Annotated in this window: 51 protein-coding genes, 7 pseudogenes and 1 riboswitch (2 of these 59 running past the window's edge); of the genes and pseudogenes, 28 read left to right on the forward strand and 30 right to left on the reverse strand. The window is 69.4% G+C overall.

The window, feature by feature from the left end; genetic code table 11:
• On the reverse strand, positions 1–439 hold the 5' portion of the coding sequence (locus OG472_RS01120; protein ID WP_401614576.1) for an Ohr family peroxiredoxin. The gene continues 17 nt to the left of window position 1, outside the view; only the first 439 of its 456 coding nucleotides appear in the window; its start codon is at positions 437–439; its stop codon lies off the left edge, out of view.
• Between the two features lie 74 nt (positions 440–513).
• Positions 514–575: riboswitch (guanidine-III (ykkC-III) riboswitch) on the reverse strand.
• A gap of 54 nt (positions 576–629) precedes the next feature.
• Complete coding sequence (locus OG472_RS01125; protein WP_401614578.1) at positions 630–1,637, reverse strand: AraC family transcriptional regulator ligand-binding domain-containing protein; 1,008 nt, start codon at positions 1,635–1,637, stop codon at positions 630–632.
• A 294-nt stretch (positions 1,638–1,931) separates the two neighbouring features.
• On the opposite strand from OG472_RS01125, the gene OG472_RS01130 reads away from it, so the two are divergent.
• Positions 1,932–2,708, forward strand: a complete 777-nt coding sequence (locus tag OG472_RS01130; RefSeq protein ID WP_401614580.1) for a type 1 glutamine amidotransferase domain-containing protein — start codon at positions 1,932–1,934, stop codon at positions 2,706–2,708.
• 87 nt (positions 2,709–2,795) lie between these two features.
• The gene (locus OG472_RS01135; RefSeq protein WP_405940666.1) at positions 2,796–4,940 is read left to right on the forward strand and encodes a hypothetical protein; all 2,145 of its coding nucleotides are present in this window, start codon (positions 2,796–2,798) and stop codon (positions 4,938–4,940) included.
• A 62-nt stretch (positions 4,941–5,002) separates the two neighbouring features.
• On the opposite strand, the gene OG472_RS01140 is transcribed toward OG472_RS01135, so the two are convergent.
• From OG472_RS01140 to OG472_RS01150, 3 genes are all read right to left on the reverse strand, one after another.
• Entirely contained in the window at positions 5,003–5,740 is a 738-nt protein-coding gene (locus OG472_RS01140; protein WP_401614584.1) for a VOC family protein, read from the reverse strand.
• Positions 5,741–5,838: 98 nt separating this feature from the next.
• A complete protein-coding gene (locus OG472_RS01145; protein WP_383576851.1) occupies positions 5,839–6,081 on the reverse strand; it encodes a protealysin inhibitor emfourin in 243 nt (80 codons plus the stop codon).
• A 153-nt stretch (positions 6,082–6,234) separates the two neighbouring features.
• Positions 6,235–6,528: a hypothetical protein gene (locus OG472_RS01150; RefSeq protein ID WP_401614586.1), complete on the reverse strand. Its 294-nt coding sequence runs from the start codon at positions 6,526–6,528 to the stop codon at positions 6,235–6,237.
• Between the two features lie 350 nt (positions 6,529–6,878).
• Between OG472_RS01150 and OG472_RS01155 the strand changes: the two genes are divergently transcribed.
• Positions 6,879–7,424: a GNAT family N-acetyltransferase gene (locus OG472_RS01155; RefSeq protein ID WP_405834727.1), complete on the forward strand. Its 546-nt coding sequence runs from the start codon at positions 6,879–6,881 to the stop codon at positions 7,422–7,424.
• A 194-nt stretch (positions 7,425–7,618) separates the two neighbouring features.
• The gene (locus OG472_RS01160; RefSeq protein WP_405827067.1) at positions 7,619–8,665 is read left to right on the forward strand and encodes a glycoside hydrolase family 26 protein; all 1,047 of its coding nucleotides are present in this window, start codon (positions 7,619–7,621) and stop codon (positions 8,663–8,665) included.
• 74 nt (positions 8,666–8,739) lie between these two features.
• On the opposite strand, the gene OG472_RS01165 is transcribed toward OG472_RS01160, so the two are convergent.
• The 5 genes from OG472_RS01165 to OG472_RS01185 form a co-directional block, all read right to left on the reverse strand.
• A complete protein-coding gene (locus OG472_RS01165) occupies positions 8,740–10,023 on the reverse strand; it encodes an NAD(P)/FAD-dependent oxidoreductase (RefSeq protein WP_405940667.1) in 1,284 nt (427 codons plus the stop codon).
• Positions 10,024–10,196: 173 nt separating this feature from the next.
• A complete protein-coding gene (locus tag OG472_RS01170) occupies positions 10,197–11,159 on the reverse strand; it encodes an FAD binding domain-containing protein (protein ID WP_405940668.1) in 963 nt (320 codons plus the stop codon).
• Positions 11,156–13,720, reverse strand: a complete 2,565-nt coding sequence (locus tag OG472_RS01175) for a molybdopterin-dependent oxidoreductase (protein ID WP_405940669.1) — start codon at positions 13,718–13,720, stop codon at positions 11,156–11,158. The genes OG472_RS01170 and OG472_RS01175 overlap by 4 nt, the downstream gene beginning before the upstream one ends.
• A gap of 372 nt (positions 13,721–14,092) precedes the next feature.
• Complete coding sequence (locus OG472_RS01180) at positions 14,093–15,772, reverse strand: DUF885 domain-containing protein (protein WP_405940670.1); 1,680 nt, start codon at positions 15,770–15,772, stop codon at positions 14,093–14,095.
• Positions 15,773–15,981: 209 nt separating this feature from the next.
• Positions 15,982–16,956: an alpha/beta hydrolase family protein gene (locus OG472_RS01185; RefSeq protein WP_405940671.1), complete on the reverse strand. Its 975-nt coding sequence runs from the start codon at positions 16,954–16,956 to the stop codon at positions 15,982–15,984.
• 312 nt (positions 16,957–17,268) lie between these two features.
• On the opposite strand from OG472_RS01185, the gene OG472_RS01190 reads away from it, so the two are divergent.
• Entirely contained in the window at positions 17,269–17,859 is a 591-nt protein-coding gene (locus OG472_RS01190; RefSeq protein WP_401614600.1) for a TetR/AcrR family transcriptional regulator, read from the forward strand.
• A 118-nt stretch (positions 17,860–17,977) separates the two neighbouring features.
• Here OG472_RS01190 and OG472_RS01195 read toward each other — a convergent pair whose 3' ends face one another.
• Entirely contained in the window at positions 17,978–18,385 is a 408-nt protein-coding gene (locus OG472_RS01195) for a RidA family protein (protein WP_405940672.1), read from the reverse strand.
• 143 nt (positions 18,386–18,528) lie between these two features.
• Between OG472_RS01195 and OG472_RS01200 the strand changes: the two genes are divergently transcribed.
• From OG472_RS01200 to OG472_RS01220, 5 genes and pseudogenes are all read left to right on the forward strand, one after another.
• Positions 18,529–18,909 (forward strand): winged helix-turn-helix transcriptional regulator, encoded by a 381-nt coding sequence (locus OG472_RS01200; RefSeq protein WP_401614604.1) that lies wholly within the window; start codon positions 18,529–18,531, stop codon positions 18,907–18,909.
• Positions 18,910–19,068: 159 nt separating this feature from the next.
• Positions 19,069–20,130: an amidohydrolase family protein gene (locus OG472_RS01205; RefSeq protein ID WP_405940673.1), complete on the forward strand. Its 1,062-nt coding sequence runs from the start codon at positions 19,069–19,071 to the stop codon at positions 20,128–20,130.
• A 138-nt stretch (positions 20,131–20,268) separates the two neighbouring features.
• Positions 20,269–20,676: a DUF3224 domain-containing protein gene (locus OG472_RS01210; RefSeq protein ID WP_401614608.1), complete on the forward strand. Its 408-nt coding sequence runs from the start codon at positions 20,269–20,271 to the stop codon at positions 20,674–20,676.
• A gap of 162 nt (positions 20,677–20,838) precedes the next feature.
• A pseudogene (locus tag OG472_RS01215) lies at positions 20,839–21,270 on the forward strand (GNAT family N-acetyltransferase); the annotation flags it as partial.
• 52 nt (positions 21,271–21,322) lie between these two features.
• On the forward strand, positions 21,323–21,517 hold the full coding sequence (locus OG472_RS01220) for a hypothetical protein (protein WP_405943260.1): 195 nt from the start codon (positions 21,323–21,325) through the stop codon (positions 21,515–21,517).
• Between the two features lie 505 nt (positions 21,518–22,022).
• On the opposite strand, the gene OG472_RS01225 is transcribed toward OG472_RS01220, so the two are convergent.
• Positions 22,023–22,373, reverse strand: a complete 351-nt coding sequence (locus OG472_RS01225) for a hypothetical protein (RefSeq protein ID WP_405827075.1) — start codon at positions 22,371–22,373, stop codon at positions 22,023–22,025.
• 321 nt (positions 22,374–22,694) lie between these two features.
• On the opposite strand from OG472_RS01225, the pseudogene OG472_RS01230 reads away from it, so the two are divergent.
• The 3 genes and pseudogenes from OG472_RS01230 to OG472_RS01240 all read left to right on the forward strand — a co-directional run.
• Positions 22,695–22,844 (forward strand): annotated as a pseudogene (locus OG472_RS01230) (aldo/keto reductase); the annotation flags it as partial.
• A gap of 285 nt (positions 22,845–23,129) precedes the next feature.
• On the forward strand, positions 23,130–25,160 hold the full coding sequence (locus OG472_RS01235; protein WP_405940674.1) for an NACHT domain-containing protein: 2,031 nt from the start codon (positions 23,130–23,132) through the stop codon (positions 25,158–25,160).
• A 588-nt stretch (positions 25,161–25,748) separates the two neighbouring features.
• Positions 25,749–26,609 (forward strand): helicase associated domain-containing protein, encoded by an 861-nt coding sequence (locus OG472_RS01240; protein WP_405827078.1) that lies wholly within the window; start codon positions 25,749–25,751, stop codon positions 26,607–26,609.
• Positions 26,610–26,677: 68 nt separating this feature from the next.
• Here OG472_RS01240 and OG472_RS01245 read toward each other — a convergent pair whose 3' ends face one another.
• Positions 26,678–27,166, reverse strand: coding sequence for a hypothetical protein (locus OG472_RS01245; protein WP_405827079.1), 489 nt, complete (start codon positions 27,164–27,166; stop codon positions 26,678–26,680).
• A 391-nt stretch (positions 27,167–27,557) separates the two neighbouring features.
• Positions 27,558–28,742 carry an IS701 family transposase gene (locus OG472_RS01250; RefSeq protein ID WP_405940675.1) on the reverse strand — a complete coding sequence of 395 codons (1,185 nt, stop codon included), beginning with the start codon at positions 28,740–28,742 and terminating at the stop codon, positions 27,558–27,560.
• 105 nt (positions 28,743–28,847) lie between these two features.
• Between OG472_RS01250 and OG472_RS01255 the strand changes: the two genes are divergently transcribed.
• Positions 28,848–29,282: a hypothetical protein gene (locus OG472_RS01255; RefSeq protein WP_405827082.1), complete on the forward strand. Its 435-nt coding sequence runs from the start codon at positions 28,848–28,850 to the stop codon at positions 29,280–29,282.
• Between the two features lie 503 nt (positions 29,283–29,785).
• Positions 29,786–29,911, forward strand: a pseudogene (locus OG472_RS01260) (IS5/IS1182 family transposase); the annotation flags it as partial.
• 11 nt (positions 29,912–29,922) lie between these two features.
• Here OG472_RS01260 and OG472_RS01265 read toward each other — a convergent pair.
• Positions 29,923–30,429: a hypothetical protein gene (locus OG472_RS01265; RefSeq protein WP_405827083.1), complete on the reverse strand. Its 507-nt coding sequence runs from the start codon at positions 30,427–30,429 to the stop codon at positions 29,923–29,925.
• 285 nt (positions 30,430–30,714) lie between these two features.
• On the reverse strand, positions 30,715–32,070 hold the full coding sequence (locus tag OG472_RS01270; RefSeq protein ID WP_405827084.1) for a hypothetical protein: 1,356 nt from the start codon (positions 32,068–32,070) through the stop codon (positions 30,715–30,717).
• A 159-nt stretch (positions 32,071–32,229) separates the two neighbouring features.
• Here OG472_RS01270 and OG472_RS01275 point away from each other — a divergent pair, with 159 nt between their 5' ends.
• A complete protein-coding gene (locus OG472_RS01275) occupies positions 32,230–32,457 on the forward strand; it encodes a hypothetical protein (RefSeq protein WP_405940676.1) in 228 nt (75 codons plus the stop codon).
• A 155-nt stretch (positions 32,458–32,612) separates the two neighbouring features.
• Positions 32,613–32,888 (forward strand): hypothetical protein, encoded by a 276-nt coding sequence (locus OG472_RS01280; protein ID WP_405827086.1) that lies wholly within the window; start codon positions 32,613–32,615, stop codon positions 32,886–32,888.
• Between the two features lie 267 nt (positions 32,889–33,155).
• Here OG472_RS01280 and OG472_RS01285 read toward each other — a convergent pair whose 3' ends face one another.
• The 3 genes from OG472_RS01285 to OG472_RS01295 form a co-directional block, all read right to left on the reverse strand.
• Positions 33,156–33,437: a hypothetical protein gene (locus OG472_RS01285; RefSeq protein WP_405827087.1), complete on the reverse strand. Its 282-nt coding sequence runs from the start codon at positions 33,435–33,437 to the stop codon at positions 33,156–33,158.
• A 234-nt stretch (positions 33,438–33,671) separates the two neighbouring features.
• On the reverse strand, positions 33,672–34,868 hold the full coding sequence (gene tgmC / locus OG472_RS01290) for an ATP-grasp peptide maturase system methyltransferase (protein ID WP_405940677.1): 1,197 nt from the start codon (positions 34,866–34,868) through the stop codon (positions 33,672–33,674).
• Positions 34,787–35,158: a hypothetical protein gene (locus OG472_RS01295; protein ID WP_405827089.1), complete on the reverse strand. Its 372-nt coding sequence runs from the start codon at positions 35,156–35,158 to the stop codon at positions 34,787–34,789. Before OG472_RS01295 ends, tgmC begins: the two co-directional genes overlap by 82 nt.
• A 408-nt stretch (positions 35,159–35,566) precedes the next feature.
• Between OG472_RS01295 and OG472_RS01300 the strand changes: the two genes are divergently transcribed.
• Positions 35,567–35,824 (forward strand): DUF6225 family protein, encoded by a 258-nt coding sequence (locus OG472_RS01300; protein ID WP_405827090.1) that lies wholly within the window; start codon positions 35,567–35,569, stop codon positions 35,822–35,824.
• Between the two features lie 1,277 nt (positions 35,825–37,101).
• Here the strand turns inward: OG472_RS01300 and OG472_RS01305 are convergent.
• The 3 genes from OG472_RS01305 to OG472_RS01315 all read right to left on the reverse strand — a co-directional run bounded on the left by OG472_RS01305 (position 37,102) and on the right by OG472_RS01315 (position 39,341).
• The gene (locus OG472_RS01305) at positions 37,102–37,551 is read right to left on the reverse strand and encodes an SRPBCC family protein (RefSeq protein WP_405827091.1); all 450 of its coding nucleotides are present in this window, start codon (positions 37,549–37,551) and stop codon (positions 37,102–37,104) included.
• Positions 37,552–37,738: 187 nt separating this feature from the next.
• Positions 37,739–38,332 carry a hypothetical protein gene (locus OG472_RS01310; RefSeq protein WP_405827092.1) on the reverse strand — a complete coding sequence of 198 codons (594 nt, stop codon included), beginning with the start codon at positions 38,330–38,332 and terminating at the stop codon, positions 37,739–37,741.
• 805 nt (positions 38,333–39,137) lie between these two features.
• Positions 39,138–39,341, reverse strand: a complete 204-nt coding sequence (locus OG472_RS01315) for a hypothetical protein (RefSeq protein ID WP_405827093.1) — start codon at positions 39,339–39,341, stop codon at positions 39,138–39,140.
• A 307-nt stretch (positions 39,342–39,648) separates the two neighbouring features.
• Here OG472_RS01315 and OG472_RS01320 point away from each other — a divergent pair, with 307 nt between their 5' ends.
• On the forward strand, positions 39,649–40,002 hold the full coding sequence (locus tag OG472_RS01320) for an STAS domain-containing protein (RefSeq protein ID WP_405827094.1): 354 nt from the start codon (positions 39,649–39,651) through the stop codon (positions 40,000–40,002).
• Between the two features lie 25 nt (positions 40,003–40,027).
• Here the strand turns inward: OG472_RS01320 and OG472_RS01325 are convergent, their stop codons facing one another.
• A complete protein-coding gene (locus OG472_RS01325) occupies positions 40,028–40,420 on the reverse strand; it encodes a hypothetical protein (RefSeq protein ID WP_405940678.1) in 393 nt (130 codons plus the stop codon).
• Positions 40,421–41,404: 984 nt separating this feature from the next.
• Between OG472_RS01325 and OG472_RS01330 the strand changes: the two genes are divergently transcribed.
• Positions 41,405–41,812 (forward strand): DUF3662 domain-containing protein, encoded by a 408-nt coding sequence (locus tag OG472_RS01330; RefSeq protein ID WP_405827096.1) that lies wholly within the window; start codon positions 41,405–41,407, stop codon positions 41,810–41,812.
• A gap of 54 nt (positions 41,813–41,866) precedes the next feature.
• Positions 41,867–41,971: pseudogene (locus OG472_RS01335) on the forward strand (DUF1622 domain-containing protein); the annotation flags it as partial.
• A gap of 55 nt (positions 41,972–42,026) precedes the next feature.
• Here OG472_RS01335 and dhaK read toward each other — a convergent pair.
• Positions 42,027–43,034, reverse strand: a complete 1,008-nt coding sequence (gene dhaK / locus OG472_RS01340; protein WP_405827097.1) for a dihydroxyacetone kinase subunit DhaK — start codon at positions 43,032–43,034, stop codon at positions 42,027–42,029.
• A gap of 299 nt (positions 43,035–43,333) precedes the next feature.
• On the opposite strand from dhaK, the gene OG472_RS01345 reads away from it, so the two are divergent.
• From OG472_RS01345 to OG472_RS01355, 3 genes are all read left to right on the forward strand, one after another.
• Entirely contained in the window at positions 43,334–44,182 is an 849-nt protein-coding gene (locus OG472_RS01345; RefSeq protein ID WP_405827098.1) for an MIP/aquaporin family protein, read from the forward strand.
• 105 nt (positions 44,183–44,287) lie between these two features.
• A complete protein-coding gene (glpK, locus tag OG472_RS01350; protein ID WP_405827099.1) occupies positions 44,288–45,805 on the forward strand; it encodes a glycerol kinase GlpK in 1,518 nt (505 codons plus the stop codon).
• A gap of 36 nt (positions 45,806–45,841) precedes the next feature.
• Positions 45,842–47,554, forward strand: a complete 1,713-nt coding sequence (locus OG472_RS01355) for a glycerol-3-phosphate dehydrogenase/oxidase (RefSeq protein ID WP_405940679.1) — start codon at positions 45,842–45,844, stop codon at positions 47,552–47,554.
• Here OG472_RS01355 and OG472_RS01360 read toward each other — a convergent pair.
• Both OG472_RS01360 and OG472_RS01365 read right to left on the reverse strand, forming a co-directional pair.
• Complete coding sequence (locus OG472_RS01360) at positions 47,538–47,879, reverse strand: transposase (RefSeq protein WP_405834728.1); 342 nt, start codon at positions 47,877–47,879, stop codon at positions 47,538–47,540. The genes OG472_RS01355 and OG472_RS01360 overlap by 17 nt on opposite strands.
• Entirely contained in the window at positions 47,876–48,664 is a 789-nt protein-coding gene (locus OG472_RS01365) for an SDR family NAD(P)-dependent oxidoreductase (RefSeq protein WP_405827102.1), read from the reverse strand. The genes OG472_RS01360 and OG472_RS01365 overlap by 4 nt, the downstream gene beginning before the upstream one ends.
• Before the next feature lie 128 nt (positions 48,665–48,792).
• Between OG472_RS01365 and OG472_RS01370 the strand changes: the two genes are divergently transcribed.
• Positions 48,793–49,389 carry a TetR/AcrR family transcriptional regulator gene (locus tag OG472_RS01370; RefSeq protein WP_405940680.1) on the forward strand — a complete coding sequence of 199 codons (597 nt, stop codon included), beginning with the start codon at positions 48,793–48,795 and terminating at the stop codon, positions 49,387–49,389.
• Positions 49,390–49,899: 510 nt separating this feature from the next.
• A complete protein-coding gene (locus OG472_RS01375; RefSeq protein WP_405940681.1) occupies positions 49,900–50,469 on the forward strand; it encodes an endonuclease/exonuclease/phosphatase family protein in 570 nt (189 codons plus the stop codon).
• A gap of 290 nt (positions 50,470–50,759) precedes the next feature.
• On the opposite strand, the pseudogene OG472_RS01380 reads toward OG472_RS01375, so the two are convergent.
• Together OG472_RS01380 and OG472_RS01385 are read right to left on the reverse strand one after the other, a co-directional pair.
• Positions 50,760–51,546, reverse strand: a pseudogene (locus OG472_RS01380) (IS5 family transposase); the annotation flags it as partial.
• Positions 51,547–51,949: 403 nt separating this feature from the next.
• Positions 51,950–52,195, reverse strand: coding sequence for a hypothetical protein (locus OG472_RS01385; protein WP_405940682.1), 246 nt, complete (start codon positions 52,193–52,195; stop codon positions 51,950–51,952).
• 730 nt (positions 52,196–52,925) lie between these two features.
• Here OG472_RS01385 and OG472_RS01390 point away from each other — a divergent pair.
• Positions 52,926–53,147: pseudogene (locus tag OG472_RS01390) on the forward strand (hypothetical protein); the annotation flags it as partial.
• 615 nt (positions 53,148–53,762) lie between these two features.
• On the opposite strand, the gene OG472_RS01395 reads toward OG472_RS01390, so the two are convergent.
• Complete coding sequence (locus tag OG472_RS01395; protein WP_405940683.1) at positions 53,763–54,131, reverse strand: EF-hand domain-containing protein; 369 nt, start codon at positions 54,129–54,131, stop codon at positions 53,763–53,765.
• Positions 54,132–55,116: 985 nt separating this feature from the next.
• On the opposite strand from OG472_RS01395, the gene OG472_RS01400 reads away from it, so the two are divergent.
• Positions 55,117–55,503, forward strand: a complete 387-nt coding sequence (locus OG472_RS01400; protein WP_405940684.1) for a hypothetical protein — start codon at positions 55,117–55,119, stop codon at positions 55,501–55,503.
• A gap of 471 nt (positions 55,504–55,974) precedes the next feature.
• On the opposite strand, the pseudogene OG472_RS01405 reads toward OG472_RS01400, so the two are convergent.
• Positions 55,975–56,118: pseudogene (locus OG472_RS01405) on the reverse strand (IS5 family transposase) (its annotated part continues 587 nt past the right edge of the window); the annotation flags it as partial.

Genomic DNA, 56,118 nt, shown 5'->3' on the forward strand with positions numbered 1-56,118 from the left:
TGGTGGCGGGGTCGTCCACGGCCAGGAGGGTCAGCGGTACGTTGCCGCGTACTGCCTGCGAGTACGGGCAGACCGCGTCCGCCCGGTGCAGCAGGGGCTGAAGGTCCGCCGCCCGCCACCCCGGCAGGCTGACGGTGAGGGCCACTGCGAGGCCGTAGCCCGCGGGCGTGTCCGTGGTGCCGAGCTGCACTTCGCAGGCCACGTGCGCGGCGGAGGCATCCGCCCCGAACTCGGCGGCGACCTCCGCGAGCGCGGACGTGAAGCAGGCGGCGAAGCCGGCCGCGAACAGCTGCTCGGGGTTGGTGGTGCCGGGCACCTTCTTGCGCGGCGGGGCGAGGCGGACGTCCAGCCGCCCGTCGTCCGTGCGGACGGATCCGGTACGGCCACCGGCGGCATGTGCGGTCGTCCGGTACAGGCTGCGGGTGAGTGGCACGGTCATGGGTTCGGCCCATCTTGCTCGACGAGGACGCTGCCCGGGTGCGGACAGCGGTCGGCGCTGCTCGTGCAGCACCTCTCGCGTCGTCGTGCGTAACCGGGTACGGCGCATCTCGTCCGGGGCCTTGGATCCGGCCGCCGGACAATCTAGCAACGGTGGCGGTCGGCCGGGGCCTCGCCCGCGGTGAAGTTCCTCACCCGCTGGACGCGGGCCGGTACCGGCTGCGGTATGCCCCCGGCGGCATGCCTTCCCACCGGGTGAAGGCGCGGACCAGGGACGTCGCGCCGCTCAGGCCGACGAGGGGGGCGATCCGGTCCAGCGGCAGGACCGTGGTCTCCAGCAGCCGCCTGGCTCGGCCGCGGCGGGCTGCGTCGAGGAGCGCGCGCCATGACGTGCCCTCCTCGTGCAAGGCTCTGCGCAGGGTTCGGACGCTGAGGTTGAGCTCCTTGGCGGGGCCCTCGGGGCCCGCGTCCTCGAGGGCGGCCCGCTCCAGCCACTGCCGTACGCGCTCGGCCACCGTCACCGCCGCGCCGGCGGACAACTGGTGCAGGAGCCGGTCGGCGTAGGCCCGGTGCAGGGAGTTGAGCACCGGGTCGTAGAGGGGGCGGCGCCTGTCGAGGTCCTCGTCGGCGACCGTGATCGCGTTCTCCGGGGTGTCGAATGTGACGGGGCAGCCGAGGACGCGGGTGTAGGGCTCGGCCGAGCCCGCGCGGGGGTGGGCGAACGACACGGCCAGGGGCGCCCAGTCGTCGCCGGCGATCCAGCGGGCCGCCCGCACGATGCTGCTGACGACCGCTTCCACCTGCTGGGGGCGCATGGCCGCCGGGCCGACGGTCGGCCGGTAGCAGATCCGGCCGACGCCGCTGCGGCGGTCCAGGGTCACCGTGCCCGCCTGGCTGACGAGGGGGTGGTAGCGCTCGGCCGCCTGCGCGGCGTCCGCGAGGCTGGCGGAGGTGAGGACGAGGTGGCCCAGGATGTGCAGGCCTTCCGGCCGGATCCGGTCGCCCACGAGGAGCCCGGTGTGCGGGCCGGCATCCCGGGCGTCGAGCACCTCGTCCCACAAGGCGCGCATCTCGCCGTACTCCAGCCGGTCCGTGGGCAGGGCCCAGGAACCGGACGGCCCGCCGCTGCCCTCTGCCGTCGCGCTCAGGACGGCGAGGGCGTACGACGCGGTGACGGAGGGCGACCCGGTGGTGGACACGGCCGCCAGTCAATGCGGGCACACCACCCCCGTCAATACCGTCCGCCGCGGCGGGACGACCGCCGGGGGCGGGTTCGGAAGTCAACGCATTGGCCGCCGGAGTGAATGACGGGGCCGCGGGCCGCTCCTAAGGTCGGCCTTCGGACACCGAGGGGATCAGGGTCCCTCGGAGCGCCGGGATGCCGTGGAATCCGGAGAATCCGGAGAATCCGGAGAATCCGGGGAATCCAGGGAATCCAGGGAAACCGGGGGGAAGCGGGCTGCCCTGATCACCACCGCTCAGAGGAGTACGCCGTGATTCTCTTCCTGCTCCCCGCAGGCGACTACGACCCGACCGAGGCCGCGGTGCCCTGGGCCGCATTGCGGGACGCCGGCTTCGAGGTGCGGTTCGCAACCCCAGGCGGGAAGGTCGCGCTCGCCGACCCCAGGCTCACGGACCTCGGCTTCTCCTGGCTGTCGCCCTGGCTGATGACCCGCCGCGCCGAGCTGGCCGCCTACCGGCGCCTCACCGAGGACCCCCATTTCCTCGCCCCCACCTCGTACGCGGATGTCGACCCGGCCGGGATCACGGGCCTCTTCGTACCGGGCGGCCACGCCGCGGGCATGCGGACGCTGCTCGAGGACGCCACCGCCCAGCAGTTGTTCGCGCGGATCTTCACTCAGGGTCTGCCGGTGGGAGCCGTCTGCCACGGCGTACTGCTCGCTGCCCGGGCCACAGATCCCGCCACCGGGCGGTCCGTCCTCCACGGCCGGCGGACGACGGCTCTCACGTCCCTGCTGGAGTTGACGGGTTGGAACCTCACCCGGTTCTGGCTGGGGCGCTACTACCGCACGTACCGCACCACCGTGCAGCAGGAGGTCACCGCGGCGCTCGCCGATCCGCGCCACTTCCTCGCCGGCCCGCCGCTGCCCGTCCGCGACACCGCCGCCCGGCCCGGACGCGGCTTCGCCGTCAGGGACGGCAACTACGTCTCCGCGCGGTGGCCCGGCGACTGCCACCGGCTGGCGGCGGAGTACCTGGCCCTGGTCCGCGCCCATGCGGCGGGAACGGTAACGCACCACCCGGGTTGAGCCCGGCCCCACATCGCGCAGGCCGGCGCCCGAAGACCATCTCCGCAATGTCATGAACGCTTCATGCAAGGGATGGGAGGGATGGGAATGAATCCACGAAGAGCCTTCGGACGAAGCCGCTACCTGTTGGTCGGCCTGGTCCTCGCGATGGTCACCCTGGTACTCGGCCCAGCGGCCGCCGGCGCGTCGGCGGGTCCGCAGTGGTGGGAGCCCGTGGCGCGCCCGGCTCCGGACTCGCAGGTCAACGTCACCGGCGAGCCGTTCACCGGGACCGACGCCCAGGGCCGGGTCCGCGGATACGTCGACGCGCACGTCCACCTGATGTCGAACGAGGGCTTCGGCGGACGCCTGGTCTGCGGACAGGTCTTCTCCACGGCAGGGGTGGCGGACGCCCTCAAGGACTGCCCCGAGCACTACCCGAACGGCGTCCTCGCCCTCTTCGACATGATCACCAAGGGCGGTGACGGCCGGCACGACCCGAACGGCTGGCCGGCGTTCCGCGACTGGCCGGCCCATGACTCGGCCACCCACCAGCAGACCTACTACGCCTGGGTGGAGCGGGCCTGGCGGGGCGGCCAGCGGATCCTGGTGAACGACATGGTCACCAACGGAGTCATCTGCTCGCTCTACTTCGTCAAGGACCGCGGCTGCGACGAGATGACAGCGATCAGGCTGCAGATCCAGAAGACGTACGAACTCCAGGCCTACGTCGACGCCATGTACGGAGGCGCGGGCAAGGGCTGGTTCCGCGTCGTCACCGAGCCCGACCAGGCACGCAAGGTCATCCAGGAGGGCAAGCTCGCCGTCGTCCTCGGGGTGGAGACCTCCGAACCGTTCGGCTGCAAGCAGGTGCTGGACAGCGCCCGCTGCACCATGGCCGACATCGACCGCGGCCTGGACGAACTGCACCGGCTGGGCGTGCGCAGCATGTTCCTGTGCCACAAGTTCGACAACGCCCTGTGCGGAGTCCGGTTCGACTCGGGCACCCAGGGCATGGCCATCAACGCCGGCCAGTTCCTTTCGACCGGAACGTTCTGGAGCACGGAGGCCTGCCCCGGCCCCGAGCACGACAACCCGATCGGCTTCGGGCTCGCCGCCGGACTGGCGGCCGAGGGGCATGAGCACGCGGGCGCCGCCGGGACGGCCGGGAACACCAGCGACACCGGCAGCACCGGAGCGTCGCAGGCAGAGGCCGAGGCCCGGATCCGCGGCGCCCTGCCGGAAGGCGTGGAACTCCCGCAGTACGGCGCCTCCTTGCAGGCGGCGCAGTGCAACCGCCGGGGCCTGACCGCGCTGGGCGAGTACGCGGTGCTGGGCATGACGAAGCGCAGCATGATGCTGGAGATCGACCACATGAGCGTCAAGGCGGCGAACCAGGCGCTGCGCGTCCTCGAAGCCGAGCGCTACTCCGGTGTCCTGTCCACGCACGGCTGGATGGACGAGAACTGGACGGAGCGGGTCTACCGCCTGGGCGGCTTCATCACCGGCCACATGTACGAGGCTCCCGCGTTCACCGCCGAGGCGCGCGAACACGCAGCCCTGCGTACCAAGTACGGCGCCGGGTACGGCATCGGCACCGACATGAACGGCTTCGCCTGGCTCCCCGGGCCCCGGGCCGCGGCCGGAAACCCCGTCCGGTACCCCTTCCGCAGCCCCGACGGCGGCTCGGTCCTCGACCGGCAGGTCACCGGTTCGCGCGTCTGGGACGTCAACACGGACGGCGGTGGCACCCACTACGGCCTCGTACCGGACTGGATCGAGGACATCCGGGTGACCGGCGGCCAGGACGTGGTGGACGAGCTCATGCAGGGCGCCGAGGGCTACCTGCGCACGTGGGAGGGCGCCCGTGGACACAGCACCCCCTACGCCCCCCTGGTCCGCGGCTACCGGCCCCACGCCGGGCACCTGGCCTCCTCACGCCCCCTGCCGTCCGGGTTCACCCACGAGGCGGTCTGGAAGGTGCTGCGGGATCCCGCGCCCGGGACGGTCCGGCTGTACGAGTGCAAGGTGGCGGACCACTCGCTGCTGACCCCCGATCCGGGGTGCGAGGGCCAACAGCCCCTCGGCGCGGTCGGATACGTGTACACCAAGGCGGTGCCGGGCTCGGTACCCCTCTACCGGTGCTACATACCGTCCGTCTTCGACCACTTCGTCTCCAACAGGGCCGACTGCGAAGGGCCGTACTCGAAGGAGGGCCTGCTCGGCTACGCCATGGCGGTGACCGCACCGTAGCGGCAAGCGTCAGGGTGCCCCCGGAACGTGCGGCCCGGGGGCACCCTCGCGTTGATCCGCGGTCAGCGCGGGGTGAGGAGGCAGAACTCGTTGCCCTCCGGGTCGGCCAGAACCGTCCAGTGAATTGCAGACTGGTCAATACCGGGGTCGGTGGCGCCCAGGGCACGCAGTCGGGCTTCTTCTGCTTCCATGTCCTCACCGGGGTACGGGGCGATGTCGAGGTGGACGCGGTTCCACACGCTCTTGGTGTCGGGCGTGCGGACGAACTCCAGGTAGGGGCCGACGCCCTTGGCGGAACGCATGGCCGCCTGGTCGTCGGTGACCTCGCGGACCGTCCAGTCCATCGCCTCGCCCCAGAACCGGGCCATCGCCCGTGGGTCGGTGCAGTCGACCACCACCGCGGCGATCGGCCCGGTGTCCTGGTAGATCGGACGGGGTTCCAGGACGCAGAACTCGTTGCCCTCCGGATCGGCCATGACCGTCCAGGGGACGTTGCCCTGACCGACGTCGGCGAGGGTCGCGCCCAGATCCTGCAGGCGCGCGACCAACTCCGCCTGATGGGCGGTCGAGGTGGTGGCCAGATCAAGGTGTACCCGGTTCTTCACCGTCTTGGGTTCCGGGCGGGCGATGATGTCGATGCAGACGGCCGCGGGGTCGGGGTAGGCGAAGCCCACGGGTTCGAGGTTCGTCACGCCGGGTGCCTCGCTGTCGACACCCCATCCGAGTGCCTCCGCCCAGAACCGGCCGAGCACGGAGTCGTCATGGGCCTTCATATTGATCTGTACGAGTCTTGTCGCCATGCGGGAGATCCTAAAACCCGCCGTCGGTCAGGGCCACGGACGGGACCTCTGGGGGGCCGCAACCTCGGTTGTGCCGGGCGCGGCCCCCGTGAGGCCGGTCAGGCGCCTTCGTCCAGGACCGTGCGGATCAGCGCGCGCTGGGCGTCGGACAGGTAGGAGTCCTGGAGATCGAGCACCTCGTCGTCGACCGTGATCCGGTAGTGATAGCCGTCGGCCAAGGGGGCGACTGCCCGTTGCGCAAGGTCCTCGAGCTCCGCCGCGTCCGCGCGGCCCAACGTATTGAGGGCGCGGAGCTTCTCGTAGCCGGCGAAGCCTCCCGAGCGGGTGACTGTGATCAGCATGACTGCCTCTCCCTGTTCCCAGTGGTGTCACTCGGCCTGCGTGTCGCAGCCACTTCCGCGGATGCCCCGAACACCGGACCTCAGTCGCGGACCGGCGGAAGGTCGCTGCGAACGTCCGGAAAGCGCCGCTGCGCGGCCGGCCCGTCGGGCCGCTCACTCGATGAAGAGACTCCGGCCGTGCGCGATGGTGACCTGTCCGGCGAAGATCGGGTGCACGACCTCGCCGCCGCAGTTCGGGCCCGTCCAGACCCAGGCCGTGCCGTTCGTGTAGTTGGAGACCTCCGACGGGGCGAAGTCTCCCAGCGGGAAGCAGCCGTTCGGGTTTCGGTTCGGCGCGCCGTCGATGAGCAGCACTCCCTGAGCGGCCTGTGCGGTGCCTGGGGTGGCCAGCGCCAGCATCGCGACCGCCGCCCACGCGCCGAGAACCCTTGCCGTGCGTCGCATCATTCGCCTACCTCATTCCTCTCCCCTGACCAGCTGTCATGACCGAGAGTAGGGAGAAGACGAGACGTTCCATGGGCGCAGTGCGCGGTGGCGAAAGGCAGCGGTGATCGACGCTAAGGCCCGGTCGCAGGCGGCGCACGGGACCCGTAGCGGTGCTCGCGTCGCGCAGCTCCCGGACTTCTCACACGAACGGGTGACATGTCGACGAGGCGGTGTACCACCCCACCTCGAGGGCCGTGCCCCGTACGTTCTCCGGGCGGTCCTCTATGTTGACTTCGTGATCTTGCCCTGAGGGCGGCGGAGAGCCGTCGGGGGCGCGTGGGGACTCAGTGTGGGAGGCCGGGTTGAGCGGTGTGTCGTTCGAGCAGATCGAGTGTTTCGACGAGGTTGTAAGGCAGCTGGACGAGGTAGTGCCTGTTTACCAGGAGGTCTATGCGGAGCCGCCGTACCACGAAGGGCCCCAGGACGCCGTCGACTTCCTCGGGCGGGCCCGGCGGCAGGCGACACAGGACGGCTTCCGCCTCGTCATGGCGCGAGCCGGCGGCGGCGAGGTCGCCGGCTTTGCGTACGGCTTCTGGCTCGCCGCGGATACCCGCTGGTGGAGCGCCGTGCGGGAGCCCCTCGGGGAAGCCTTCGTGAAGGAGACCGGCCGGAGGACCTTCAACCTCGCCGAGCTCGCGGTGCGGAGGGAGTGGCGCCGGCAGGGCATCGCCGCAGAATTGCACCGGCGTCTCATATCGGGCCTGGAGGCCGAGCGGATCGTGCTCACGGTGCGGCCGGAGGCCGAGGCGGCGCCTGCACAGACGGCGTACGGAGCTTGGGGCTACCAGAACGTGGGCCGGGCTCGGGACAGGGATGCGTCCCCCGGGTACGACGTCATGGTGCTGCCTCTGCGCTGAGGAGCGGCCGCGGCAGGGCTCCCTCGCCGCAGTCACGGCCACGCCCGGGTGGCGGCCTTCACCCATTCGGGCCAAGCGGAAGCGGTCGGCTGCGGCGAATGGCCCAGGATCCCGACACCAGACAGGCGGTGAATCAGTTGAGATGCCTAACGTCACAGGCAGACGCATCGGTTCACGGAGCTTGCGGAGGTGTCATGTCCCATCGAGGCCGCTGGCTGGCGGGCGCCTGCACCAGTACGGTCGCAGCCGCCCTGCTCGTCACCGGGGGCGCCCTCGCCCCACCCGCGCGAGAGGCCTCCCGCAGTGGTGGCGGGGCCGAGGTCGCCGTGGGCGCCTATCTCCACTACGGCTCCCCCGGCGTCGAGAGGATGCAGGGGCTCTCGCACTGGCTCGGAGGTACGGCCCTGCGCGCCGGGCACACCTACCTGCCCGGCGACACCTGGTCGAACATCGAGGGGGCACCCGAGTCCCTGCGCAGCTGGGCACGGTGGCGCAACGCGAGGGCCGATCGGCTGTTCGTCCTCAACGTGCCCATGCAGGAGCACAACGAGGACGGCGTCCCCGACCACCGGATCGCCGAGCTGATCCGTTCCGGCGCGCAGGGTGACTACGACCACCACTTCCGGCGGCTGGCCGAGCGTCTGGTCGACCTCGGGGTGCCGGACACGGTGATCGTGCTCGGGTGGGAGATGAACGGCTTCAACTACACCCACCGATGCCGGCCCGACCCCGAGAACTGGAAGAGGTACTGGCGGCGCATCGTGGCTGCGATGCGCTCGGTGGAGGGGCAGCACTTCCTCTTCGATTTCGCCCCGAACCGAGGCATCGACTCGATCGCCTGGACCAAGTGCTATCCCGGTGACGACGTGGTCGACATCGTCGGCATGGACTCCTACGACCAGCCGCCCGGCGACAGCTTCGAGGAGCAGGTTGAGCAGCCCTACGGACTCCAGAAGCATGTCGACTTCGCGAGGGAGCACGGCAAGCCGATCTCGTACCCCGAGTGGGGGCTGTTCCGGAACGGCGACAACGCCGAGTACATGCGGGACATGCTGGCGTGGATCGCCGACCACAAGCCGATCTACCACAGCATCACCGACTACTGCCCGCACGGCGTGTGGCAGTGCGGGCAGAATCCGCGCTCCGCACGGGTCTTTCGGGAGTTCCTGTCCACCAGGCAGGGCCGCGGGGGGCCTTCCGGCTTCGGCCGTGAGGACTACAGGGCCCGGCCGGAACCGTGAGGCGGGGCCCGGCGGCCGGCGCCGACTGCCGGGGTGGAGTGGGGTGGGAACGGGCGCCCGGAGCGCGGAGCCCGTCAAGCCCCTGTCCGTGACAGGTGCGCAGGCGGCACCGGCGCCCTGCGGTGCTTGATGTTGACGACCGAGGCCTTGGCCAGTGCCACGGGGTTCAAGAAGCGCAGCGGACTGATCAGCCGGGATGCGAACAGATGCATGTGCCGCGCCGCCGCGTCGTCGCGCGCTGCCGCCGAGAACATCAGCCGCTCCACGGGATTGAACGGACGGGCCGTGGCGAAATCGGCGGCCAGGAACTGGTAACCGCGCAGCCGGCGCCGGTGCCTGCGTTCGTACACCGTGAGCGACCGGTCGAGGTCGCCCCGGCCGGTTGCGGCCGGTGCGACCGCCTCGGCCAGCCATTGCGCGGACTGCAGGGCCCACCCGCATCCCACTCCCCACAGGGGGTCGCCTGTGAGGGCGGCGTCGCCGATGAGCGCGACGCCCGGTGCGGTCTGCTTGCGGCTGTGCAGCGGGTAGTTGACTGCGCCGATGATCTTCGTGACGCGTTCGGCGGAGTCGATGGGCGGCGCCTCGGGCAGGGCACGGATGAAGGAGAGGAAGCTGCCCTCCAGGTCTTCCCGGAAGGCCGGCAGCCGCTTCTTGTCCGGGAGCACGGCCATGACCGTCACCCCGTCGTCGTTGGGGAACGCGTACGCCATGTCGGGTTCGAGGAACCAGGTCTGGCCGATCCCGCCGTGCAGCGGAAGGTTGCGGAAGTGCGCGAGATAGCCGAACCGCGCGTTCTCGTACTGCTGGACAGGAACATCGGCGAGCTTCGCCACGGCCGAGTCCTTGCCGTCGGCGCCCACGACCAGGCGGGCCCGGATCTCACGCTCGCCCTGCGGGGCCGACGCGCGCACGCCCGTGGTCCGTCCGGCCTCCCGGACCAGGCCGGTCACCTGATGACCGAGGAGCAGATCGACGCCGGGGGTCTCCGACGCGCGGGACCTGATCAACGGGTCGAGGATGCTGCGCCGGATGTTGTACGCGTACGGCAGCTCGGGGCCCGCCGGCGCCGCCCTCGGCTCGATCCATCCCCAGCGGGTGTACCAGCGGGCCTCGTTGCGGACGGCCCCCGCCTTCTCGATGGCGGGGACGAGGCCGAGTTCGTCCAGCACCGGGTAGGCGTTGGCGGTGATGGAGTGGGTGCACAGCACTTTGTACGCTTCGGGGTCCGAGCGGCGTTCCAGCAGTGCGACGCGGACACCGCGTCGAGCGAGCAGGATCGCCGCGGCGCTGCCGGCCAGGCCGGCTCCGCTGATGACGACGTCGTAGTCGTATCCCGCGCTCTCGGGCTTGGTCATGTGCCGATCGCTCCCTTCGGGGTGTGGTGCCGTTCATGGGAGTGACACAGGGCCACACCTGTCAGGCACATGACCAATCATAGGGAGCTGTGATCGGGTGACGCGTGATCAGGCTTCGGCGGTCTCCTCCGAGCGTTCGGCCAGGGGCCGTTTGGAACGTCGCGAGGGAGGACCTACCCGGCGACAGCCGGTCCGACGGCCTGTTCCAGGGCTTCCAGGACGGTGTCCCTGAACAGCGTGGCCTTGTAGCCGGTCTGCGGCAGGGGCCGGCACCGGGCGAGTACCGTCGCGGCGGCCGCGGCGAGGACCGCAGGGGTGGCCTCGCGGCCGACCAGGGCGGCTTCCACCTCCGTCAGCCGCAGCGGGACGCGCGCCACCCCGCCCGCCGCGACGGCGGCGTGCGTGATGGTGGAGCCGTCGAGGGCGACCCGGGCGGTGGCCTCGACCAGGGGCCATTCGGCGTGGGCCCGGCTGATGGCCCGGTGGCAGGCGGCGCGTTCGCCGGGCAAGGGCGGCGGCAGGAGGACCGCGGTGAGGATGCTTTCCGGCGGCAGGAGGTGGTCCGTGCGGAAGAGCCGGTCCCCGTCCCCGTACAAGTCGGCGACGCCGCGCGGGGATTCGCCGTGGATCTCGGCTTCGGCATCGTAGGTGAGCAGCGCCATCGCGAGGGTGGACGGATGCGGGGCGACACACGGGCCGGCGCCGCTGACCACGCCGAAGTGGTGGTCGCCCTCGCGCGCGGGGCAGCCGGTGCCGCCCTTCTGGAGGCAGCCGACGTGCGGATTGCGGTAGTAGCAACAGCGGTTGCGCTGCAGCAGGTTGCCGCCCAGGGTGCCGGCGGCGCGGATCTGCGGAGTGGCCGCGGTCCCGGCCGACACCGCGAGGGCCGGCCAGCCGGCGCGCACCTGCGGATCCACGGCCAGCACGGCGAGGGTGGTCAGGGCGCCGATCCGCAGCCCGCCGCCGGGGAGCGGCGTGCAGCCGCGCAGGTGGCCGGCGCCGTCGAGGTCGGTGAACGGCCCCCGGGAGACGCCGCTGCGCTGCCGGGCGGTGGTGTCGGTGCCACCGGCGCGCAGCTCCCCGCCACGGGCCAGGACGGCGGCCGAGAGGTCTGCGAGGTCGGGTTCGGTGCTCACGTGCCCAGTCCTTCCAGGAGCCGGTCGGGGCGGATGGGCATGTCGTACGGGCGCCATCCGGTCGCGTCGTGGACCGCGTTGGCCAGGCACGCAGCAGTGGGCAGGGTCGAGATCTCGCCGAGACCGACGCCGCCGCCGGGGACGTGCTCGAAGCCCTCCTGATGGAAGTGGACGGTGATCTCGGGGGTGTCGCCGATCCCGGGAATGCGGTAGTCCTCCAGGTTCTCGGTCAGCACCCGGCCGGTGGCCGGGTCGCTGCGCCGCTCCTCGTACAGGGCGTAGCCGATGCCCTGGACGACGGCGCCCTCGCACTGGCTGCGGGCCAGCCGGTCCTCGTGGATGCGGCCCGCGGCGATCCCGCTCCACACGCTCAGCGGGCGGATCCGGCCGAGGCGTGTGTCCACCTCGACCTCGGCGACCTGCACCGATCCGGTGAAGCCGCGGCCGATGGCGATGCCGCCCAGGGTGAAGGGGGTGACGAAGCCCCGGCGGTCGCGGGGGCGCCGGCCGGTGACCCGTACGCCGTGCGCCGAGTCGAGCTGGGCAGCGACGTCACCGCCGCCGAGCGCCTCGCGCAGCCGCGCGGCGGCATCCGCGGCGGCGGGCGCGATGGAGGGCGTGGTGCGGCTGCCGCCGGAGGTGGGACCGTGCACGGCGTCGCTCTGACCGACCTCGGCGCGCACCCTGTCCTCCGGTACGCCGAGGCCCTCGGCGACGGCCCGGCGCAGCACTGTCCGCGAGCCCGTGCCCATGTCCTGGACGGCGCAGCGGGCGACGACGGTTCCGTCCTCGACGGTGAGTTCGACCTCGGTGGCGGGATCGAGGAAGTACAGCCAGTTGGCCGCCGCGACACCGACGCCGCGGCGGAACCGCCCGGTGCCGCCGCGGGGTCCCGACCAGACCGGAAGGGCTGCGGCCCGGTCGTACAGGGCGTGCCGCTTGGGGTTGCCGTCCCAGCGGCGGCGCAGGGCGATCGGGTCCTGGCCGAGCCGGTGGGCCATCTCGTCGACGGCCTGCTCCAGGGCCCAGCACATCGTGGGGCCGCCCGGGCCGCGGAAGGGGGCGCCCGGAGGGCGGTGGGTGAGGGTGTCGAAGTCGCGGAGCCGACGTGGGGCCTTGCCGTACATGAACCGGGCCAGTGACGCCACGGAGCCGCCCACCGAGACGCCGCCGTCGCTGTCGGCGTCCATGGCCAGCGCGCTCAGGTCGCCGGCCGCGTCCGCGACCATCGCCAGCCGGATCCGGGCGCCGGGCCGGTAGCCGCCGTCGGTGAGCTCCTCGTCCCTGTCCAGCGCCACCCGCACCGGGGCGCCGTGCAGCCGGGCCAACTCCGCCGCGGCGACGACGTCGGAGGTCAGCCCCATCTTGCAGCCGAAGCCGCCGCCCACGTGGACGGCCCGCGCGATCACCCGTTCGGGGGGCACTCCGAAACGCTCGGCGGCGAGCTCGGCCACGCGTTTCACCGACTGCGTGGACACCTCCAGGTGGAGGGTGCCGTCGACCCACTGGGCCAGGCAGGCGTGCGGTTCGAGCGGGGTGTGTGTCTGGGCGGCGGTGGTGAACACGCCCTCCACCACCCGCTCGGGGTTCCGGGACCGGGCCTCGGTGATACGGCGTACGGCCGTGGCGGGGCGCTTGCTCATGGCGGACGGGCCCCGCAGGTTGCCGCGCCATCGGGCGGGCACCAGCTGGGGGGTCTCGCCGGCCCCGGGCGCCCGTTTGCGCGCCGCCTTGTCCTCGTAGACCAGCGGGCCCTCGCCGGTCCGGGCCTGGCGTACGTCGAGGGCCGCCGGCAGCACCTCGTAGTCCACCCTGACCTGCGCCGCGGCCGCCCGAGCGGTGGCCCGGTCCTTCGCCGCGACCGCCGCCACCGGCTGCCCGACGTACCGCACCACGCCGTCGGGGGGCAGCAGCGGCACCAGCGGGCGGTCTCCGGCCTCCAGGGAGCGTACGTGTGCGTGCGCGTGCGGCGAGCGGATGATCACCCCCTCCAGCAGCCCCTCGGGGCGCAGGTCCGTGGTGTAACGGGCCGATCCGCCGGCCTTCTCCGGGGCCTCGGCACGCGGAACCGCCGGCGTCTCCCCACCGGCGGGCTCCGTGTCGTATTCGCCGGCGCACGCCGCGGCCACCGCCCTGAAGATCCCCTCGTACGCGCCGCAGCGGCACAGGTGGCCCGCCAGCGCGTCCGCGATCTGCTCCCGCCCCGGACGGGTGCGGCCGTGCTCCGCACGCCGCCGCTCGAAGAACGCCGCCGCCTCGACCACGAACCCCGGGGTGCAGTAGCCGCACTGGAGGGCGTCCTCGCCGGCGAAGGCACGCGCCACCGGGTGACCGGACAGGCCCTCCACCGTCGTCACCCGCCGGCCGGCCAGCACGACCGCCGGTGTCAGGCAGGACACGCGGGGCTCACCGTCGACCTGGATCGTGCAGGCCCCGCACACCCCGCCCGCGCAGACCAGCTTGGTGCCGGTCAGACCCAGCCGGTCCCGCACCACCTCCACGGCGGCCGGGTCGTCGTCCACGTCCACCGCGCGCCGGGCGCCATTGACCTCGAACTCCACGAGACGTACTCCTCAGCCGTGGGGGCGGGGCGGCGGCCGTCGGGCCTCGCGCTCACCTTCACGCTCCTTGATATACCGCTCACGGGGTCGGCGCAGGTCGGCGCGCGCCCGGCCGGGGCGTCTCTCTTCGGATCCCGGCGATTGAGCCAGACCGGCGGGAGTCGGACGGTGGCCTCCCGGATCACCGGCAGTTGTACGGCGCAGCACGCGACCGGCCGGACATCACTGCTCTCGTCACGGCTCTCGTCGCTGCGCAGTGGAGCGGATGATCAACCGGCCGCGTTCGGGGGCCGGCCGGCGCGCCATGAGGCAGCGCAAGCGGTTCAGCCCTGCCCCGGGCTGCGGAAGAGCACTGCCCGCTCGCCCACCCGCTCAGAGCCGGCCCAGTTCCTCCTTCAAGTCGTCCAGCCCCAGGGAGCCGAGCGACAGTGCGGCCATGTGCCACCGCTTGAGGTCGAAGTCCGCGCCCTGTTTCGCCCGGGCCGTCTCCCGGCCCTGCAACCAGGCCCGTTCGCCCAGCTTGTAGGTGATCGCCTGCGCCGGCCGGCCCAGGTAGCGGACGATCTCACTGTCCAGGTACGCGGGCGGGCGGCCGGAGTAGCGGCCGAGGAACTCCCTGGCCAGGGCCGGCGTCCAGCGCCGGCCGGCGGCGAACGGCGAGTGCGCCGGGATTTCGAGCCGCAGGTGCATGCCGAGGTCGACCACGACCCGCAGCGCGCGCATCATCTGGGCGTCGAGGTGGCCGAGCCGGTCCTGCGGCTCGGTGTAGAAGCCGAGTTCGTCCATGAGGCGCTCGGCGTACAGCGCCCAGCCCTCGGTGGTGGCGCTGATCTTGCCGACCTTCGTCTGGTAGTGGGAGAGGGACCCGGCGACGACCGTCCAGTGAGCCAGCTGGAGGTGGTGGCCCGGCACCCCCTCGTGGTACCAGGTGGACACCAGGTGGTGGGTCGGGAAGCGGGTCCGGCCGAGCGTCGGCAGCCAGGTGCGGCCCGGGCGGGAGAAGTCCAGCGAGGGCTGCGTGTAGTACGGGGCGGCCGCGCCACCCGGCGGCGCTATGCGGGACTCCACGCGCCGGACCGGCTCGGCCAGGTCGAAGTACGTCCCGTCCAGCGCCTCGACGGCCTCGTCCATGAACGTCTGCAGCCACAGCCGTGTCTCCTCCACGCCCTCCACGGCGCGCCCGTGGCGGTCGAGCCAGGCCAGGACCTCCCACGGGTCGTCCGCACCGGGCCGGATCCGCCCGGCCTCGGCGCGCATCGCGGCGAGCAGCCGGTGGAACTCCGACCAGCCGTACGCGTACGCCTCGTCCGGATCCACCTCGGCGCCGGTGTACGTGCGGGCGAAGCCGGCGTAGCGTTCGCCGCCCACCGCGTCCGGCTGCCCGTCGACCCGCCCGGCGTACACCTGGGCGAACCAGTCGCGCAGCTCGGCGACCGCGCTGGTGGCCGCCCGGGCCGCCGCCTCGACCTCCGGGCGCGGGCCGCCTTCGGGGGCGTCGGCGGCCAGTCGGCCGAAGCCGCCTTCGCCCAGCCACTCGTTCAGCTGCGCGATGTTCTCGGCCACTTGCCGTGGTGCCGCCGGCAGGCTTCGGCGTACTCCCTCGCCGAGCGATTCCCGGTAGCCGGCCAGGGCGGCGGGCACCGCGTTCAGGCGTCGCGCGACGGCCCGCCAGTCCTCTTCCGTCGCCATCGGCATCAGCGAGAAGACCTTGAGTACCTGGTGCAGCGGCGAGGAGAGGTTGTCGACCGCCCGCAGGTGCTCACCGGCCTCGAACTGCGCCAGCTCCGCCTCGAGCCGCTCCTTCAGCAGGGTCGCGCACCGCCGCTCGACCGCGGTGTCCGCGCCCGGCGCCTGCTCGGCGGCCGTGAGCTGCGCCAGGGTCGAACGCGCGAGCTCGGCCACGGCCTGCCGGCCGGCCGGCGAGAAGTCGGGGAGCGCGCCCGAAGCTCCGGGCACCCCCAGGGCGGTGCCGACGATCGGATCGAGCTCGACCAGGGCGTCGACGTATGCGTCGGAGATCCGACGGGGCAGGGCGTCCGGTTGCTTCAGCACCCGGAGTGCCTGCCCGCCCCGAACAGCGCCCAGTCCCGCCGCCCGCAGGATGACCGGTATCGGATCGTCCGGGGCCCGGCCGTCCGGTGCAGCCGGACGGGGCGGGCGGCGCGCCTGACCGCCGGGGCGCAGGGGGTTTCGCTGTTCCCGAGGCCCGTCACTCCCCCGGCAGACGCCACGCCTGCGCCTGCACCGACGAAGCGCGGAGATCAGATGCCGAGGTCGTCCTCAGCACGCCTTCGGGACTTGCTCTGCAGCCTCCCCAGCGGGGCGGGGTCTTCCTCCAGTCCGGTGGCCGACGCCTTCCAGCCGGTGTCCCCGGGGTAGAGGGTGCTGCGCAGGAAGGCCGTGCTGAGGCGCTGGATCAGGGCGACGCGTGCGGGGCTCTCGTCGGTCGTCTCGGCGACCTCGTACCCGGGGACGCCGCCGAGCGAGTGCTCGGCGCCGAACAGCGTGAGCAGGCTCTTGCTTCCCGGGCTGTAGGTGTAGGCGTCGGTGAACCAGTCCGGTCCGCGCGTGGACAGTGCGGAGTCGTCGCGGTCCCCGGCGACGACGAGGGCCGGCGTGGTCATCGTGTCGAAGGACGGCTTCATGAAGGGGAGGTTCTCGGCGGCGAACGGGGTCAGGGTGTCGCCCAGACCGGGCAGCGCGAGCAGCACACCCGCCTTGACGCGGGGGTCGGACATGTCCTCGCCGGGAACGCCCTCGGAGTCGAGGACGCGGGCGCCCAGCAGTGTGCTCGCCGTCTGCGCGCCCCAGGAATGGCCGGCCACGGCGATGCGGCTGCGGTCGAGGCGCCCGTCGAGGCCCGGCACGGAGGCTTCCAGGACATCGAGGCCGTCCAGTACGCGTGTGAGGTCCTCGATACGGAAGCGCCAGATCCGCGGCGTTCGGGGGTCCTCGGCGGGGAGCCCGAGCGTCCTGGAATCGAGGTGGGTGGGCTGGATGACCACGAAACCGTGAGCCGCCCAGTGGTCCGCCAGCGGGGCGTAGCCGTTCATCGACCAGCCGAAGCCGTGCGAGAAGACGATGACGGGCAGATCACCACCGGTCGCGGGGGCGGACACGCGGACCTGGAGGTCTTCGCCGCGACCGGCGGCGGGCAGGACGACCGGCTTCGCGGACAACACCGTGGCGGGTACGCCTGCGGAGTGCTGCGCGATCGCGGTCTTCGAGTCGGACATGGGAGTGCCTTCCATTCGGTATTCGGTGCCTTCGCAGGCTTGGCTTCGATGGGCCTCGATGGGCCCGGCGATCGGTGGCGCCGCAGAACCGGCAGAGGTGGCGCGCTTCTCACGCGCCGCCCCGACAACGCCGGGTAACGGGCGGCCGCATGCTCATCTGTTCGGAGGGCCCGATCGCGAACACGGGCGGTCTGGCCGGCCGCCCTTCGTTCTGCCATCATGAATAAAACGGAACGTTGCTCCGTTAAAGATACGGAACGCTGTTCCGTTTTACAACACCGGTTCCAGACCGGTTGTGGAGGGAGTGCCTCGGTGAGCGAAAACGGGCAGGGTCCGGGAAGCTCGGCCAAGTCCAAGCGCAAGGACGCCCGGCGCAACCAGCAGACCCTGCTGGACGCGGCCGCCGCGGTCTTCGTGACCTCGGGCGTGGAAGCGCCGGTACGCGACATCGCGGCCGAGGCGGGCGTCGGGGTGGGCACGATCTACCGCCACTTCCCCACCCGGGCGGATCTCGTCATCGCGGTCTACCGCCACCAGGTCGACGCCTGCGCCGAGGCCGGCCCGGCGCTGCTGGAGACCAGCCCGACACCCCATCGCGCGCTGGGGCTGTGGGTCGACGCCTTCGTCGACTTCCTGGTCACCAAACACGGCCTGGCCGCCGCGATGCAGGGGGACGGCGCCGGCTTCGAGACGCTGCACGCCTACTTCCTCGAACGCCTCGTGCCGGTGTGCACCCGGCTCCTCGACGCCGCCGCCGCCTCTGGTGAGATCCGCTCCGACCTCGACGCCTACCAGCTCATGCGCGGTATCGGAAATCTCTGCATCGGCGCCGAGAGCGACCCCCGCTACGACGCACGCCGACTGGTCGCTCTCCTCGTCGCAGGACTGCGCCAGCCGAACTGACCGCGTCGGCCGCGGTCGTTTCGGGCGCAAGCAGGCATCGACGCCACGCCGGTCGCAGGTGCGTTCGCGGAAGGTCTGCGCGTGTCGACGGAACGAACCCGGGGCGAAAGGGGCGGGTTCAGTCGATGACGGCGGTGGCTTCGAGCTCGACCAGGTGCTCCGGTACGTCCAGGGCGGCGACGCCCAGCAGTGAGGCCGGTGGGACCGGTGCGGCCCCCAGCTTCGCGGCCGCCCGGGTGATGCCCTCCATGAGCCGGGGCATCTTGTCGGGGGTCCAGTCGACGACGTAGAGGGTCAGTTTCGCCACGTCGTCGAAGGAAGCGCCGACTTCAGCCAGGGCGGTACCGACGTTGAGGTAGCACCGCTCGACCTGGGCGGCGAGGTCGCCTTCGCCGACCGTGACTCCGTCGGCGTCCCAGGCGACCTGTCCGGCGACGAAGACCAGCTTCGATCCGGTCGCGATCGACACCTGGCGGTAGGCGTCTACCTCGGGAAGTCCACCGGGGTTGATCAGGGTGATGGCCATGTCATGTGCCTCCATTGCCATGAGAGCCCGCGAGGCGGCTTCCTTCAAGCCGCGCCGCACTCGCTCTCTTGTGGTTACTCAGGAACCGTAGGAGAGTGGTCTCTGACATGGAAGAACGCACTTTTCGGTGACTGGGGAACCTCATGGTGACCAAGCAGTTCAGCGGCACAGCCGACGAGGCGGACCTGCGGCGCGCGGACTCGTTGGGGCGGGAGATCTTTTCGGACGTCGCCAACAAGTGGGCGCTCCTGATCATCGAGGCCTTGGGGGAACACACCCTGCGCTTCGGCGAGCTGCGGAACGAAGTCGAGGGCATCAGCCACAAGATGCTCACCCAGAACCTGCGCATGCTGGAGCGCAACGGCCTGGTCGAGCGGACCGTGCACCCCGTCGTGCCGCCACGGGTCGAGTACACCCTCACCGATCCGGGCCAGGCCCTGCGCGTGACGATCGACGGACTGTGCGCCTGGACCCACCAGCACTTCGCTCACATCGAGGCCTCCCGGCACCGCTTCGACGCCTGACGGGACGACCCGTCGGGTACGGGGCCGGCGAGGGCTCGATCACCGCCCAGGCCTGATCAGTTGCTGCTGTGCGGACGCGCTCCAACCGCTGCGCGCAGGGGGCCGAGGACCTTCTACCGGCGCAGCGGAGCAGTGCGTTCCTCCCGTAGGTTCATCGTCATGATCATGCGCATACGCGGTGTCGTCCTGCCCGATCGTGTCGAGCGGACGTTCTGGGTCGATGGGGATCGGTTGAGGACCGAGCCGCCTGCCGGGGCGGCGTCGAAGAGGGTCGAGACGGTGGTGGACTGCGGCTGGCTCCTGCCGGGGCTGGTCGACGTCCATACGCACCCGGGGGCTGAGAGCCCTGATGACCGCTTCGATGAGGCCTTGCTGCGGAAGCATTTGACGGCGCACCGTGACGCCGGGGTGCTCCTGGTCCGGACGCCGGGAACCGCAGACCGGATGCCCGGCTGGGTGGACACGGAAGCCGGTCTGCCGCGCGTCCGTTCGGCGGGCCGCTGGCTCGCCACCCCCGGCCGGTTCTTCCCCGGGGTGGGGCGAGACGTCAGCGAGGACGAACTGGCCGGGGCGGCGGTCGAGGAAGCCACGGCCGCATCCGGCTGGTGCAAGGTGATCGGCGACTGGCGATGGGACGAGCCTGCCGTGCCCCTGGACGTACTGAAGGCGACCGTCGACGCCGTGCATGCCGTCGGTGGGCGGGTCGCAGTGCACTGCCAAACCAGCGAGGGCTCGCGCAACGCCGTCCTGGCCGGAGCCGACAGCCTCGAGCACGGCATGCACCTGGACCCGGAGCTCCTGGACCGGATGGCCGCCCAGGGGACCGCGTACGTGCCGACGCTCACGGCCTTCGCCGGAAGTGTCGAGAACTGGCAGGGGCGCGAGCCCAGCGCGCGGCGCTCCGACTGGCTCGACGGCTGGCAGGGAATGGTCGACAACGTTCGCCTGGCACACGAAGCGGGGGTCGTCGTCCTCGCCGGCACGGACAGCTTCCCCTGCGGCACGGTGGCCACGGAGTCCCGATGGCTCCTGCGGGCGGGAATGCCGGCCGAGGAAGCTCTCGGGGCCGCCTCGTGGACCGCACGGAACTGGCTCGGGCTGCCCGGTCTGGTCGACGGAGCGCCCGCCGACCTGGTCGCCTACGACGCAGACCCCGTGGCCGAACCGGCCATCCTCGGGCAGCCGAAGCGAGTGATCCTGCGGGGGCGGGTACTGCGCTGACGTGCTGCCCGCATGTGGGCCGATGCCGCCGGCGCCGCTACGGTCGGGACGCCTGCGGCACGGGCCCCGGGCGCCCGATCGAGTGGGCAAGCGCTTCGATGGCCGCGCGTTGTCAGACCCCGTCGATACGGTCAGCCCATGAGAGCTACTGGAACGTTCACCGTCAAAGCGTTCGTCCCGACCGAGCTGACGCCGGACCCTGCCGTGTCCACCGGACTCCCCGTGGGTGTCGCAACGATGGAAAAGTCGTTCGAGGGCGAGGTCGCCGGTCTCTCGGCGACCTTGTTCACCTCCGCATTCGACCAGGCGACCGGCGTCGGCACCTACGTGGCCATGGAGTCGTTCGAGGGCTCCCTGAACGACCGGGACGGGGCATTCAACTTCGTGCACTCGGCGACCACGTCCGGCAGCGACCGCACCGCGGAGTTCTTCACCATCGTGCCCTCGAGCGGCACCGGCGAGCTGGCGGGAATCTCGGGTGCCGGGGGCATGGCGGTCGATGCCGACGGCACACATCGGATCTGGTTCGACTACCAGCTCAGCTGAGTGCGCCACTGACTGTCCGCGCCCGAGCGGCACTTGTGCCTCAGCAGCCGGATACGTGGGGGGGGTTGGGCGACGCGCCTCCAGGCCCTGGGGACCTGGAGGCGCCGGCGGAGTCGCCTTATCGGATTGCCGTGGGCGAGCCCGGTCGGGTAGGAAGCCTGCATGCTTAGAGGCAGCAAAGTCGGGCTCAGGGCCCGGCACGAGGACGACATCCCGATCCTGCGGGCCGAGCTCTACGACGACGTGGTGAACGCCTCGCGGGCCGAAAGCCGGCCGTGGCGGCCGATCACGCCCGGTTCGAAGGACTCGCGGCTGGTGGTGGACGACAAGGCGGACGGGCACGTCCCGTTCTCCGTCGTGGAGCTGGACGGCGGCACGCTGGTCGGCACGGCGAACCTGTGGGGCATCGACAACCACAACCGGTCCGCGCACATCGGCCTCGGACTGCTGCCGGCCTCTCGAGGGAAGGGGTACGGCACCGACGTGGTCACGGTGCTGTGCCACTACGGTTTCGTCGTGCGGGGCCTGCAGCGCCTGCAGATCGAGACGCTGTCGGACAACGCCGCGATGCTGCGCGCCGCCGAGCGCAACGGCGACCGGCCGGCCCACCGAACGGAAACTCACCGACGACAAGGTCGTCAGGACGGTGAACGTGGCCGGCACCGTGTGGGAAGCGGGCAAGAAACGCGCTGGTCGGGACGAGGTTTCGATCTCCCACGCCGTCGGGCTGTTCCTCGAGGCATACGCCGCCGGCCTCCTGGACCTCGACGCCATCACGGCCCGGCTCGACGCGCTCGCGGCCGGCGAGGACCCTGCAGCCGTCTCCAGCCCCGGCGCATAGACGGAGGACACCTCCTCCGCCCTCGCCGCGCCTGGCTGGAACACGGACGACGTCCCGAACGCATTGGACATCCTCGACGCCAAAGACAGGCTCTGACCTGCACACCCGTACGCCCCGCCCGGAAATCCGGGCGGGGCGTACCTCGTTCACGAGAGGGCCCGTTGTAGGGCCGCGGGTCAGGAGCACCAACGGCGAATGGCGCTTTGACGCGAAGCGGGTTGCCATGGTTCTGGCGGGTGAACTTCGCGTGGTTGCTCGACCAGGCCGCACGAACGATCGGCGGACGGCGGACGGCGGACGCGACCGTACAGCGTCGCGTGACGCCGTCCGCACTTCCCGGCCTGCAAGAAACGTTCATTTTCGGCCCGCGGCCAGGTGGTCGGTGCGTACATCCAGTCCTGCACGGACCGATTGCGGGTCGGTCGTATCTGCACCGAACTCGGGAAACGACGGAACAGTCGTTAGCGTTAAGCGCCTTGGGATCCCGGAGGCCTTACGCCACGCCTCACACGACCACGAAGAGAGTGATCCTATATTGGATATTGGAATCGAAGGCCACAGCTCCCCTTACACGGCAGCTGGGTACTGAGTCGTTGACATCGAAAGCGATGTTGGCGACTGACAGAGTGGCGACCCCCATGTGTGGGACCAATACGCCATCTTTGAGCTTCATTTCGGTGATGTGCGCCAAGATCGCGCTATCTTTGTTGGCGCCGGGAACGTCGAACCAGTGGGTGAAGTGTCCGTGACCGTTGAGGTCGTAACGGAAGGCGTTGAAAATCCAACCCCTGGCTTCAATTGAATCGGGTGCGATTCGCTCGTCCTTAGCGACTACGGTCTCGTCTGCGACTGCCATCTTTAGCTCCTCAGTCTGATGGCGGAAGGACTGTCACCCCTTTAGCGTCCTCTTCCTTGGCTCTCTTCGGAGCATTTGGCCACACAAGGGGCCACTAGCCGGAGGGCTCGTTAGCTAGTTTTCCAGCACCCTCACTTCTCCCAGTGCAGCACGGACAAAGAATGGCCGCAAGTGACGAGTTAACTAGAGAAGTTGACGCGTTGACAGTTGACACATCGACAAATGAAACTGAAATTAACAGAGTTAATAGCTGTTCGATACTCACCGCGTGGAGGAGAGGTCCTGCAGCCCAGCCGCTGCGAGGCTGGCCCCATCGACGATGACGAGGTGCAAGCGATTGGAGCCGGGATCGGCGCCACGCCGGCGCAGACCGCGCTGGCGTAGATCCTCACCCGGGGCGCCGACATCGCCCCCATCCTTGGAACCCGGCGGGTCGCCCGCGTCGAGGAGAACACCGCCACATACGGCATTGTTTTTGGCGGGATGAACGAGAGCCAGTGGGGCGGCGGTTTCGGGAGCCACGTTGGTCCATCTGTGAAAGAGACGGACGACGACACAAGTCCGTGATCGGCGGGGAGAATGAGGGCCACTCTGATCGAGTGAGGGTTTCCAGGCGGCTCCAGCGCGGCACACGCGTGCCGCAGGAGGCAGGCAGTCATGCTTGGCAGAGTGAGGGGCGCACTCAATCGAGAACGGGTTCGATACGCGGCTGGACTGCTGCTTGCCTTGGCGTGCGTGGCTGCTGGTCTCTGGGCCGTGATCGTATTCATGACAGGCGAGCTGACCGCATCCGACGAGCCCGCTGTGTTGTGCGGCCTGTTGGTCTCGCTGATGCCCGCCGCTGCCCTGGCGGCGAAGGCACTGAAGCCGTCCGCCGATGTGGATCTTGTTAAAGCGGCCGGGAACCTGGCCGAGGCTGTAGAGGCGAGTGAGCTGGCGCAGCGCACTCAGCTGCTGGCTGGTGACAATCAGCCGATCGATGTTGGGTTCGCCTTCCGGGCCGCCCCGTCACGGGACGCTGCTGGGGCCGGGCCTGCCGGCCGGCTCAGCGAGATCGGTGAGTACTACCGTCGTCTGCAGCCGGGACGGTTGCTCATCACCGGAGCCCCCGGGGCGGGAAAGACGGTTCTGGCCATCGAGCTGATGCTCAGTCTGCTAGAGGCGCGGCAAGTCGACGAACCCGTACCGGTTCGGATGAGCCTGGCTGGCTGGGACACCACCCAGCCCCTGAACACATGGCTGGCCGAAGAACTCGCTGACGCCTACCAGGTGACCAGGACAACCGCCAAACGCATGATCGGGCGCGGCTGTGTGCTGCCTGTGCTGGACGGCCTGGACGAAATGGACGCCGACATCGGCAACATGGGATGGTGCCGCGCTGTTGCGGCCCTGGCTGCTCTCAACCAGTCCTCTGCTGGCCGGCAAAAGGCGCCGCTGGTTGTGATCTGCCGGACTGCCACCTACGACATCCTGGAGACAAGGGCCCGCCTCCTGGACGCAGCCCGCATCGACCTGTCAGCCGTGACATCGGAGCAGGCACAGTCCTTTGTAGCCGCTCGGGCTCTCAGCCCCCAGCAATGGCAGCCGGTTGTCGACGACGCGCAACGCAACCCACAAGGGCCAGCCGCCTACGTGATGTCCACCCCGTGGCTGCTCACCCTGGCGATGACCGCCTACGAAGCCGAGGGCGACCCTGCAGAGATCCTCCATTTCAGCGAGCCCAAGGCCCTGCGCAGCCACCTTCTCGACCGCTTCGTACCAGCCGCCACCGAACTGCACAGGCGTGCAGGCCATCGCGCCTACCGGCCAGAGCAGACCACCCGCTGGTTGGGGCTGCTCGCCCGCTACCTGACCGACAACGCACGCGCACCCCGCACCGTGAACGGCCACGAGCTGCCGAGTACCGACCTGGTCCTGCACCGGCTGTGGCCCCTCGCCGGAAAACGAGCCAGGGCCGTGGACGTCGCGATTACGTGTGTCGCGGGACTGGCCATTCTGCTCCCCAGGGTGCCCTGGGTCATTGGCAGTGTCGCCGATATGTTCCCGTTCGCCATTCTGGCGCTGCTGGTGATCGGGTGGATTTTCGCCTCGGCCAGAACAGCGTGGCCCGCCCCCAAAGGCATTTCTCCCGGCCGTCTCCTCACCCTTGATGGATGGCGTGCTGTTATCGGACCAGTCACGTTCGCCATCGCCTCTGCCCTGACCCTCTCGCTGGCCACCATTCTGTCGATCGTTGTCGCCCTTGGCCCTGAATTCTTCATCGTGGACACCATGGTCATGTACCTGGCTTTGTGGGGTCCCATTGCTCTGGCTGGGGGTTTTGCTTTCGGGCTTCGCCACAACCTGGAGACCACGGCAACCAGCAAGGGCCCGAATTCCCTTGTCCGAGTGGATCTCCGCTCAGGAATCCTTCTCGGCTTCACTGCTGGAGCCACCGCCGCTTTGGCGTCGGAAATCCATTTCAGCCTCACCGAACCTGAACCCACCGAGCCGTGGTCTTATGGCCTGGTTGGGTGGATCGTCGGGTCGGCGCTCGCCATCGGCGCCTTTTCGGCGGTCGGCGGGATCGTCTGGGCGGCAGCCTGGCGCCGTTACTTCGCCACCCTGCTCTGCACGCGCCGGCGCCTGCCGTGGCGCCTGGGACGCTTCCTCGCCTGGGCCCACGAAGCCGGCGTGCTCCGCGTCGCCGGGAACGCCTACCAGTTCAGACACCGAGAATTCCTGGAGCACCTCGCAGGCACTGACGCCTCCCAAGAACATCCCCAGCGACGGGCACAGGATCGGTAAGGCAGCCCGGGCCATCCTCTCGTCAATGCGACGGTGTCGGCTGACACACACCGTGGCTGACTGCGCCGAATTGCGCGATCGTCTGTAAAGGGATTGGGCTAGCGGTGGATGACCGCGCACACCAGTCCCGTGGGCCTAGATATGGGCGCCGACATCAACAACCCGCAGACCCTTACCGTAGACGGACAGGCCGACCGCTGCGGATGTCGTATTCCGGCAAGGCCGTCCACCGAATGTTCGCGACTCGGATCCGATCGATCGTGTGTTTCTGCTTCGCGGGCGCCACCAGATCTGAGCACAACATCGCGTCGATGAAGCCCTTCACAGGCTCCAGCACGCTCTCGCGCGGCGGCGGCTTCTCCGCTTCGCCAGCACTGGACACGCCAATGCCTTCGCCACCGTGTTTCGCGACACGCGGTACCGCTGAGCAAGCATCCGATCCGACATCGTCGGATCAAGCCGCTTGTCCCAGCGGATCCGTTCAAAGATCCACTCACGCGACCACCGGTCTCCTGACACGACCGTGATCAACAAGCACAGGGTGTGAGCGGCCAGACAGCCTAAAGAACTCATTACGCCGAAAGCCGCATGTCACACACCATCACACCGAGTGGCTCCCAAACTCACCGCCCGAGCCAGTGGCTCCCGAAAACCACGCCGCACTGGCTCTCCTACAACCCGCTAGAAACAACTCCCGACATCGAAGTACACCGGACCCGGCTCGCTGCCGCCGACGAGCACACCCACCGCGCCCGCGTGCGCATCCCCGGCGACGCCGGCTTCGAAACCAACCTCGGCGCGGCACGGGTCTACCACGAGCTCCACGGGACCCTCGCGGCCCCACGGGGCGCCACCGTCCTCGACATCGCCATCGGACAGTGGCTGACCAACGTCCGCCGCCCCGGCGGACTCGGCAAAGACCCCGCACGGGCGCAGCGGCGAGCCGCCGCGCTCACCGCGATCGACCCGGACTGGAACCCGGGAACGCTCGGATGGACGGTCGACTGGCAGCGGCACTACACCTACCTCGCCCAGCTCCTCGCCGAGGGTGCGCGGCCTGCCACGATCGTCCCCGGCGTGACCCGGCACGGCGAGGACATCGGACGATGGCTCGCTTCACAGCGGCGGAACTGGGACCGACTCAACGCCGAACAGCAGCACCGGCTCGCCGAACTCGGCGTCAAGAAGGCCCCACGCGCCCGCAAGACGGCGGCAAAGACGGCTACGGCGTCCGGGCCGCGCGCCGGCGGGGAGCCGTTCCAGAAAGGCCTGAAGGCCCTCCAGCAGTACGTCGCGCGTGAGGGCCGACTGCCGGGGCGGGCTGTCGTCGAGCGGCTCCCCGACGGCACCGAACACCGCACCGGCAACCAGAAAGCCCGGCGCGACAAGCTCGACCCCGCGCAGCTCTCTGCCCTCGCCGAGGCCGGCGTGCACTGGGCCGCCGGATGATGGTGGGGTGATAGCGCTCGTTGAAACTCCCCACCCTGTACTCGGCTCAGGGGACAGGCCTGCTCGCCTCAATTACCCACCCACGGCCCTCGCAGCGCTCCTCCGCGCCGGGATCTGCTGCGTCCGTGCGGGACCTTTGCTGCCGTCAGCCCCTCGCCATCCTGAAACTCAATCAGCACCGCACAGTCGGTGAGATAGATCCAGCACACAGGAGAGCAGTCCAGCACCGCTTCCGCATGGCTTGCCACCAGGGCAGCCTCCAGCGCAACGGACGGCACCGCAAGGTTGCCCCAGAACAGGACGGCAAGTTCATTCGCCCCGGCGTAGGTGCCCACCAGTCTGCGCAGTTGGCTCGCATCGAACGCCTCACAGCGCTCGATCACCTCGGCCCCTTGCCAGTCCAACCGACACGATCCCACTGCTCCGAAGCGCCCCAGACTCAGTGCAGCAAAGGTGCGGTCCTCCTGGAACGACAGCACCATCGCCGATTCACCAACGACGTCCAGAAGCGTTGCGATCTCCTCCGGATACGTTCCGTACATCTCGCCAGCGCTCAAAACGGTTCCCGAACGTACTCTCGATGGTCTCCGGTCTGTTCAGAAGGTTACGCCCTCGAAGTACGGGCAAATCGATCACTCCATGCGCGTGCAGGGAACTGGGGAACGAAGAGCGGACCTGGGAAATTCACAGATCCCCATCAGGGGCGGCCTGTCTCAGGAGCCGCCCAACGCGGTCAACACTGCTCGATCAGTTTCCGGGGGACGCCTCGCCGGATGCCGGTGGCTTAGTACTGCAACGGTGTTTGCCGTGACGGTTGGGTAGTTTCTGGTGGTGTGTGGCCGCGTCGTTTGTAGTGGCTGACGCGGGCCTGGAACTGTCGTCGCCGGCGCCAGTGTGACCAGTGCAGGATGTGGTCGATGCTCGGGCGGGGTCGGGTGAGTCGGCCGATCAGGCGTCGGACTTCGGGCAGGGTGAGGGGTATGAGCTGGGAGGATCCGTTTCTGCTTTCCCGGTGTCGAGTTCGCGGGCCCGCAGGACGGTGAGGCAGGCGTGTGCGGCCATGGCCAGGGTCATGTGGCGGTGCCAGCCGTCGTAGCGGCGGACCTGGTAGTCGTCCAGGCCGCACTCCTGCTTCGCGGTCTGGAAGCATTCCTCGACCGCCCACCGGCTGCCGGCGATGCGGATCAGCTCGTCCAGTGTGGTCTCGGCAGGGCAGTAGGCGATGTAGTAGGAGATCTCTTCGGGCCGGCGGACGCTGCGGCGGGCGATGACCCAGTGCCGGCGGTCCTCGCGGTGCCAGGGCCGGACCTCGACCCTCGCCCAGTCGTAGACCCGCGGACCATGGGCCCCGTTCCCGCAGGAACGGCGTTTCCATTTCTGCCTTGGCAGCCCGGGAAAGAGGTCGTGGACGGGGTGGTCGATCGCCCAGCGGGTGACGACGGTGTCGTGCCGGGTGGTGGCCATGACATGGAAGACATCTGCCCGCTCGAGCTCCGTGCGCCAGCCCTTGGAGAAGCCGTAAGCGGCATCCGCGGTCACCCAGCGGAACGGAATCCGGCCTGTGATCGCCCGGCGGACCATGGCCTTGGCCATCACCACCTTCGTCTCGAAGGCGACCGTGTCCTCAATGCCGGCAGCCCGGCACCGTTCCCGGTCATCCGTCCATGAGGTGGGCAGATACAGGCGGCGGTCGATCAACGTGCGGCCCCGGCCGCCGGCATAGGCGAGGAACACTCCGATCTGGGCGTTCTCTGTCCGGCCGGCGGTTCCGGAGTACTGGCGCTGGACCCCGGCGGAGCGGACACCCTTCTTGAGGAATCCGGTGTCGTCCACAATCAGCACCGCTTCCGGGTCGCCGAGATGCTCGACGACGTAGTCCCGCACGTCGTCCAAGACCTCATCGGCGTCCCAGTCGATCCGGTTCAGCAACCGATGGATCCGGTCCGGACCCCCATGCCCGGCTTCCTCGGCAAGTGTCCAGCCGTTCTTCCGCTCCAGCGGAGCTATCAGCCCCCGCATATAGGCAAGAGCCGACTCCCGTGGCTCCGACCTGGAGAAACGATGCAGGAACCGCTCATGCAAAGCCTTCAGTTCACCAGCCCACAACCGGGCATCTGCAAGTTCCCCACCCATGACCTGAACAACGACGGACCTGCCCAACCGTCACAGCAAACACCGTTGCAGTACTAGGACTTGTCCGGTCGATCATGGCTGTGGGCGGTCGGGCATGATGCCCGGGTGAGCATCATCCTGAAGTTCTTCGTGGCGCCGGACGACACGTCAGCGGGCCTGGCCCTCAAGACTGGGCCGGGACAGGCATTCGAGTCGCTCTCCTTCGGTAACTTTGATCCCGAAGAAGCCGTGGTCGAGTGGGAGTGCCTCCTGGCCGGTGCCAGCTTCGAGGAACTCGTCGAAGCCGGTGAGCCTCGCATCGTCGCTGGCCAAGACAACGACGGGTGCGTCGTCTTCGCGATCTCGCCTCGCCTGACCACTGTACTCGCGGACGCAGGGCACTCCAGGTTGCGTGACGTCGCTGCCTCGTGGGCTCAGCTGCGTGCGGAGGACGGCGAGGTCATCGACACCGAGATCGCCGACGGGATCGTGGGCGATCTGGCTGCCCTCGCCACTAGCGCCCGGCGCCAGAACCAGAGCGTCTACTGCTGGGTCACGTAGGAGCTCATGTCCGGAGCAGATGGCGACGGCCGCCGCGGTGGCGGTGCCGAGAAGACGTAGCCGCGTCGGGCCTTCGACGTTCAGGTGGCTGCTCGCGGACGGGCCACTGCGAGGGCAGGCTGAGTGCCTGTCGCCTTTCACCTTGCCACTCGTGCTGCTGGTGGCCAATGAACAGATCCCGATCGAGGCGGTGCTGAGTGAGCTGACGCCGGCCGAAGTTCCGTAGTGGAGCGGGCTTTTGCGGGGTGTGCCGGAACGGCTCGCTGCCGCGACGCGCTCGGGCCAGGACGCCCGCCTGCGCTGGCCCGATAGGCAGGAACGCAGGGTGCGCCTGGGCGGAGAGCCGCTGGTGGACGACCAGGGGCGTCCGATCGTGGCCTTTCTGGGCGCGAGGCCGCCCCCGGCCGGGTGAGGGGGCTGAGGACGCATGGCTGCCGGTGGGAGAGTGGTCTCGCTGCGGCGGTCTGGGGGATGACGGTCGTGACGGTTGCGAGATTGACCTTCGCCGCCTCGCCCGCGACTACGAAACCCATCCGCACCGCTCCGAAGCCATGATTCGCGTCGCGATGATCGACCTCATAAGCAGCAGCCTCACGCGAGAATCCACCCCGAACTGGCGGTATACCTAAGTCCAGAGGCTTCAGTGGAGCGGGTGGGACCGCTGATGCTGATCAGGCGGGGCGAAGCTCAGCCCGTTCTCGTCGAGAGCATTGAAGACGGTCACCCGACTCGTCTCGAAGACGAAGCTGACGTCGACGTTTCCCTGAGCCAGATCCCCGCCTGTCCACTCAAGCAGGTCGACCCCTTTGAGAGACAGGCCCCGCAGAGCCTGAAGTCCGGGAAGAGGCTCGGCACGCCACTGCAGGTCGAAGCCGGGCCACCGGACAGGGGCACTGGGGTCGATCACGTTCCACGTGAGGGAGAGATCGTCGAACTTGTGATGATTGATCTCAACCTGCTCGCCCTCGAAGTCGAACAGGACCGGGCAGTCGCAGAACCACTCGTCGTCATGACGATCCCAAACCATCCAGACTCTCGTCAGAGTCCGGCCGGCAAGACCACGCAGGCGATGCGCATGCTCCCGCACGACCTCACTGCGGCGGTTCAACCACAACGGCTGGTAGCCCGCGATGCCAAAATCGAACATTGCGTCATCTTGTCAGAGCTGCCTCATGTCAGCTCGACGCAGCCGAAGTGACAGCCGACCGACCACTTCTCAAACACCCCTGCCGGGACAAAACGCTCTTTGAGCAGCCATGGCCGCTCAGGGGCCAGCCCGGTTGCAGGAGCACCGTAGAAGGCCGCGGCGACCGGGAACGTCCGCTACGCAGTTGGCGCAGGACGACCGGGATGTCTTCGGAGCCTGCCAACCACCTCCCGATGGTCGGGGGGCGTAAACAGGCCGGGTTCAGACCGCTGTCCTCGGAGCCACTCACATCAGGGGAGGGAAGCCGCACGTGTAGTTGAAGGGTTCGTCATCAGCGGGGGCGGCGGGGGCGGGGGTGTTCTTCACGTCGCGCACAGCCATGAAGATGAGTCCGATCACGAGCGAGAAGAGTCCGCTGCCGAGACACCACCATCCGGCGGTTGTCGGGCGGGCGTCCGCCATCGGGCCGTCAGTGTGCAGGAACAGCCCGACGAGCAAGAGCAGCATGCCGACCGCGACGGTGCCCACAGATGCCCGCTTCAGCCCGTGGGCGCCGTCAGTCGGATCTGGCTCCGGCTGGGCCGACTCCGACGGCGTCACCGGGTTGCTGTCACCGCCGTCGCGCCGGGTTGCGCCCCCGGCAACCCGCGGCCGGCCTGCGGCGACACCGTCTTCCCGTAGGACGGAGTGGAGGTCGAGGACCTGGCCGACGGCCTGCAGCGCCGGGGCGAGCATCACCTCCTCGGCGTGAGTGTCCTGGCCCGCTTCGGCTGCCGCGAGTTCCACCTGAAGGCCCACCAGGTCCTCCCGCAGCCGGGCGGACTCCACGCGGAGCCGGTCGCGTTCCTGTCGCAGGGATGTCGCCTCGACGGCCGAGTCCTCCAGCAGGCCGCGCATGGCATGGATCTTGTTCTTCTGCGCGAGCAGGTCCTGGCGGAGGCGCGCTTCCTCCTCTTCCCGGGCCCGCACCTGCTCCTCGTGTTCGGCTCGCGCCCGATCGAGGTGGGCGTCGAAGGCGGTGCGGTCGCGTCGGCGGGCGTCCTGTTCCTCGTGGAGCTGGGTGTTCAGGCGGGCGGTCTCTTCCTGATGGTCCTGTCGCTGCGTGCGGAGTTCGTGCTCGGCGGTGGCGAGGGCCTGGCTCGTCGTCTCGTGCCGGGCCAGGAGGTCGTCGTAGGCGGCCTGGTGCCGGTGGTGCTCGCCGAGGGCCTGCTCCAGCCGGGCCTGGACCTGGTCGTGGAGGAGGACGGTCTCCTCGTAGGCGTCGGCCATCACCAGGCGTTCGGCGAACGCCGGGTGGGCCTCTCCCAGGGCCGCGGTGTGCAGACGCAGTGACAGGGTCCGGACCTCTTCACTCGCCCCGCAGAGCTGGACGATCGCCTCGACCGTGGAACGGTGGGGCAGCCGGTCTCCCGAAAGGTTCTTCGACAGGGCCGAGGCGCTCAGAGCCACACCCGGGGCGACGTGCTTGCAGGCCAGGTCCGCGGCCCCGATCAGGGACCGCAGGTGCTCGACGAGCGCCCGCTTGCGCGGACGGTTCTTGAAGACCTCCGGCTTCAGCGGGTTGAGCGGCCGGCGCGCCGGCCGGGTCTCTCCGCCTGCGGGTCCTTCACTGCCGGTTCCCTCCTCGGCAACACCCGTCATCCCTGTTCCCCCAGTTGACAGCTGCGGAAAGAAGATCGTTTCCCTTGGCGCACCCGCTGCTGCGACGTGACGCTCGACCCACACCCCACCGCACGCCGCTCCAGCGGCAGACCGGGCGGGGGCCGTCCTGCGACCTTCCATGTACTGAGGAGAACCATCGTGCCGAGCTGTCGTGCCCCGCGTGGCCGCTTTCCCGTAGATCTCGCCGTCTTCCTGGCGATCCTGGCCACCGGCGTCGTCCTGGTCCTTGTCGGCCATGTCTCCCCCGAGGCCCTCGCCGGCTACGCCTCCGCGCTCGCCGGGCTCTACGCGGCCTGGCACCACCGACCCCGCAGCGGAGAGACACAGCGGACTCCGCCCGAGGCCCCGCCCGCACCCGAGCGGTAGACACTGTCGCCCGACCCGATCCTGAGCGGCTCCTCGGCGAGAAGGCGGTCCACAGCAGCTCAACCGGGGCGGTGCTCGCAACCTCACGGTCGACAAGTACCGCAAGCGGAAGCGGATGCGGCGGGACGCGGTCCTGATGGGCGGGGACGCCCTGGATGTGCTCCCGGCGCAGCGTGCCCCTCTCGGAGGAGGACCGTGAGGTCCTGGAGCAGCTGGTGATGCCGCAGATCAGGAGCATGCGTGACAGCCAGCGCCGGCGGGTGGTGGAGCTGCAGAGCCGGGGGCTGAGCGATGCGGAGATCGCGCTGCTGATGCCCCTCATCCGGATCCTGCGCACCGTCGCCGCCACCCACCCCGACCGCGAAGAGACCGTCACCAAGCTGTCCGCCCACGCCGTCACCCACTCACCCGCCGCTCAAGCCGCGGTCTGACCGAGGGGATAGCGTCGGTGCTCGCAAAGCCGAGCCGGGCACCAGCCGCGACCCGCCCGCCTGGGCGCGGCCAGCAGTTGCCCAGCTCATTGGTCGCCCACGTCACGGAAGGGCGCGCGACAGGAGCCAGAGGGTGCATGTCTACGACGGCCGGCAGGCCCCGGGCCGCACACCTGCGGGGCAGCTGTTCGTGCGGCTGGCGGGCGATGGCTGAGTATCCGCTCGACTGGACCACCCTCCCCACCAAAGGCCCCTGTAGGAGTCCGGCTACGGCTTGCCGTCTGGGGCGTCCCGCTCGAACTTCTCCTTGTCGAACCGGCCGTCCTTATCCGTCCAGCCCAGGTCGCCCATCACCTTGTTCATGACGGCGAGCGTGTAGTCGTCCTCCTTCAGCGGCTCGCACGGCTTTGGCTTCGCCTCGTCGCCTTCGGGCCGGGCCTTGACCGCCTTGACGCACTGCTCGACGGATTCGTCGTAGCTGGGTTCGCCGCTGCAGCCGGCGACCAGGACGGTGGCGGCAAGCAGGACGGTGATGGTGCGGGTGCGCATGGGTCCCCCAGGTGGCGTGTTGGGGGGCATCATGCCGGGCGGCTGGGCCGGGCGGGGCTGGTTCGCAGGAGTGGGCCAGCGGTCAGGGCTAGGACTGGTTGAACGCCCCCTCCGCTTGAGGTGGGCCTACGGCGCGTGACCCGCCGGGTCGGCGTTCGCCGGCTCGAACGGCGGCGGCCGACGGGAGGCTCCCGTCGGCCGTGCACGTGGATGGAGATCGGCCCCCTGGCTGTGTCAGGGCCGGGGCAGTGGTAGGCCGGGCATCTGCGGGTGCCGCAGATGCTGCCCGCCGTCGTAGAGGTGCAGGGTGAAGGTCTCCGGCCCGGGCCTGCCAGCCGCGTCGTAGGCGTCCAGGAGACCCTCGATGCGCTCCCACAGCTTCACCGGTCCGCCCTCGCGCACCTGCCAACCCCCCTCGCCAGGGGTGAGGGTGGCAGCGGAGCCGGTGACAACGTCGACCAGGTGCACCGCCTCGCCCACGGTCGTCATCTGCGCGTCCGGCACCGTGCTCTGGGCGAGGAACCTAAGGTGGAACGCCTCTTCGGTGGCGTCGCTGATCCGCTTCGGACTGTGCGGGGTGGTCCGGGGCGTGTGCGGCAGGCCCTCGACCCAGTGGGCGGGGTTGCCGAACGTCGGCGCCGCGTGGGTGCGCGCCGACATGAACGACACGGTTCCGGGAAGCAGCCGGCCCTCGGCGGTGCCGTCGGCGCCGGCCGTGAGGAGGACGCGGGCGTATCCGTAGAGCCAGCCCGAGAGGGTCAGGAGGATTTTCCCGCCGGGCCGGGTCTGCGCGAGCAGGGCAGGGGGGACCGCGCGGAACGAGCAGGCGGCTACGACCCGGTCGAAGGGGGCGTGGGGCCAGTACCCGTAGAGTCCGTCCGCCGCCGCGAGGGTGGGGGTGTAGCCCAGGCCGTACAGGGCGTTGGCTGCCTGGCTGAGCCGGTGCGGGTCGACCTCGATGCTGGTGACGTCGGCGGATCCGAGGCGTTCGCAGGCGAGCGCGGTGGAGTAGCCGGTTCCGGTGCCGATCTCCAGGAGCGTGTGGCCTTCCTCCACGTCGGCGTCCGCCCACATCCGTACGACGAGCGACGGGAGTGTGGAGGAGGAGGTCGGGGCCCCGCCGTGCCGTACGGCTGGGCGTTTCCAGTCGGGTTCGTCGCTGTCGAACTGCGTGATCAGCGTCGTGTCGGTGTACGCGCCGGCCAGCCAGCGGCCGTAGTCGAGTTCGGCGGTGACCGGCTCCCAGACGGTCAGGCCCTGCTCGTCGCGTTCGTCGGCGGGCAGGTTGAAGCCGGGCACGAACCGGTGGCGCGGCACCGTCTCCACCGCGTGGCGCCAGGCCGGGTCGGTCAGTGCTCCGTCCTCGGCGAGGGCCTTCGCAGCATGACCTCTACGTCGCCCCCGCCGGAGAACCCGAGACAGTCCCGCCATTCAAGCCCGATGATGATCTCCAGCGCGTCCGCCAGGTCGTCGGCGATCAGCCCACCCTCTCCTTCGGAACTCGCGAACACCACCGGCCGACGGCCGTCCTCCTCAGCACACAGGAAGTACGCCCCGCCTGCGGACTCGCCGGCTATCGGCTCCAGCGGTGCACCCGAGGCAAGCCTCAACCCCTCGCCGTGATACTTCCGCCCGATGTCGAAGCCGAACGACGTCCGCAGCAGCAGATCGATCTCCGGGGTGTTCCGGATCAGGTCGAGCAGATGATCACTTGAGGTCATGGCTGGACGATATCGAGCGCCCCTGACAGGCGAGGCGAGGCGGGCTCCCCGGCGTGTGCCAGGCGGATGCGGTCAGGGCGGCCTGCGAAGAGGTAGAAGAGTGACTCGGGGGTGTAGCCGGGGCGGCGGAACCAGTTCAGCGACCGTCGTGCAGCCCCTGCCCTGGCAGCACATCCCCGAGGCGTCGTGAAACCCCGTGCAGCCTCACCGCTGCGATATCGAGGAGCACGGCCGCCTGCTCTGCGGGTAGCGTCGGCTGCACGGGGTGCGGCCCTGGCCAGCAGGGCCGCGACGGGGGCCGCGCCCCGACACAGAGCTTGAAGCCGGTGTGGGCTGTGCCGCCGGACCTCTGTTCTCCTCGGCGCGGCGCGGCCGAATCTGCGTGATCCGCACCGCTAGCCTCAGCGCATGGCTGACATGTTCGAGCACCTGCCGGATGTCTGGACGGCGGGTCGGCTTCGCACCGCCCTCGCCGGTGTCTCCGACGACACCCCCATCCACATCGGGGTCGCGGACGAGCCGGGAAAGCTTGACGGGTACGAGGAGTTCGTCCTGGTCAACGCCGAGCCTGTGGAGCTCGCCGACGACGACAGCGCTCCGCCGCAGGTCCAGTTCACCCTCTTCGCCGACGCTAAAGCAGGCGTGTACCACCGGCACACGGACTGAGTGAACAGGCCTGCAAGTCGCCGGACCAGCAGGGCGGTGGCGGCGCCCGGAATGAGCTGTGTCAGTGATTCTGCGGGTCGTCTCCCCCCAGGTCGGCTCCTCGAGCCAGCAGGCTCGTTAGGCGCAGGAACCGACTGCGAGTCGTGGGAGGAGCCAACGTGGGCAAGCAGAAGAAGGGCCGTAGGCACCGCCGTGTGAACCGGACGCCCCGGCCGGTGATGAGGATGCCCAATGCGGGGCGTGCCCTCAGGCAGCCGCCGTCGGTCGCAGGGAAGCCGGACCTCGTTCGCCCCGCGGAGGACTCGCCGCACGGGCCGGAGGTGTCCTCTCAGGGCAGGCGGACCGCTGGTGGCACCCTAGACGAGTCGACGGAGTCGGTGTTCTCCAGCCAGGCGGAGGGTGGGCTCGGGCACCCTGCGCAGCGCACATGGAGCGGACTGTGGGCAGCAGGCGGGCAAGAGTGCAGCGTCGAAGAGCTCTGCAAAGTCGTCGGGTTCACCCCGCGCACGATCGTCAAGCATCTGGAAGGACTGGCCGCGCACGGCCTGGCAGCCCGGGGAGCGGGCGGGGGCTGGATCGCCGCCGAATTGCCCCAGCCATATCCGCCGCAGGAGCGTGCTCTGCCGGATCCGCGAACTGGAAGCCGGGGTCTGGCCGGCAGGTCTGTCCCGTAGCGTCCGCCCTGCTCCGTCAGTGATCCAGCGGGGCGGCGGGGTAGGTCGTCTGCGACTTGTGGTGCAGGCAGGATGGGCAGGCGCAGCGGTCGGACTCGACATGCTCGGCGAGGACTTGGCACTGGAGGCAGCCGCAGTAGTCCGGCCTTCCCGGCTCCCGCACCTGACCGGGGTCCTGTGGTCGGGGCAGGGGCCAGGCTCCCGGTTTGTGGGCAGGATCGCGGAACTCGGTGGTCGCGGGCGCAGGTGTTGGTCGGGCGAGGACTCACAGGTACGCTCCCAGATCGCCCTCTTCTCCAACCGGCGGTCTCAGCGTCACCAAGTGCCTCCCTCCTCAGTCGGGCCGGGCAGCCGCGCTCTTTACGTGTCCCGTGCCCTCGCGGTTACCTGGAGCGCACAAGTACGAGCCACTCCTCGAAGCGGCCGGGGTGGTCTCCCAAACAACGTGCTGGACGATCCGCAGCTGGTGCAGTGGAGCGGCGCAGGCGCGCACGAGTGGCGCGCTGCCTAAGCGACCATGGCGGGAAGACAAGCCCCCTGCTGATTGCGCAGGGTCGCTCGCCGTCGTGTCCGCGCCCCACGGCGAACCTGTGCGGGGTGGGGTCAGACCTCGCCGCGCCAGGCGCCGCTCTCAGTGCCGCGCTCCTCGATGAACTTCTTGAACCGCTGGAGGTCGCCAGTGACCTGGCGGTCGATGAAGCCGAGCTTGTCGGCGATGTTCTCCGCGAGCCCGTTGGGGTCGAAGTCCATGTGCAGGGTGACCTCGGTGTGGGAGGGGTCGATGGGGTGGAAGGTGACGACGCCCGACTGTTCGCTCCTTCCGCCGACGGTGACCCAGGCGACGCGCTCGTCCGGGATCTGCTCGGTGATCTCGGCGTCGAACTCCCGGTCCACCCCGCCGATCTTGGTCACCCAGTGGGTGAGGGTGTCGTCGATTTGCTCGACACGCTGCACGCCGTCCATGAACAGGGGGAACGTCTCGAACTGGGTCCACTGGTTGTAGGCGGTGCGGACGGGGACGTCGACCTCGATGGATTCCTTGACCTGCGACACGGCTGAGGGGCTCCTTCCGGCGGGGGCCGTGATGCGGCCCGTTGATCTGGGGCGGATGGATACCTGCCCGCTGGCCGCACCCACCTGTCGGCCAGGCGCGTGAACCCCTCGGACGGCCGCTCGAATCGACGAACGGGGCCCGCTCACGGCTCCTCAACCGAACGCTGTCGCGGTCGCCAGGGGCGTTTCAGTGGGTGGGGTGCCAGTGGTGGCTGCGCACCACGTACGGGGCCAGGGTGCGGGCGCGCCGCCACATACCGTAAAGCTGCTGGGCCGGGCGTTGCTGCTCGCTGTGGAGGGCGTTGAGGATGATCAGCCCGCAGGTCAGGGCCGGTACGGACCACTGGGCGTAGGACAGGTGGCGTTCGGCCTGCCCGATGTCGACGGGGACACGTTCGGCCTTCTCGGCGTCCTGGGGGTTGCCGGAGGAGGCAAGCTCGATCTTCTTACCGAGGACACGGGTGTAGGCGGTGGCGGCCAGCGCGGCACCGGTCAGGACGGTCTTGGCCACGGTGGAGGCGCACACTCCCTGCTGGGTAACCACCCGCGCGGCGTTGGCTGCGAGCAGACCGCTGGAGCCGACGAGGTGCATGCCGATCGCGGCCGCACCCACCGGCGCCCTGGCCCACCCCGAACTCGCGATCCGGGCACCTTCCTCCCAGCTCCCGCCCTGGGCCTTCGCCGCGCCGTTGAGACCGACCGCGCCCATCAAGGAGCCTCCGAACCATGCGGCCAGGCCCACGTCGTGGAGGCTGCGCAGGACGGTGTCGCGTTCGGACATGGGGTGACTCCTCGCGGGCGGGAGCGCCGCCAGGGCGCCGGCGCTCCCGCCACCGTCACCCCGCGAGACGGTCTGGTGCCAGTGCAGCTGAGCCGAACGGCCCGCGGGTACAGCGCGAGCGGGCCGGCCGTATGCCGCTCCGGCCGCTGCCCGGCCTTCGCACCGGCCCCAGGCCCAGACGGTGCCGTTTGAACCGCGGGCTTCCATCAGCTGAGCCGACACCACCACCCCACGTGGCACCCTTCACCCTGCGCTGAGACCCACCCTCCCGTCGCAGCGCACCGGCCCGGCCTGGCCTGGCCTCGGACTTTCGGGGCCGGGCCGGTGCGCGTGCGGGGAGCCCACGGGCCAGCACCATCCGCCACCGCGAGCGCGCCATCCACAACAAGATCATCTCGTCAATGGTCAGCAAGTTCTCGGCCAGGGCCTGTGGTACGGCGGGGCGGCGTCAGATGAGGCTGGCGGAGCGCCACCTCGGCAGCCGCGGGCGGTCAGCTGGATACCGCGGCCGCAGGACTGCGGCAAGAAACTTGAGGTACGGCTCGTGCGTGGGCTGGGTCGGCCCGGCGGTACTACCCCCGACGGATGCGGCTGGGCACCGTGCCTGACCCGCGCACGCCATATCGGCGCGGGCTGCAGCGACTCTAACCGGGCCCTGCCCGGTGTCCCACCCACTTGTGTGACACCAGGCAGAGCAGCACGGGTCGCGGGCCTCGCCAGCCGCGGAACCTGGTTCCTACGCGGTCGTACGGTCGGCCTCAGCGCGCTCCATCCCCACGCATCGAGGAGTCGCCGTCATGGGCGGTCAGCAGGACAAGCGCCAGAGGCCGGGCAAGGGCCGCGAGAAGCAGCAGCGACCCCAGCCCCGCAGCGACCCGGCCAGGACCCGGTCCACCCCGAGCCCGGCGCCCCCTCCCGCGGCGGCCAGCGCCCCGACGAGAACAAACGGAGCCGCGAGGAAGACCCGCTCCAGGGCGAGCGCGAGCGCGACGAGGGCGTCTGAGCGCAAGCGGTACCCCACGCACGCAGAGCCCGGCCGGGCCTGTAGTCACCCGGAAGGGCCTCTGTCACGCCGCCGCTGGCCCGGCCAGGCCCTCCCGACCCCGTACCGGGCCCCACAACCGGAGCCCGGTACGGCGTGGCCCCGGGCAGGAGGTCCCGGGGCCCCGCTCAGCCGGCCCGCGCCGGGCTGCTGACCTCACACGGCCACCATGCCAGCGGCCACATTCCGGATTCAGGCGGCTCGCCGCACGGCGGGCCGCCGCCCCTGTCGACGCTTTTGACATGGGGGCAGCGGTCGGGGGCATGGTGGAGAAATGAGCGATGACGCGAGGATCAGGCGCGCCTCAGAGTTCCGGACCGAGATGTGCGCGACGCAAGGGGAAGCGGTGGTCACGGTCACCGGAGAGATCGACCTGATGACCAGCCCGATCCTTCGCGCCGCCCTCGAAGAAGCCATGGCCGACCGCCCGCACCACCTCGAAGTCGACTTCGCCCACGTGACCTTCTGCGACTGCGCCGGGCTGACCGCCCTCCTTCGGGCTCGGGCCGCAGCCCGGCAAGCCGGAGCGTCCTTCACGCTGGTCCACGTGGACGCACCCACCGTGATCCGGCTCTTCGACCTGACCGAAGCTGGCCCGCTCTTCGGACTCAAGCTCGCCGCAGCCTGAACCCGGGGGGCGCGGTTGTGGTGGTCTATCCGGCGCTGCGGGTGCCGGGCGGTTCCTGGGGGTCGACGCCGGTGGAGGCGGAGGCGTCCTTCGTGCCGCTGGGACGCTGGGAGCGGCCCCGGGGGCCGAGGTCGTGCATCCCCTTGCTGCCGGATCCCTTGCCCTGGTCCTCACCGCGGCTGCCCGTGCTCTTGGAGGGGGTGCCGTGGGGGTTGCCCGATTCTTCTTTCGAGACAGTCCTGCCGGGCCCCTTGGAGGGGGCGTACTTCTCCGGGTGGAAAGAGCGGTGGGCGCTGGGGTTGTCCTGCTGCTTGGTCTCGTCCACGTCCGGTGACCAGCCGTGCTGCTTGGTTCCCTTGTGCCGGCTCGACCCCTCGCCGTGCGGGGGCTCGGACGGCTTCGGCTGCTGCTTCGCCATATTCTGACCTGCTGTCCTGTATGCGGAGGACAGACCGCTCGGACACGCTCGCCCTACCGCTGGTAACACCATTCTCCCACCATCGGACCCAGCCAGCCCAGCACAATGCGGCGGGGGCCGTCCACCTCGCCGTCGCGTCAGGGTGCAGCCCGGCCCGATCTCCGGCACCACCTTGACCTGCGGTGCCGCCCTGCTGTGGGCATCTTCCCTGCACAGGACCTGATCACCCCTGCCGGGGCAGGTCGCGCGGTCTGCTGGGTCAACCCGCGCCCACCGGCGCTGTCGACCTCATGGAAGCCCTGCGCGCCTCCGTCGAACGGGCCCGCAGCCCCGAGGGCACCGGGCGAGAAGGCCAGCACCTCCACAGCCCGCGCAAGGAGCGAGGGGAAGGGGCCAGCCGACGCGAAGAAGCGCACTACCAGTTCCCCGGGAACTTCCCGTTCCCGGTCGCTCCGTTCGCTGACCAAGGCCGAGCTCTACGAGAAGGCCGCCAAGGCCGGCATCCGCGGCCGATCGGGCATGAGCCACGACTAACTCGCCGACGCCCTCGCCAGCGCCAAGAGCAGCTGACAGCCTCATCGCACACTCTGGGCTTCAGCGCTGCGCTTGGAAGTCCGTTGCATGGCAAGGCACTCGGCCGTCCGCCGAAGGGGGCGCATGGACCATGAGACCGCTCGGGGCAGCAGGCCGGGGGCCATTCGGGCGGCGGGACGGGGTCGGCGTGTGCTGGATCAGGTGTGGATGCGGCTGTTGGTGCCGTCGTGGTGGTCGGCGTGTTCGTCGTCGAATCGGTGCGAGACGGCCCGCGGCTGGCGTCATGGGCCGGGCGCGCCTCCGGGTGAACTGGGGCGCTCGCCGCCCCAGCGGATGCCCGTGCGCCAGGGGCCGACCGCACAGGCATCACGCAGTTCACCCCCGTGCGGCGCCGGAGTGCCGCCGCCCTCGCGGGCGCGTGACGTCACGGAACCCGGGCAGGTGCGGTTCATGGGCACACTGAAAGGCTGGGAGCGGGCGATCGAGCAGGCCGAGCAGGCCCTTGCGGAGAAGCTGTTCGGGAGTGATGCGGTGGAGGCGGAGGTGGTCGAGGTGCTGCTCCGAACGTGCGACGAGCAGGCCGTCGTGTGCAGCTCCCACCTCACCGTGGTGCCGAACCTGTACGCCGTCGAGCTGCCTCCGCCCGTGTTCGCCGAGATCAGCCCGCATCTCACCATCGTGGGGCAGGAGCTGACCAACCGTTTGGAGCGCCACGGCGAGCGCGAGGGCTACGAATGGGCCGGGCCGCTCACGGTGCGACTCACCGCGACCGACCACGTGCCCAACGGCCGCTACCAGATCCGCTGTGCCCCAATGGCACACATCACGTCCGCGCCGCTGAGCGCTCCGGACGCGTAACCCGGCGGCCCCCCACCGCGAACCTCTCCAGACAGCATCCTAAGGCGATCGCTCATCGGTGAGTTCAACAAGATCCGGTTGAGCCTGGGGCGCTTCCTCGTTCTGGGACTGGAGTTCCAGCTCGCGGGTGATGTGCTGCGCACCGCCGTCGCCCCCAGCCTCGGAGTCGCATGAACCGGCTCACCCGTCCAGACGCCGATAGCAGATGAGGGGATCAGCGGCCCCAGCGCAGCGCTGCCGTCTGCACCGGCGCGTCCCACAGCCGCAGCATTTCCTCATCGACCCGACACAGCGTCACCGAGCACCCCGCCATGTCCAACGAGGTGACGTAGTTTCCCACGAGGGTCCGGGCCACCGGGACGCGCCGAGCCGCCAGTACCCGGGCCACCTCTGCGTGGAAGCCGTACAGCTCCAGCAGCGGCGTTGCGCCCATCCCGTTTACCAGGGCCAGTACCGGCCCGTCGGCGGCCGAGGTCGCGTTCGCCATGTCGTCCAGCACGGAGCCCACCGCGACCTCCGCGATCTCCCCCGCCGGCATCATCGAGCGCCGCTCCCGGCCCGGCTCGCCGTGGATCCCGATGCCCAGCTCCAGCTCGCCGTCCGGCAGGTCGAAGGTGGGACTGCCCTTGGCAGGAGTGGTGCAGGCGCTCAGCGCCACGCCGAAACTGCCCGAGTCCTCGTTGACCCGTCGGGCGACTGCGGCGACCTGCTCCAGCGGCGCGCCCTCCTCCGCCGCCGCCCCGGCGATCTTCTCAACGAAGAGCGTGGCCCCGGTGCCGCGACGCCCGGCGGTGTAGAGGCTGTCGGTCACGGCGACGTCGTCGTTGACCAGCACCCGCTCGACCCGGATACCGTCCTCCTCGGCGAGCTCGGCGGCCATGTCGAAGTTCAATACGTCCCCGGTGTAATTCTTGACGACGAACAGCACCCCCTGACCGGAGTCCACGGCCTTGGCCGCCCGCACCATCTGGTCTGGCACGGGGGAAGTGAACACCTCGCCCGGACAGGCGGCGGACAGCATTCCGTATCCGACGAAGCCGGCGTGCAAGGGCTCGTGTCCGGAGCCGCCACCGGAGACGAGACCGACCCGCCCGCCCTGCCGTGCGTCCCGCCGTACGACGACCCGGGCGTCGGCGTCCACGTCCAGTTCGGGGTGGGCTGCGGCCAGCCCCCGCAGGGCGTCCGCGACCACGGTCTGGGGACTGTTGATCAGCATCTTCATCGTGTGCCTCCCGGTCGGAGCCGACGGGTGAGCGTCCGGCGCCGTCACGGAGCACCGATCACCGCACGCCGGGCAGACGCGTCCGCGAGGGCACGCCATACGAACAGTGTGCTGCCACGCCGCGGACACGAGAACTCGGGCGACCACCTCGGAGAAGGATCGAGGAACCCGAAGCGGCACTGGCCTGCGCGCATCCGGACCGCCCTCGCCTTTCCGGTACAGGCGACCCGTCTTACTCTGAACCGGGGGGCTCGGGGCAGTCGAATGCCGGTCTTCGGACCGGCGGGAAGCGGGCACCCATGAAGGAGCGCCTCAAAGCACATGGGCTGGTCGGCGAACTGTCGGCCGAATTCGCCGGCACCATGATCCTCATCCTCTTCGGCTGTGGTGTCGTGGCCCAGGTGGTCGCCGGTGGAGCCCTGACCGACCCGGCGGGGGGCCTCGGAAACCACGACAGCATCGCGTGGGCCTGGGGTCTCGGTGTGACCCTGGGCGTCTACGCCGCGGCGAGGCTGAGCGGCGCCCACCTCAATCCCGCAGTGACCGTCGCCCTGGCCGCTTTCAAGGGCTTCCCCTGGAGCAGGGTGGCCCCCTACGCGCTGGCTCAGCTGGCCGGAGCCTTCGTGGCGGCCCTGATCGTCCGCTGGAACTACACGGAGGCGCTGGCGAAGGCTGACCCCGGCCACACCATCAAGACGCAGGGTGTCTTCTCCACGCTGCCAGCCAACGGAAACCCGAACCTGCCGGTGACCGAGTGGGGCGCACTGCGCGACCAGATCATCGGCACCGCACTCCTCCTGATGCTGATCTTCGCGGTCACGGATCTGCTGGGCACGCCTCCCGGCGCCAACCTGGCACCATTCATCGTCGGCCTGATCGTCGTGGCGATCGGAATGGCCTGGGGCACCAATGCCGGGTACGCGATCAATCCGGCCCGTGACCTCGGCCCCCGGCTGGCCAGCTTCCTCACCGGGTACGGCGGGGCATGGAGGGATCAGTACGGCAACCTCTACTTCTGGGTGCCGATCATCGGCCCGTTCATCGGCGGGGTGCTGGGAGCGGGTATCTACAAGCTCCTCATCGGCCGGTTCCTGCCCACCGCGGAACCGGAGCCTCCCGGACGCGTACCGGCACCGGAGGAGAGCTGATCGCATCCTCGGCGGGCGGGGCGGACACGGCACGATGCCTTTCCCGTCCCGTCCCGTCGCGGATGACAGCCCCACACACGGCATCCCAAGAGGAGGCGGCACCCCATGGCTGACTTCGTCGGCGCAGTGGACCAGGGCACCACGAGCACCCGTTTCATGATCTTCGACCACGCTGGCAACGAGGTGGCGCGGCACCAGCTGGAGCACTCCCAGATCCTCCCGCGCTCTGGGTGGGTCGAACACGACCCGGTGGAGATCTGGGAACGCACCAACTCGGTCATCCAGAACGCCCTCCGGCACGGCAACCTCGACGCCTCCGACCTGGCGGCCGTCGGCATCACCAATCAGCGCGAGACGACCGTCGTCTGGGACCCCCGCACGGGCCGCCCGTACTACAACGCCATCGTCTGGCAGGACACCCGTACCGACTCCATCGCCGCCGCCCTAGAGCGTGGCGGCCAGGGCGACGTCATCCGCCGCAAGGCGGGGCTGCCACCGGCCACGTACTTCTCTGGCGGCAAGATCCAGTGGATCCTGGAGAACGTCGACGGCGTGCGGGAGGCCGCCGAGCAGGGTCATGCCCTCTTCGGCAACACCGACTGCTGGGTGTTGTGGAACCTGACCGGAGGCCCTGACGGCGGTATCCACGCCACCGACGTCACCAACGCCAGCCGCACCATGCTCATGGACCTGGAGACCCTCGACTGGGACGACGAACTGCTTGGCTTCTTCAACATTCCCCGGTCCATGCTGCCCACGATCAACCCGTCCTCCCACCCCGAGGCGTATGGACGGACCCGCACCTCCCGGCCGTTGCGGGAGGCCATTCCCATCACGGGCGTGCTCGGCGACCAGCAGGCGGCCACCGTGGGCCAGGTCTGCTTCGCGCCCGGCGAGGCGAAGAACACGTACGGGACCGGCAACTTCCTGGTCCTCAACACCGGGACGGAACTCGTCCGCTCGCAGCACGGCCTCCTGACCACCGTGGCGTACCAGTTCGGCGACAGCCCCGCAATCTACGCACTCGAAGGATCCATCGCGGTCACCGGCTCCGCCGTGCAATGGCTGCGCGACCAGCTGAAGATCATCGGCGACGCCGCCGAGAGCGAGCGCCTGGCCAGCACCGTCGAGGACAGCGGCGGCATCTACTTCGTCCCCGCCTTCTCCGGCCTGTTCGCCCCGTACTGGCGCTCCGACGCCCGCGGCGCGATCGTCGGCCTCGCCCGCTACCACGACAACGGCCACCTGGCGCGCGCCACCCTCGAAGCCATCTGCTACCAGAGCCGGGACGTCGTGGAAGCCATGGAGCAGGATTCGGGCGTACACCTCGACGTGCTCAAGGTCGACGGCGGAGTCACGGCCAACGACCTGTGCATGCAGACGCAGTCCGACATTCTCGGCGTACCGGTCAGCCGTCCCGTCGTCGCCGAGACCACCGCGCTCGGCGCCGCCTACGCGGCCGGCCTCGCCACCGGCTTCTGGCGGGACACCGACGAACTGCGCACCCACTGGCAGGAGTCCAAGCGCTGGAACCCCGAGTGGTCGGAGGAACGTCGCACGGAAGGGTACGAGGGCTGGAAGCGGGCGGTGGAGCGCACGCTCGACTGGGCCAAGGTCGAATAGGCTCCGGCCCGCGCCCGCAGCACTGAGGAGGAGACCATGGTCGATCCGGTAGCCCTCTCACCCCAAGCGCGCACACAGGCCCTCGCCGACATGGGACAGGGCGAACTCGACGTGCTCGTGATCGGGGGCGGCGTCGTCGGCGGCGGCGCCGCCCTGGACGCTGCCACCCGGGGCCTGAGCGTCGGGCTCGTCGAAGCCCGCGACTGGGCCTCGGGTACGTCCAGCCGCTCCAGCAAACTCATCCACGGCGGCCTGCGCTACCTGGAGATGCTCGACTTCCGCCTCGTCGCCGAGGCTCTCAAGGAACGGGGCCTCCTGCTCCGGTTCCTCGCCCCCCACCTGGTGCGTCCGGTGCCGTTCCTCTACCCCCTGCAACACCGCATCACCGAGCGCCCGTACGTCGGCAGCGGCGTGCTGCTGTACGACGCGATGGCCCGGGCCTCCGGCACCTCCGGCGGCCTGCCCCACCACCGGCACCTGAGCAGGAGCCGGGCCCTGCGCGAGGCGCCGGCTCTTCGCTCCGACGCCCTGGTGGGCGCCATCCAGTACTGGGACGCCCAGGTCGACGACGCCCGGCACACCATGTTCCTCGCCCGCACGGCCGCCTCGTACGGGGCGCTGACGGCCAACCGGGCCCGCGTCAGCCGGTTCCTGCGGCAGGGCGAGCGGGTGGTCGGCGCCGTCGTCACGGACCTGGAGAGCGGCGACGAGACGGAGGTGCGGGCCAAGCAGGTCATCAACGCAACCGGGGTGTGGACGGACGACACCCAGGCCATGGCCGGCACCCGCGGCCAGTTCCACGTGCGCGCCTCCAAGGGCGTCCACCTGCTCGTCCCCCGTGACCGGATCAACTCCCGCACCGGTCTGATCCTGCGCACCGAGAAGAGCGTGCTGTTCGTCATCCCGTGGGGCCGGCACTGGATCATCGGGACGACCGACACCGACTGGACGCTCGACAAGGCCCACCCGGCCCTCAGCTCCAAGGACGTCACCTACCTGCTGGAACACGTCAACAGCGTCCTGGCCACCCCCCTGGTCCCCGAAGACGTCGAGGGCGTCTACGCCGGCCTGCGCCCCCTGCTGTCCGGCGAGGCGGCGGAGACCAGCAAGCTGTCCCGGGAGCACCTCGTCGCCCATCCTGTACCAGGACTCGTCGTGGTGGCGGGCGGCAAGTACACCACATACCGGGTGATGGCCAAAGACGCGGTCGACGAGGCCGTCCGAGGCCTGGACGAGAAGGTTCCCAACTGCGTCACACACCGCGTTCCGCTACTGGGCGCCGACGGCTACTTGGCGCTGTGGAACTCGCGGCAACGGCTTGCCAAGCGCTCCGGGCTCCATGTCGCCCGCATCGAACACTTCCTGAACCGCTACGGCTCCCTGGCGCCCGAACTGCTCGCCTTGGTGGCTGCCGACCCCGCGCTCGGCGAGGCACTGCCGAGCTCCGACGACTACTTGAGGGTCGAGGCTGTCTACGCGGTGACCCACGAGGGGGCCCGCCACCTGGAGGACGTCCTCGCCCGGCGCACCCGGATCTCCATCGAGTCCTGGGACCGGGGGGTGGACGCGGCACCGACCGTGGCCCATCTGATGGCGCCCCACCTGGGATGGGACCGGGCGCACCAGGACCGGGAGGTCGACCACTACCTCAAGCGCGTGGCCGCCGAGCGCGAGGCCCAGCAGCAGCCGGACGACCTGACCGCCGACGCGGTGCGGCTCGGTGCCCCCGACATCATCCCGGTGAACTGAACGGCCGCACGTGGGGGGCTCCGCCACGTCCCCGGCTGGCGTAAAGCGATCCGCATGATCGGCAGGCTCGCCGGCCGGGGCCCCTCTTGACGGGCCCGGCTGTGTGCTGACGTGCTCGCACGATCGTGGAATCGACCGAAACGACCCAGGCCAGGTCACCTTCGGCGTCAGCCTGGGCCACCAGAGCGGTGAAGACCTCCGCCCAGGTGCCGTCGGCTGCCCAGACTCGCAGGCGGTTGTGGACGCCCGTCCACGACCCGAAGTGTTCGGGCAGGTCCATCCACGGCGTGCCAGGGCTCTGAGACACTGCCGCGCCCGTGGTCAGGCGGTCTTTATCGCGCCTCCGTCGATGATGTGGTCCGCCCCGGTGGTGCTGGCGGCAAGGGGCGAGGCGAGGTAGGCGACGAGGGCGGCGACCTCGTCGGGGCTGACGAGCCTGCCGGTGACCATGCCCATGGCAGTTGGGAGCTGGGCCAGGAGCCGTTCCTGTTCCAGGCCCATCGACTTGGCCAGCTCGGCTCCGTAACCGTGGGGGCTGTCCCACATATCCGTTCGGACGGGACCAGGAGAGACGGTGTTGACGCGCACGCCCTGGGGACCGAACTCCTCGGCCAGCGCCTTGCCGAATGCGGTCAGTGCAGCCTTGGCCGTGGTGTAGGTGATAGGGCCTGCATGCGGGGTCCTGGCTCCGTTGGAGGAGATGTTGACAATGGCTCCCCGGCTGTCGGTGAGGTGAGGCAGCGCGGCCCGGGTGGTGCGGACCGAAGCGAGGAAATTCAGGTCGAACGTGTGATACCACTGCTGGTCGGTGAAGGTGAGGAAGCCACCCGTCTGACCTGCCCCGGAGTCGCCGCCGCCTACATTGTTGACGAGGAGATCCAGCCTGCCGAGCTCGGCTTCGGCCTTGGCGACGAGGCGGGCAGGGCCGTCGGCTGTGGAAAGGTCCACGGATAGGCCAATCGCGCCGGTGGCCTTGAGCTCCGGCGTGATCGTCCGTGCCGCGGCCACCACCCGCATGCCCTCACCCACCAGTGCGGAGACGATGGCCAGACCGATCCCCCGGCTCGCGCCGGTCACGACAGCGGCCTTGTTGGTCAGTTGCAGATCCATGGAACCCCTACCTCTAACTGAGCCTTCCTCGATGCCGTAAACCTAGAACATGCAACATCAATGTCGCACGTAATTTGGGAATGGCAACTATCCCGTACCCTTCTCAGGGAGACGGGAAGAGGAGCCTCGTGGAACAGAAGAGTCAGCAGCGGCCACTGCGCGCGGACGCGGAGCGGACAGTGAGGGCAATCCTGCAAGCCGCCGAGCGTGTCCTCAGCTCCAATCCGGCAGCCACAATGGAGCAGATCGCGGAGGCGGCAGGCGTAGCTCGGACGACCGTGCACCGCCGCTTCACCAGCCGCGAGGCCTTGGTGGCCGCACTGACGGCTTGGGCCACAAAACAGTTCCATGAAGCAGTGACGAGCGCCCATCCAGACAGCGCTCCACCACTAGTCGCCCTCTATCAAGCGACCGCCAACGTCCTCCGAGTCAAGAGCGGGTGGGGGTTCGCAATGAGCATGACCACACCCCAGGACCCCGACGTGGCACGAGCACATGCCGATGTGCTCGATCAGTGCGACCGCCTGTTCCAACGGGCAAGAGAGGCCGGCGTACTACGGCCCGACACTGACCTGGCATGGGCCCGCCGCGTGTACTACGCCCTCATCCACGAGGCTGCCCAGAACCGCTCGGACGAAGCCGACGATGTGGACGAGCTCGCAACCCTCGTGGTCGACACGTTGTTGCGTGGAATGGGTCGGCAGAGCAGCTTCCTCAGCCCTTGACGAACTCTCTGCACGTCGCAACCCGATAGCCGGGCGAGGTTCGGCCTGCGCAGGCTGCGCAAGCGACCGTCTGACGCATCAGGATCATCAGCGGCGCGCCGTCGGCGACCGTCAGCGGGCATCCGGACATCCGGCGCCCGCTGGTGACGTTCGCCGAGCAGGCCGACGGGTTGACCAGCCGCTACGACCAACCGACCCCATCCTTCAGTAGATGGTCGGCGCTCTGGGTCGTCCCGGCCGCTCGCGCTGTGGTCTGACTGCCGCAGCTGCTGGGCATCGCGGTCAGCTGGATGGCCTGTGCTGCGCGTGGCGATGGCGCTCCCGGGGACAGGTCTCACGGAGCCGCCGCCTGGGCCACCTCCTCATCCACGAGCTGTCACAGTCGCAGTGCCCGGAGACCAACGACGATCCCCCTGATGGCCGCCCGTATCCTGACCAGGATCCGGGGTAGTGCCGCACGATCGGTCACCCGGGGGGCCGCCTTGGGCCTCCTGTCATACCGGCAGGCTCATGGGGCGGCTCGGAACCATCTGGGGAGGGGTTTTGAGAAGTTTCGCCATGCTTGGAAAGCGGCGTGGAGCCAACGGGCTTGTAGCTGTCGTGGCCGTCGCCGCGTCGCTGCTGACGGCGGGACCGGTACTGGCCGCGGAGGCCGTGCCGCCGCCAGGGGCGGGTGAGTTGCGGGTGATCACGTGGAACGTCTGCGGTGAGGCTGGCGGGAGCCGCGGCGGCACGGATCCGGGTTACTGCCTGCACCGCAACGAGCCGGCGCAGAAGATGAAGGCGGTCGCCGACCTCGCCAAGAAGCACCACGCCGACGTGGTGATGTTGCAGGAGGCGTGCGGCTACACGGAACAGATGTCGGAGGAGACGAAGGCCCGGAGCCACCAGAGGCTACTGGAGGGCGAACTCCCAGGCTGGAAGGTCGTGCATGCGGTCGGCGACCGCGGAGCGAGGGGCACGTCGGGCGTCCTTCCCAGCGAGTGCCGCGGCACATTCCTCGGCGGCAACGTCGGCGTGCTCATCGCGGTCAAGGGCAACCTCTCCCCGCAGTGGCCATTGCACCCCTCTTCCGGGTGAGGCCCACCGTTGACGCACTGATACGGATGTAAGCCGCACCCGGACAGAGTGCTCGCCTCCGGGTGGCGCTGCCGGGGCGTGCCCCGGCGGTGGGGTTCAGAAGGAGACGTCGAAGTAGTCGATGTCGGTGAACTCGACCCGGAGCTGGTCGGCCCGGGTACTTTACGCAGTCAGCTCGACGGTAATCGGCGGCGATGTGCGTGCAAGTACGTCTCCGGACGCGTCCTGATAGGTCTCAACCACCAAGCTCAGCCTGTGCAGTCCAGGCTTGCTCGGAGTAAGAGGTCCTAACAAAGGCGTTGGACGTGGCGGTGGGTGATGAGGCAGTGGCGAGGCCGAGGAAGGCTTCGTGGATGTCGTCGCGTCGTTCCCATCGGATCCGTAGTCGGCGGAAGCCGTGGAGCCAGGCGATGGTCCGCTCGACAACCCAGCGGTGGATTCCGAGGCCGGATCCGTGTGGGATGCCGCGGCGGGCGATCACGGGTTTGACGCCGGTCGCCCAGACGAGACGGCGGTATTTGTCGTGGTCGTAACCTCGGTCGCCGAGGAGGCTGTCGGGTCGGTTGCGTGGCCGTCCGACCAGGCCGGAGACCGATGGGATCTTCTTCAGCAGGGGGATCAGCTGGGTGACGTCGTTGCGGTTTCCGCCGGTCAGGGAGACGGCGAGTGGGATGCCCTGGCCGTCGACGATGAGGTGGTGCTTGCTGCCCGGACGTGCTCGGTCGACCGGGCTGGGACCGCTTTTGGGCCCCGTCGAGCGGCCCTGACGTGGGAGGAGTCGATCACCGCCCGCGACCAGTCCAGCTTCTTCGCGACCCGCAGCTTCTTCAGCAGCACCAGATGCAGTTGATCCCACACGCCAGCGTCGTTCCAGGCGGCCAGTCGCCGCCAGCAGGTCATGCCCGATCCGAAGCCCAGCTCCTGCGGCAGGTACTCCCACTGGATCCCGGTATGCAGCACGAACAGGATCCCGCAGAGCGCCTGCCGGTCGGGCACCCGAGGACGGCCCTCCACCTGTTTCTGTGCCGGCTCAGGCAGCAACGGCTCGATGAGCAACCACAGTTCATCCGACACGATCCATGGCCGCGACTGACGCTTCCCCACAGCTAGACCAACGACCCCCCGGACCGAAAGTCACATGATCAACAGCTTCTGTTAGGACCTCTAAGAGCCCACCCCCCCACTCGAGCCAATTCGTCCGGGTCAGCACCTGCCGGGTCGATCCGATGGGGGTGATGGCGACATCCCCCTCTGGAGCCGTCAATGTGGCACCCTGCACCCCACCCACAAGCAGGTTGCGACGCTCCGCTCGCGCCGGCACGCAGCCGCGCAACGACCCCCACGAACAGATCCCCGAGTCTCCCAGCTGGCGCTGACGCGACGAAGCCCCCGCCGCCACAGGCGACGGGGGCTTCAGGGCGTCCGCAGGCGGACGGCTCGTGCCCCGCGGCGAGTTAAGGGGTGATCCAGCCGCTTTCGGCTAATGCTCACGCACGAGCTTCCCTTCGGCGTCGATTCGATGCTTCAACAGTTCACTTACAAGCGCCTCATTGTCCTCCTGCGTGAGGAGGTCACTCGTCAAGGAGACATCGTAGTGAACCTTTTGCCCCTCCAGGGCCACAAGAGTTGACTTGCACGTTGCCCCCGGATCAAAGTCCGAGCTGCTCGCAAGCGATCCACCGATGACGTTCCCGTCGGTGTCGGTGACGAGCGTGACTTTCGCCATGATTCCCCTCCGTCTAACCGCTGAGCGCGTGAGCCCGATACGAGATCCCGATACCACTCCCGTTCGTGACGGTGTAGTGGTAGAAGCATCGACTGGTAAAACCATCGGGATTTCTGGCCGTAAACCTCACGTGCCCGATTGATCCGTTCAGGGCCTGGTTGAGCGCTTCAGGAGCCGCGCCGATCACGTTGGGGCCGTAGTAAGCCTCGTTGCCGTACCTCCATTGCCAACCGAGTGTGGTGTTAGGGCCAATGAAGTGCACCACGGGGTCGTAGTGGACAGCCACCGATATCCCTCCTCCTCTAACGCGACATCAGAGCTGGAATGCACCGCGATATGCGGAGTCCAAGCCGCAGGGACATCGACGACGCTCTCCGCATATGACAGGAGTCTATGGCGACAGGTAAAGATTGCCGCGCCGCAATGGTGGCGTGTCGCCGAAGGGTCAAAATCCACGGGCTCCACAGTCTGAGCGCCGCGGACAGGGCCTCATGCAGGCGAAGGTGTTCCATCCTCCCTCCACCACCCCCCACATCACCCATTCGAGTGACAACAGGCGGCGACCGTGCGATTCGAACGGCCGGGAAACAGCGAGGTGGTGAGATGCCCCGCCGGGGATTCGGCTGCATCCGGATTCCCGCCGGGCCTCGTTCGCCCTTACCGGGGTCCAACGGCCCGTCCCGGCGATACCGTGGGGGCAGACGCCGAACGACTGCCCAGGAGCACACCGATGAGTCAAGAGCCGGCCCCCGCCAGCACGGTGCGGCAGCCACTGGAGCCCGCAGCCGCCGACGCGGTTCGCGCCTACGCCGCCAGGACCCGCGAGAACGCCGACCGGCTCGCCGGCGTCCTCGAGGACATCGCCGCCAACGGCCTGCCGTCGGTGGAGGAGTGCACACCCTGGGAAGAGCTGCGCGAAGCGCACCTCGCCCGGCTCGCCGCCCAGCGTCCGGGCCGTCGCCTGATGGCCCCACGACGCGCCCAGATCGCGCTCAGCGACTCCGCCGCCAAGCAACTCGAAGACCTCACCACCGAACGCGAACTCCACGCCCTGGACCGCACCCTGGTCGCAATCTCCGTGAACCCGGAGATCGGCGCACCGATCCCCGCCGACGGCACCCGGCCCGAGCTTCGCCAGTACACCGACGAGATCGAAGACGTCCGCGTCCTGTACTTCATCACCGCACTGCGCACCGTCCTCGTGGTCGCCTACATCGAAACCTGACCGCGATCACATCGCCCGCCTGCCGCCGCGTGCGGCCGGCGCCACCGCGGGTCATTGCCGCGATGGCGTTGTGCCACGGCTCAGCTCAGCCGGACGATGGCGTAGGCCGACGCGTCGCGCTCGTACGCGGGGCCAGACCCGGCGCGATGACTGCCACCCGTGAGTTGGGGGCGCCAGGAGACCAGCCCAGCCCAAGAAGCCCCGCGGATCTCACGTCCGTGGTTCTCTGGGGTACGACTTCAGACTGGTCCCGTCGTCGGCGGCCCGTCAGCCACCCACCAGTTCCTCAGCTCGTGAAGAAGGCCAGGCGGTCGCATATCCGCAGAGCCGCCGGTCCCCCGGTCAGTTACCGGCCTCCGCGTGGAGAGCCCGCGCCATGGGAGAGGATCCGTCGGTGACGAAGGAACGGATCTGTGCCAGGTAGGCGTCCCGATCGACACGGCCGTCGCCGTCCTCGTCCAGCGCGTCGAACGCCGAACGGGCATTGTCTGCGGGGTTGCCCAGGGCATGGCGCAGCCTTGTGAACTCCGCCCGGTCGAGGTGGCCGTCGCTGTCGGTGTCGGCCAGGTCGAACAGCGATCCCAGAGCGGTCCTGCACACCTCGTCGAAGGCCTCCTCGCCCGCCCACGCCTCGTACTCCGTGAAGGTCACCCGGCCGTCCCGGTTCGCGTCCATCGAGCCGAACACCCCCTCGTGCGCGGTGCGTGCCAAGGACAGGAGCGGGTCGTCGCCGGCCCGGCCCAGGGCCGCTGCCGCGCGTTCGGGCCGGGCAAGGTACTCCTGGCGGGAGATGGCCCCGTCGCGTGGCCGACGGCACGTCCGGACCGCTCCCAACATCGAAGTACACCGGACCCGGTTCGCGGCCGCCGACGAGCACACCCGCCGCGCCCGCATGCGCATCCCCGAACTCGACCGTCCACCAGTCCCAATCCACCAGCACACGGCCTCTCCCACGTTCCCTGCCCACAGGCAGGATCCCGTCTGCGACCCTGCCCCGTCCGCGCACGCGCCCGACACCCGGACGGGCCCAACAACCGGTGCGGTTGGGCACCGGGCGCCACGACACATGCGATCTCTCCGTTTGGCGATGGTCGTGTCAGAGACAGCGGGTCCTGATGTGTAGCTGCTGGTCGGGGGCTGTTTCGAGGTGTGTGGCCACTGTCTTGGATGTGAGAGACCGGGTCTATCCACTGTGAGAGACGCCCAGGTCGCTTGCTGACGCAGAGGCGAGAGATCGCAGCCTGATCTCCTCCCACACCGAGGACGTCAGCGAGGAAAGCGTGCTGGTCTGTGTCACCGGCGACCCGCGGGCCGCAGCGAACCCCGGCGCGGCGACTTCCTGGACGTCCCACCCCACGTTTCTGGATCGGCGGCGGAACCAGGCCGCCCTGTTCCGCCGAATCCGCCCCACGCTCTGACCCCCGACCCGACGCCAAGCCGGGGCACATCCCTCCGAGCGACTGCAGCATCGGCAAAATCCATGATTACGCCGTACCAATATAGGGCCGTCAAGTCCCGAGTTTCAGTAACGTGACAGGCCGATACCGTTGGCGCTTACTAGAAGAACATGAACAGGCACCTAACCACGTTCCACCGCGACTCTCACGGCGGCGCAGTTTGTGGGACATGATTCCCCGCAGGAAAGGCGCCACCTCGTCTGCCCAATATCCTCGCTTAGGCCCCAAGGAGTTCTCTCATGGCAATCTTCGTCAGTCTCGGTCCAGGTAGCCCCGTCACCATTTCCTACATCCTCGGCGGACACGACAATATAATTAGAGTCAGTTACAACATGCTCTATTCGCCGCAGGAGTTGGCTTGGACGAATGCGGGAGGAACGTGGTGGGACAGCGTGGCCTTCTTCGAGGAGGACGACGTTGACGATGATTGGCTCTTCAATTTTCAGCCACGTCTTTTTCAGCCAAGATCTCGTGTGGAGACGCGAACTTTCGACGTTGTCCCGACCGAAGACTGGGACACGGAGCTCGGCTCGGAAGAGATTAGGGCCTATGTGCACCACCGGCGCAACGATGGCGTCAGTGACTCTATTATTGAAAAGTCGTTTCGCCTAGACGTCTCTCTCTGAGGCGGGCCTGTGGGCTAGCTTGCAGGCGTCGTTACCGCTCTGCGCCGGTCTGCGGGACGCGGGCCGCCTCTCTTTCGGATCTCATTAGGCCCCCGCTCCCGCGCACCGCGCTTCGCGGCGTTGTCGGGACGCCCGAGTACGTCCAGGTGCGATCTCTCGGTTTCGTGTCAGTGAGTTGAGGGCCAGCGGCGAGTGTGTTCGGTCGGGGCCTGCGGCGCTGGTCAGGGCCAGGTGCTGGCTGCCGCTCTCACTTTCACGAAGTGAGAGGTTGGGGCTCGGTTCACTGTCAATCGGGTGAGAGATATGCAGGTCACGCACTGACACGAAAGCGAGAGATCGCAACTCATCTCGAAAACACAACACTCCCGATAGGGTTAAGAGGTCCTAACAAAGGCGTTGGACGTGGCGGTGGGTGATGAGGCAGGTGGCGAGGCTGAGGAAGGCTTCGTGGATGTCGTCGCGTCGTTCCCATCGGATCCGTAGTCGGCGGAAGCCGTGGAGCCAGGCGATGGTCCGCTCGACAACCCAGCGGTGGATTCCGAGGCCGGATCCGTGTGGGATGCCGCGGCGGGCGATCACGGGTTTGACGCCGGTCGCCCAGACGAGACGGCGGTA

This window comes from Streptomyces sp. NBC_00207 (genome assembly GCF_045160965.1).
Taxonomy (GTDB): Bacteria; Actinomycetota; Actinomycetes; order Streptomycetales; family Streptomycetaceae; genus Streptomyces.

What these genes read in the sequence shown, in the direction of transcription:
- OG472_RS01300 (WP_405827090.1), top strand. Translation starts at nt 35,567, where the DNA reads ATGGCTGACATGTTCGAGCACCTGCCGGATGTCTGGACGGCGGGTCGG.
- dhaK (WP_405827097.1), bottom strand. Translation starts at nt 43,034, where the DNA reads ATGAAGATGCTGATCAACAGTCCCCAGACCGTGGTCGCGGACGCCCTG.
- OG472_RS01365 (WP_405827102.1), bottom strand. Translation starts at nt 48,664, where the DNA reads ATGGATCTGCAACTGACCAACAAGGCCGCTGTCGTGACCGGCGCGAGC.
- OG472_RS01140 (WP_401614584.1), bottom strand. Translation starts at nt 5,740, where the DNA reads ATGGCGACAAGACTCGTACAGATCAATATGAAGGCCCATGACGACTCC.
- OG472_RS01265 (WP_405827083.1), bottom strand. Translation starts at nt 30,429, where the DNA reads ATGTTCGATTTTGGCATCGCGGGCTACCAGCCGTTGTGGTTGAACCGC.
- OG472_RS01150 (WP_401614586.1), bottom strand. Translation starts at nt 6,528, where the DNA reads ATGATGCGACGCACGGCAAGGGTTCTCGGCGCGTGGGCGGCGGTCGCG.
- OG472_RS01355 (WP_405940679.1), top strand. Translation starts at nt 45,842, where the DNA reads ATGGTCGATCCGGTAGCCCTCTCACCCCAAGCGCGCACACAGGCCCTC.
- OG472_RS01285 (WP_405827087.1), bottom strand. Translation starts at nt 33,437, where the DNA reads ATGCGCACCCGCACCATCACCGTCCTGCTTGCCGCCACCGTCCTGGTC.
- OG472_RS01195 (WP_405940672.1), bottom strand. Translation starts at nt 18,385, where the DNA reads ATGGCCATCACCCTGATCAACCCCGGTGGACTTCCCGAGGTAGACGCC.
- OG472_RS01320 (WP_405827094.1), top strand. Translation starts at nt 39,649, where the DNA reads ATGAGCGATGACGCGAGGATCAGGCGCGCCTCAGAGTTCCGGACCGAG.
- OG472_RS01400 (WP_405940684.1), top strand. Translation starts at nt 55,117, where the DNA reads ATGGCAATCTTCGTCAGTCTCGGTCCAGGTAGCCCCGTCACCATTTCC.
- OG472_RS01250 (WP_405940675.1), bottom strand. Translation starts at nt 28,742, where the DNA reads ATGGGTGGGGAACTTGCAGATGCCCGGTTGTGGGCTGGTGAACTGAAG.
- OG472_RS01295 (WP_405827089.1), bottom strand. Translation starts at nt 35,158, where the DNA reads ATGACCTCAAGTGATCATCTGCTCGACCTGATCCGGAACACCCCGGAG.
- OG472_RS01325 (WP_405940678.1), bottom strand. Translation starts at nt 40,420, where the DNA reads ATGGCGAAGCAGCAGCCGAAGCCGTCCGAGCCCCCGCACGGCGAGGGG.
- OG472_RS01330 (WP_405827096.1), top strand. Translation starts at nt 41,405, where the DNA reads ATGGGCACACTGAAAGGCTGGGAGCGGGCGATCGAGCAGGCCGAGCAG.
- OG472_RS01240 (WP_405827078.1), top strand. Translation starts at nt 25,749, where the DNA reads ATGTCACACACCATCACACCGAGTGGCTCCCAAACTCACCGCCCGAGC.
- OG472_RS01165 (WP_405940667.1), bottom strand. Translation starts at nt 10,023, where the DNA reads ATGACCAAGCCCGAGAGCGCGGGATACGACTACGACGTCGTCATCAGC.
- OG472_RS01210 (WP_401614608.1), top strand. Translation starts at nt 20,269, where the DNA reads ATGAGAGCTACTGGAACGTTCACCGTCAAAGCGTTCGTCCCGACCGAG.
- glpK (WP_405827099.1), top strand. Translation starts at nt 44,288, where the DNA reads ATGGCTGACTTCGTCGGCGCAGTGGACCAGGGCACCACGAGCACCCGT.
- OG472_RS01225 (WP_405827075.1), bottom strand. Translation starts at nt 22,373, where the DNA reads ATGGCAGTCGCAGACGAGACCGTAGTCGCTAAGGACGAGCGAATCGCA.
- OG472_RS01375 (WP_405940681.1), top strand. Translation starts at nt 49,900, where the DNA reads ATGGGGCGGCTCGGAACCATCTGGGGAGGGGTTTTGAGAAGTTTCGCC.
- OG472_RS01135 (WP_405940666.1), top strand. Translation starts at nt 2,796, where the DNA reads ATGAATCCACGAAGAGCCTTCGGACGAAGCCGCTACCTGTTGGTCGGC.
- OG472_RS01160 (WP_405827067.1), top strand. Translation starts at nt 7,619, where the DNA reads ATGTCCCATCGAGGCCGCTGGCTGGCGGGCGCCTGCACCAGTACGGTC.
- tgmC (WP_405940677.1), bottom strand. Translation starts at nt 34,868, where the DNA reads ATGGCGGGACTGTCTCGGGTTCTCCGGCGGGGGCGACGTAGAGGTCAT.
- OG472_RS01280 (WP_405827086.1), top strand. Translation starts at nt 32,613, where the DNA reads ATGTGCTCCCGGCGCAGCGTGCCCCTCTCGGAGGAGGACCGTGAGGTC.
- OG472_RS01345 (WP_405827098.1), top strand. Translation starts at nt 43,334, where the DNA reads ATGAAGGAGCGCCTCAAAGCACATGGGCTGGTCGGCGAACTGTCGGCC.
- OG472_RS01310 (WP_405827092.1), bottom strand. Translation starts at nt 38,332, where the DNA reads ATGTCCGAACGCGACACCGTCCTGCGCAGCCTCCACGACGTGGGCCTG.
- OG472_RS01270 (WP_405827084.1), bottom strand. Translation starts at nt 32,070, where the DNA reads ATGACGGGTGTTGCCGAGGAGGGAACCGGCAGTGAAGGACCCGCAGGC.
- OG472_RS01385 (WP_405940682.1), bottom strand. Translation starts at nt 52,195, where the DNA reads ATGGCGAAAGTCACGCTCGTCACCGACACCGACGGGAACGTCATCGGT.
- OG472_RS01205 (WP_405940673.1), top strand. Translation starts at nt 19,069, where the DNA reads ATGATCATGCGCATACGCGGTGTCGTCCTGCCCGATCGTGTCGAGCGG.
- OG472_RS01185 (WP_405940671.1), bottom strand. Translation starts at nt 16,956, where the DNA reads ATGTCCGACTCGAAGACCGCGATCGCGCAGCACTCCGCAGGCGTACCC.
- OG472_RS01145 (WP_383576851.1), bottom strand. Translation starts at nt 6,081, where the DNA reads ATGCTGATCACAGTCACCCGCTCGGGAGGCTTCGCCGGCTACGAGAAG.
- OG472_RS01200 (WP_401614604.1), top strand. Translation starts at nt 18,529, where the DNA reads ATGGTGACCAAGCAGTTCAGCGGCACAGCCGACGAGGCGGACCTGCGG.